This window comes from Paenarthrobacter histidinolovorans (assembly GCF_014647595.1).
Taxonomy (GTDB): Bacteria; Actinomycetota; Actinomycetes; order Actinomycetales; family Micrococcaceae; genus Arthrobacter; species Arthrobacter histidinolovorans.
Window position 1 is genome coordinate 1 of record NZ_BMPM01000005.1, and the last position, 55,455, is coordinate 55,455.

The 55,455-nt window shown below is 64.6% G+C and carries 55 protein-coding genes (1 of these 55 only partly in view); 17 read left to right on the plus strand and 38 right to left on the minus strand.

What is annotated here, in order from left to right:
* Positions 1-596: 596 nt before the first annotated feature.
* The 11 genes from IEY62_RS12650 to ftsH form a co-directional block, all read right to left on the minus strand.
* Positions 597-2,105 (minus strand): DHA2 family efflux MFS transporter permease subunit, encoded by a 1,509-nt coding sequence (locus IEY62_RS12650; RefSeq protein WP_189018349.1) that lies wholly within the window; start codon positions 2,103-2,105, stop codon positions 597-599.
* 104 nt (positions 2,106-2,209) lie between these two features.
* On the minus strand, positions 2,210-3,112 hold the full coding sequence (panC, locus tag IEY62_RS12655) for a pantoate--beta-alanine ligase (RefSeq protein WP_189018353.1): 903 nt from the start codon (positions 3,110-3,112) through the stop codon (positions 2,210-2,212).
* A 5-nt stretch (positions 3,113-3,117) separates the two neighbouring features.
* The gene (locus IEY62_RS12660; protein ID WP_189018356.1) at positions 3,118-4,026 is read right to left on the minus strand and encodes a Rossmann-like and DUF2520 domain-containing protein; all 909 of its coding nucleotides are present in this window, start codon (positions 4,024-4,026) and stop codon (positions 3,118-3,120) included.
* Positions 4,019-5,563 carry a PH domain-containing protein gene (locus IEY62_RS12665; RefSeq protein WP_229785269.1) on the minus strand — a complete coding sequence of 515 codons (1,545 nt, stop codon included), beginning with the start codon at positions 5,561-5,563 and terminating at the stop codon, positions 4,019-4,021. The genes IEY62_RS12660 and IEY62_RS12665 overlap by 8 nt, the downstream gene beginning before the upstream one ends.
* Positions 5,560-6,072, minus strand: a complete 513-nt coding sequence (locus IEY62_RS12670) for a PH domain-containing protein (protein ID WP_189018359.1) — start codon at positions 6,070-6,072, stop codon at positions 5,560-5,562. Before IEY62_RS12670 ends, IEY62_RS12665 begins: the two co-directional genes overlap by 4 nt.
* A complete protein-coding gene (locus IEY62_RS12675; RefSeq protein ID WP_189018362.1) occupies positions 6,053-6,574 on the minus strand; it encodes a DUF3180 domain-containing protein in 522 nt (173 codons plus the stop codon). Before IEY62_RS12675 ends, IEY62_RS12670 begins: the two co-directional genes overlap by 20 nt.
* A 2-nt stretch (positions 6,575-6,576) precedes the next feature.
* A complete protein-coding gene (gene folK / locus IEY62_RS12680) occupies positions 6,577-7,116 on the minus strand; it encodes a 2-amino-4-hydroxy-6-hydroxymethyldihydropteridine diphosphokinase (RefSeq protein WP_189018365.1) in 540 nt (179 codons plus the stop codon).
* The gene (gene folB, locus IEY62_RS12685; protein WP_189018368.1) at positions 7,113-7,472 is read right to left on the minus strand and encodes a dihydroneopterin aldolase; all 360 of its coding nucleotides are present in this window, start codon (positions 7,470-7,472) and stop codon (positions 7,113-7,115) included. Before folB ends, folK begins: the two co-directional genes overlap by 4 nt.
* 12 nt (positions 7,473-7,484) lie before the next feature.
* Positions 7,485-8,390 (minus strand): dihydropteroate synthase, encoded by a 906-nt coding sequence (folP, locus tag IEY62_RS12690; RefSeq protein WP_189018371.1) that lies wholly within the window; start codon positions 8,388-8,390, stop codon positions 7,485-7,487.
* Between the two features lie 6 nt (positions 8,391-8,396).
* Positions 8,397-9,029 carry a GTP cyclohydrolase I FolE gene (gene folE / locus IEY62_RS12695; protein ID WP_189018374.1) on the minus strand — a complete coding sequence of 211 codons (633 nt, stop codon included), beginning with the start codon at positions 9,027-9,029 and terminating at the stop codon, positions 8,397-8,399.
* Between the two features lie 10 nt (positions 9,030-9,039).
* Positions 9,040-11,109 carry an ATP-dependent zinc metalloprotease FtsH gene (gene ftsH, locus IEY62_RS12700; RefSeq protein ID WP_189018377.1) on the minus strand — a complete coding sequence of 690 codons (2,070 nt, stop codon included), beginning with the start codon at positions 11,107-11,109 and terminating at the stop codon, positions 9,040-9,042.
* 523 nt (positions 11,110-11,632) lie between these two features.
* Between ftsH and IEY62_RS12705 the strand changes: the two genes are divergently transcribed.
* Positions 11,633-12,610, plus strand: coding sequence for a type IV toxin-antitoxin system AbiEi family antitoxin domain-containing protein (locus tag IEY62_RS12705; protein WP_189018380.1), 978 nt, complete (start codon positions 11,633-11,635; stop codon positions 12,608-12,610).
* A 14-nt stretch (positions 12,611-12,624) separates the two neighbouring features.
* Here IEY62_RS12705 and IEY62_RS12710 read toward each other — a convergent pair whose 3' ends face one another.
* The 5 genes from IEY62_RS12710 to dacB all read right to left on the minus strand — a co-directional run bounded on the left by IEY62_RS12710 (position 12,625) and on the right by dacB (position 17,988).
* Complete coding sequence (locus IEY62_RS12710; RefSeq protein ID WP_189018383.1) at positions 12,625-13,467, minus strand: hypothetical protein; 843 nt, start codon at positions 13,465-13,467, stop codon at positions 12,625-12,627.
* Between the two features lie 131 nt (positions 13,468-13,598).
* The gene (hpt, locus tag IEY62_RS12715) at positions 13,599-14,150 is read right to left on the minus strand and encodes a hypoxanthine phosphoribosyltransferase (protein ID WP_011772910.1); all 552 of its coding nucleotides are present in this window, start codon (positions 14,148-14,150) and stop codon (positions 13,599-13,601) included.
* A 31-nt stretch (positions 14,151-14,181) separates the two neighbouring features.
* Positions 14,182-15,252, minus strand: coding sequence for a tRNA lysidine(34) synthetase TilS (tilS, locus tag IEY62_RS12720; protein WP_189018957.1), 1,071 nt, complete (start codon positions 15,250-15,252; stop codon positions 14,182-14,184).
* Positions 15,253-15,359: 107 nt separating this feature from the next.
* Entirely contained in the window at positions 15,360-16,481 is a 1,122-nt protein-coding gene (locus tag IEY62_RS12725) for a zinc-dependent metalloprotease (RefSeq protein ID WP_189018386.1), read from the minus strand.
* A gap of 61 nt (positions 16,482-16,542) precedes the next feature.
* Positions 16,543-17,988: a D-alanyl-D-alanine carboxypeptidase/D-alanyl-D-alanine endopeptidase gene (gene dacB, locus IEY62_RS12730; RefSeq protein ID WP_189018960.1), complete on the minus strand. Its 1,446-nt coding sequence runs from the start codon at positions 17,986-17,988 to the stop codon at positions 16,543-16,545.
* A gap of 212 nt (positions 17,989-18,200) precedes the next feature.
* On the opposite strand from dacB, the gene IEY62_RS12735 reads away from it, so the two are divergent.
* From IEY62_RS12735 to IEY62_RS12760, 6 genes are all read left to right on the plus strand, one after another.
* Complete coding sequence (locus tag IEY62_RS12735; RefSeq protein ID WP_039239147.1) at positions 18,201-18,692, plus strand: inorganic diphosphatase; 492 nt, start codon at positions 18,201-18,203, stop codon at positions 18,690-18,692.
* Between the two features lie 224 nt (positions 18,693-18,916).
* Positions 18,917-19,930, plus strand: coding sequence for a hypothetical protein (locus tag IEY62_RS12740; RefSeq protein ID WP_189018389.1), 1,014 nt, complete (start codon positions 18,917-18,919; stop codon positions 19,928-19,930).
* Positions 19,927-20,754 carry a hypothetical protein gene (locus tag IEY62_RS12745; RefSeq protein ID WP_189018392.1) on the plus strand — a complete coding sequence of 276 codons (828 nt, stop codon included), beginning with the start codon at positions 19,927-19,929 and terminating at the stop codon, positions 20,752-20,754. The genes IEY62_RS12740 and IEY62_RS12745 overlap by 4 nt, the downstream gene beginning before the upstream one ends.
* A gap of 46 nt (positions 20,755-20,800) precedes the next feature.
* Positions 20,801-21,436, plus strand: a complete 636-nt coding sequence (locus IEY62_RS12750; protein ID WP_189018394.1) for a hypothetical protein — start codon at positions 20,801-20,803, stop codon at positions 21,434-21,436.
* Positions 21,423-22,058, plus strand: a complete 636-nt coding sequence (locus tag IEY62_RS12755) for a hypothetical protein (RefSeq protein ID WP_189018396.1) — start codon at positions 21,423-21,425, stop codon at positions 22,056-22,058. Before IEY62_RS12750 ends, IEY62_RS12755 begins: the two co-directional genes overlap by 14 nt.
* A gap of 93 nt (positions 22,059-22,151) precedes the next feature.
* Entirely contained in the window at positions 22,152-22,751 is a 600-nt protein-coding gene (locus IEY62_RS12760; RefSeq protein WP_189018398.1) for a hypothetical protein, read from the plus strand.
* A gap of 109 nt (positions 22,752-22,860) precedes the next feature.
* On the opposite strand, the gene IEY62_RS12765 is transcribed toward IEY62_RS12760, so the two are convergent.
* From IEY62_RS12765 to IEY62_RS12775, 3 genes are read right to left on the minus strand one after another with little or no spacing between them, the layout of a single operon-like run.
* Positions 22,861-23,436 carry a DUF3618 domain-containing protein gene (locus IEY62_RS12765; protein ID WP_189018400.1) on the minus strand — a complete coding sequence of 192 codons (576 nt, stop codon included), beginning with the start codon at positions 23,434-23,436 and terminating at the stop codon, positions 22,861-22,863.
* Positions 23,433-23,864, minus strand: a complete 432-nt coding sequence (locus tag IEY62_RS12770; protein WP_189018402.1) for a phage holin family protein — start codon at positions 23,862-23,864, stop codon at positions 23,433-23,435. Before IEY62_RS12770 ends, IEY62_RS12765 begins: the two co-directional genes overlap by 4 nt.
* Positions 23,861-24,853 (minus strand): hypothetical protein, encoded by a 993-nt coding sequence (locus IEY62_RS12775; RefSeq protein ID WP_189018404.1) that lies wholly within the window; start codon positions 24,851-24,853, stop codon positions 23,861-23,863. The genes IEY62_RS12770 and IEY62_RS12775 overlap by 4 nt, the downstream gene beginning before the upstream one ends.
* Before the next feature lie 183 nt (positions 24,854-25,036).
* On the opposite strand from IEY62_RS12775, the gene IEY62_RS12780 reads away from it, so the two are divergent.
* Positions 25,037-26,119 carry an FUSC family protein gene (locus IEY62_RS12780; protein WP_229785272.1) on the plus strand — a complete coding sequence of 361 codons (1,083 nt, stop codon included), beginning with the start codon at positions 25,037-25,039 and terminating at the stop codon, positions 26,117-26,119.
* A 12-nt stretch (positions 26,120-26,131) separates the two neighbouring features.
* Here IEY62_RS12780 and IEY62_RS12785 read toward each other — a convergent pair whose 3' ends face one another.
* Both IEY62_RS12785 and rfaE2 read right to left on the minus strand, forming a co-directional pair.
* On the minus strand, positions 26,132-27,166 hold the full coding sequence (locus tag IEY62_RS12785; protein ID WP_189018406.1) for an NAD-dependent epimerase/dehydratase family protein: 1,035 nt from the start codon (positions 27,164-27,166) through the stop codon (positions 26,132-26,134).
* A 10-nt stretch (positions 27,167-27,176) separates the two neighbouring features.
* Complete coding sequence (gene rfaE2 / locus IEY62_RS12790) at positions 27,177-28,718, minus strand: D-glycero-beta-D-manno-heptose 1-phosphate adenylyltransferase (RefSeq protein WP_189018408.1); 1,542 nt, start codon at positions 28,716-28,718, stop codon at positions 27,177-27,179.
* Between the two features lie 111 nt (positions 28,719-28,829).
* On the opposite strand from rfaE2, the gene IEY62_RS12795 reads away from it, so the two are divergent.
* A complete protein-coding gene (locus tag IEY62_RS12795; protein ID WP_229785273.1) occupies positions 28,830-29,996 on the plus strand; it encodes a glycosyltransferase family 9 protein in 1,167 nt (388 codons plus the stop codon).
* Here IEY62_RS12795 and IEY62_RS12800 read toward each other — a convergent pair.
* From IEY62_RS12800 to IEY62_RS12830, 7 genes are read right to left on the minus strand one after another with little or no spacing between them, the layout of a single operon-like run.
* The gene (locus IEY62_RS12800) at positions 29,962-30,657 is read right to left on the minus strand and encodes an SDR family oxidoreductase (RefSeq protein ID WP_189018410.1); all 696 of its coding nucleotides are present in this window, start codon (positions 30,655-30,657) and stop codon (positions 29,962-29,964) included. The two genes, IEY62_RS12795 and IEY62_RS12800, sit on opposite strands and share 35 nt — an antisense overlap.
* A gap of 29 nt (positions 30,658-30,686) precedes the next feature.
* Positions 30,687-32,129, minus strand: a complete 1,443-nt coding sequence (locus IEY62_RS12805; protein ID WP_189018412.1) for a PfkB family carbohydrate kinase — start codon at positions 32,127-32,129, stop codon at positions 30,687-30,689.
* The gene (locus IEY62_RS12810) at positions 32,126-32,818 is read right to left on the minus strand and encodes a D-sedoheptulose-7-phosphate isomerase (RefSeq protein ID WP_189018415.1); all 693 of its coding nucleotides are present in this window, start codon (positions 32,816-32,818) and stop codon (positions 32,126-32,128) included. The genes IEY62_RS12805 and IEY62_RS12810 overlap by 4 nt, the downstream gene beginning before the upstream one ends.
* Positions 32,815-34,083 carry a glycosyltransferase gene (locus IEY62_RS12815; protein ID WP_189018417.1) on the minus strand — a complete coding sequence of 423 codons (1,269 nt, stop codon included), beginning with the start codon at positions 34,081-34,083 and terminating at the stop codon, positions 32,815-32,817. The genes IEY62_RS12810 and IEY62_RS12815 overlap by 4 nt, the downstream gene beginning before the upstream one ends.
* Positions 34,080-35,138: a glycosyltransferase gene (locus tag IEY62_RS12820; RefSeq protein WP_189018419.1), complete on the minus strand. Its 1,059-nt coding sequence runs from the start codon at positions 35,136-35,138 to the stop codon at positions 34,080-34,082. The genes IEY62_RS12815 and IEY62_RS12820 overlap by 4 nt, the downstream gene beginning before the upstream one ends.
* Positions 35,135-36,223 carry a glycosyltransferase family 9 protein gene (locus IEY62_RS12825; protein WP_189018421.1) on the minus strand — a complete coding sequence of 363 codons (1,089 nt, stop codon included), beginning with the start codon at positions 36,221-36,223 and terminating at the stop codon, positions 35,135-35,137. Before IEY62_RS12825 ends, IEY62_RS12820 begins: the two co-directional genes overlap by 4 nt.
* The gene (locus IEY62_RS12830; RefSeq protein WP_189018423.1) at positions 36,220-36,774 is read right to left on the minus strand and encodes a D-glycero-alpha-D-manno-heptose-1,7-bisphosphate 7-phosphatase; all 555 of its coding nucleotides are present in this window, start codon (positions 36,772-36,774) and stop codon (positions 36,220-36,222) included. Before IEY62_RS12830 ends, IEY62_RS12825 begins: the two co-directional genes overlap by 4 nt.
* A gap of 86 nt (positions 36,775-36,860) precedes the next feature.
* Between IEY62_RS12830 and IEY62_RS12835 the strand changes: the two genes are divergently transcribed.
* On the plus strand, positions 36,861-37,823 hold the full coding sequence (locus tag IEY62_RS12835) for a glycosyltransferase family 9 protein (RefSeq protein ID WP_189018425.1): 963 nt from the start codon (positions 36,861-36,863) through the stop codon (positions 37,821-37,823).
* A 23-nt stretch (positions 37,824-37,846) separates the two neighbouring features.
* Here IEY62_RS12835 and IEY62_RS12840 read toward each other — a convergent pair whose 3' ends face one another.
* Positions 37,847-38,623 carry a sigma-70 family RNA polymerase sigma factor gene (locus IEY62_RS12840; RefSeq protein WP_189018427.1) on the minus strand — a complete coding sequence of 259 codons (777 nt, stop codon included), beginning with the start codon at positions 38,621-38,623 and terminating at the stop codon, positions 37,847-37,849.
* A gap of 141 nt (positions 38,624-38,764) precedes the next feature.
* Between IEY62_RS12840 and IEY62_RS12845 the strand changes: the two genes are divergently transcribed.
* Entirely contained in the window at positions 38,765-39,505 is a 741-nt protein-coding gene (locus IEY62_RS12845) for a GAF and ANTAR domain-containing protein (RefSeq protein ID WP_189018429.1), read from the plus strand.
* 78 nt (positions 39,506-39,583) lie between these two features.
* On the opposite strand, the gene IEY62_RS12850 is transcribed toward IEY62_RS12845, so the two are convergent.
* The 4 genes from IEY62_RS12850 to helR form a co-directional block, all read right to left on the minus strand.
* The gene (locus IEY62_RS12850; RefSeq protein WP_189018431.1) at positions 39,584-40,117 is read right to left on the minus strand and encodes a hypothetical protein; all 534 of its coding nucleotides are present in this window, start codon (positions 40,115-40,117) and stop codon (positions 39,584-39,586) included.
* 37 nt (positions 40,118-40,154) lie between these two features.
* Entirely contained in the window at positions 40,155-40,682 is a 528-nt protein-coding gene (locus IEY62_RS12855) for a hypothetical protein (protein WP_189018433.1), read from the minus strand.
* A 386-nt stretch (positions 40,683-41,068) separates the two neighbouring features.
* Complete coding sequence (locus tag IEY62_RS12860) at positions 41,069-41,914, minus strand: HAD family hydrolase (protein WP_189018435.1); 846 nt, start codon at positions 41,912-41,914, stop codon at positions 41,069-41,071.
* A gap of 81 nt (positions 41,915-41,995) precedes the next feature.
* Positions 41,996-44,185: an RNA polymerase recycling motor ATPase HelR gene (helR, locus tag IEY62_RS12865; RefSeq protein ID WP_189018437.1), complete on the minus strand. Its 2,190-nt coding sequence runs from the start codon at positions 44,183-44,185 to the stop codon at positions 41,996-41,998.
* Positions 44,186-44,362: 177 nt separating this feature from the next.
* Here helR and IEY62_RS12870 point away from each other — a divergent pair, with 177 nt between their 5' ends.
* Complete coding sequence (locus IEY62_RS12870; RefSeq protein WP_189018439.1) at positions 44,363-45,109, plus strand: class I SAM-dependent methyltransferase; 747 nt, start codon at positions 44,363-44,365, stop codon at positions 45,107-45,109.
* Positions 45,110-45,178: 69 nt separating this feature from the next.
* Here the strand turns inward: IEY62_RS12870 and serS are convergent, their stop codons facing one another.
* Positions 45,179-46,459, minus strand: a complete 1,281-nt coding sequence (gene serS / locus IEY62_RS12875) for a serine--tRNA ligase (RefSeq protein ID WP_189018442.1) — start codon at positions 46,457-46,459, stop codon at positions 45,179-45,181.
* Positions 46,460-46,570: 111 nt separating this feature from the next.
* Between serS and IEY62_RS12880 the strand changes: the two genes are divergently transcribed.
* The gene (locus IEY62_RS12880; protein ID WP_189018444.1) at positions 46,571-47,632 is read left to right on the plus strand and encodes a diacylglycerol/lipid kinase family protein; all 1,062 of its coding nucleotides are present in this window, start codon (positions 46,571-46,573) and stop codon (positions 47,630-47,632) included.
* Here IEY62_RS12880 and IEY62_RS12885 read toward each other — a convergent pair.
* The 3 genes from IEY62_RS12885 to IEY62_RS12895 all read right to left on the minus strand — a co-directional run bounded on the left by IEY62_RS12885 (position 47,629) and on the right by IEY62_RS12895 (position 49,262).
* The gene (locus tag IEY62_RS12885; RefSeq protein ID WP_189018446.1) at positions 47,629-47,859 is read right to left on the minus strand and encodes a hypothetical protein; all 231 of its coding nucleotides are present in this window, start codon (positions 47,857-47,859) and stop codon (positions 47,629-47,631) included. The two genes, IEY62_RS12880 and IEY62_RS12885, sit on opposite strands and share 4 nt — an antisense overlap.
* A 106-nt stretch (positions 47,860-47,965) precedes the next feature.
* Positions 47,966-48,898: a prephenate dehydratase gene (pheA, locus tag IEY62_RS12890; RefSeq protein WP_189018448.1), complete on the minus strand. Its 933-nt coding sequence runs from the start codon at positions 48,896-48,898 to the stop codon at positions 47,966-47,968.
* Between the two features lie 37 nt (positions 48,899-48,935).
* Positions 48,936-49,262: a rhodanese-like domain-containing protein gene (locus IEY62_RS12895; RefSeq protein WP_189018450.1), complete on the minus strand. Its 327-nt coding sequence runs from the start codon at positions 49,260-49,262 to the stop codon at positions 48,936-48,938.
* Positions 49,263-49,415: 153 nt separating this feature from the next.
* On the opposite strand from IEY62_RS12895, the gene IEY62_RS12900 reads away from it, so the two are divergent.
* Genes IEY62_RS12900 through IEY62_RS12910 form a run of 3 tightly spaced genes read left to right on the plus strand, consistent with a single transcriptional unit; the run spans position 49,416 to position 53,141 of the window.
* Positions 49,416-50,159 carry a Type 1 glutamine amidotransferase-like domain-containing protein gene (locus tag IEY62_RS12900; RefSeq protein WP_189018452.1) on the plus strand — a complete coding sequence of 248 codons (744 nt, stop codon included), beginning with the start codon at positions 49,416-49,418 and terminating at the stop codon, positions 50,157-50,159.
* Positions 50,152-51,600: an amidase gene (locus IEY62_RS12905; RefSeq protein ID WP_189018454.1), complete on the plus strand. Its 1,449-nt coding sequence runs from the start codon at positions 50,152-50,154 to the stop codon at positions 51,598-51,600. The genes IEY62_RS12900 and IEY62_RS12905 overlap by 8 nt, the downstream gene beginning before the upstream one ends.
* Before the next feature lie 41 nt (positions 51,601-51,641).
* Positions 51,642-53,141 (plus strand): peptide MFS transporter, encoded by a 1,500-nt coding sequence (locus IEY62_RS12910; protein ID WP_189018456.1) that lies wholly within the window; start codon positions 51,642-51,644, stop codon positions 53,139-53,141.
* Between the two features lie 162 nt (positions 53,142-53,303).
* On the opposite strand, the gene IEY62_RS12915 is transcribed toward IEY62_RS12910, so the two are convergent.
* Positions 53,304-53,927: a DUF4190 domain-containing protein gene (locus tag IEY62_RS12915; RefSeq protein WP_189018458.1), complete on the minus strand. Its 624-nt coding sequence runs from the start codon at positions 53,925-53,927 to the stop codon at positions 53,304-53,306.
* Positions 53,928-54,180: 253 nt separating this feature from the next.
* On the opposite strand from IEY62_RS12915, the gene pgm reads away from it, so the two are divergent.
* On the plus strand, positions 54,181-55,455 hold the 5' portion of the coding sequence (pgm, locus tag IEY62_RS12920; protein WP_229785274.1) for a phosphoglucomutase (alpha-D-glucose-1,6-bisphosphate-dependent). It continues 396 nt past the right edge of the window; 1,275 of the gene's 1,671 nt are visible here — the first part of the coding sequence; the start codon lies at positions 54,181-54,183; its stop codon lies beyond the right edge, outside the window.

Consider the following 55,455-nt stretch of genomic DNA (forward strand, 5'->3'; position numbering starts at 1 on the left):
CACACACGGGGGTGCGCAATGATCCAGCCATAATTTCAACCAATCAAAAAACAATCGGTATCAACAAACTTGGCACACTATTGAGTTCTCAAACAACAGACACTAACCAGCACCACCCACACCCACACGGGGTCCAGGATCGCTCCGGAGCAACTTTCCAAACTTACCCGAACCGGCCGCTCAAAGCAAACCAAACCCCGGGCCTCCCCCACCAACCAGAAGCACACAAAAGCACAACCGGAACCGGCAATTTGAAAGGGAGTCGGTCGCTATCTTTCCGCATCAGCGGCGGCGACTCGAATAACTCTACACGCGCCCCACCCCCACACCAAATCCACCCCAACACCACCCAAAAACCCCGCAAACACAACCCAAACACCACCACCAACCCACCAAAACACCCCCAAACCCACCAAAACCCAGACCGTGAACCCCATCACAACCCGCCACCTAACCCAACCACCGCCGTCGAACACCCCGCCAACCTGAACGAGCACCCAACCCCAACCCAAACAACAACGCTCCCCCACCAAAGTGAGAGAGCGTTGAAGAAGCGAGCAAGCGTCGCGCCCAAACCCGCGGGATGTGAGCTAGGGTCAGTGGCCTCCGTGGCCTCCCGCACCTTCGGTCTTCCGCATCATGGCACTGAGCACCACGGCAACAAGAGCGATAACGGTGGCGGCCAGGAAGGCTGCCTGCATGCCGGCCACAAGACCCGACGAAGCGGAAACCACAGCGTAGATGGACACGAGCAGCGCGGTGCCGGCCGCACCGGAGACCTGCTGGGCCGTGCTGATGATCGCCGAACCGTGCGAGTAGAGGTGCGGCGGAAGCGGGTTCAACCCCGTGGTGAATGCCGGTGTGAACAGCAGCGCCAAGCCGAAGCTCAAGGCCACGTGGAGCGCAATCACCCACCCAAGCGCACTGCCCTCGTCAAGCCGGGAGAACTGCCACAAGGTCAGCACCATCAGGACCGAACCGGACAGGGTCAGGGGCAGAGGGCCCACCTTGTCGAAGATCCTGCCAATGACGGGACCCAGCAGGCCCATGGCTAAACCACCAGGCAACAAGGCCAGACCGGTTTCCAGGGGCTGCAAGTGCAGGGTGTTCTGCAGGTACAGAGGAAGCAGAATGACTCCGCCAAACAGCGCCATCATTGCCACCACCATCAACAGCGTGGACACCGTAAACATGCGGAACTTGAAGGCGCGAAGATCCAGCAGCGGAGCATCCGATTTCTGGAGCTTGAGCTGGCGGAAGACAAACAGCGCCAGGCACAGAAGCCCAACCACCAGCGCGATCACCGGAACAACCCCGGCGTTCGAACCACCGATCTGGCTCAGGCCGTAGACCAGTCCACCGAAAGCCGGAACCGTAAGGATCACCGAGGTGACATCAAGGGTTGTCTTCTCCCGCTCCCCCACGTTCGTGAGGTACTTGGCGCCGATGGCGAAAGCGGCCAAGGCGACCGGCAGCACAAACACAAACATGAAACGCCACGAGAAATTGTCCAGAATGATGCCGGAGACTGTCGGCCCCATCGCGGGCGCTACTGAAATGGCAATGCTCACGTTGCCCATGACGGCACCGCGCTTGGACATGGGCACCAGGGTGAGGATGGTGGTCATCAGCAGCGGCAGCATAATGGCCGTTCCGCCGGCCTGGACGATGCGTGCCAGCAACAGCACCAGGAATCCCGGAGCCAGAGCGGCCAGCAACGTGCCACCACTGAACAGTCCCATGGCCAGCATGAACGCGCCACGGGTACTCATGCGCTGCAGGATGAAACCCGTGGTGGGGATGACCACTGCCATGGTGAGCATGAACCCGGTGGCAAGCCACTGCACCGTGGAAGCACTCACCTGAAGATCCGTCATGAGGCGCTGCAGGGCAACGTTCATGATGGTTTCGTTGAGGATCACCACGAAGGTCGCCACCAGCAAGGTGATGATGACCGTCACCGACTCACGCGACATCTTTCCAGAGGCCTGCGCGGCGTGCCCCTGGGGCGCCGCCTGCGTGGACGTTGTCCCTGCTGTGGCGGCTGCTCCGGAAGCGCCGGATTCGGGCTTGCCGTTTGCGTCAGACGTGACGTCGGTAGACATGAGGGTTCCCCAAGGTTTGGATTTGGTGTCCGGCAATCAGTGCCGGTAAAGACTAAAACAGTCTAAACGCCCGGCCAATTCCCGTCACCAGAAAAAATCAAACCTTAGGAGAACAATGGGGCGTTATCGATGAGCCGCACAGGACCAACCTTGGCGGCGATGATCGCCAGCCCTTCGCCCCGGAACGGTGTTTCCTTGCAGTTTTCGGCCAGTGGTTCCAAGGTAGCGGGATCGACGACGTCGAAATAGTCCAGCTCCACCAGTGGCTGGGACTGAACAAGCGCGACGGCGGAATCGAGGTCGAGCGGTTCGTGGGCGTTTGCGCGGGACTCAATGAGGCGCAAAGCCCGCGACAACACCAATGCGGCCTCGTGCTCCTCGTCCGAGAGGAACCGGTTGCGGCTTGAAAGGGCCAATCCGTCCTCACCCCGGACAATCGGCACGGGAACAATCTCCACGGGGAAGTTCAGGTCCGAGACCATCCGCTTCACCAGCGCCAACTGCTGTGCGTCCTTCTGTCCGAAGTAAGCCCGGTAGGCCGCCGTCGTCCCGTGCGGGGCGGCACCCCCGGGGAGCCCGTAGTGCAGCAGCTTGGCAACCACGGTCAGGGCGCCGTCGAAATGCCCGGGACGCGAGGCGCCTTCCCACTTATCGCCCAGCGGGCCGGATGTCACCCGCACCAACGGTTGTCCGCCCGGGTAGACCTCCTCAACGGACGGCGCGAAAACGAGGTCCACGCCTTCGGCATCAAGAAGGGCCATATCAGCGTCCAGCGTGCGGGGGTAACGGTCCAGGTCCACGGCATCACCGAACTGCAGCGGGTTAACGAAAATCGTGGCTACCACAACATCGTTCTCCGCCACCGCGGCCCGGGCCAGGGCGGCATGGCCCTGGTGCAGGGCGCCCATGGTGGGAACCAGGCCCTGCGAGCTTCCTCGTTTTTCAGCGAGAAGCCGGGCGCTTTCGGCACGCAATTCCGGTGCCGTGGTGACGAGTTTGATGGCCATGCTGTTCAGTTTCCTTCCGGCGCTTTGGGGTCTGCGTCCAAAGCCTGGTCGATATCCGTCAATTGTTCCGGGCGCAGCAGTCCACGGTTTCCTGCCCTGCGGGCAGTGGCCCGGGCCATTGCCTGGTAGGCCGCGAGGACATCGCCGCCCGCACCGCCGTCGTATTCCTTCAACGCCTGGGCGTGCGCCGAAACAGTACCCACATCTCCGCGGGCCACCGGGCCGGTCAGCGCGGATTCGCCCGACGCGAGGGCATTTTCAAGTGTCGCGCGCAGCAGCGGACCGAGCATGGATTCGGGTGTCTCAACGCCGATTTCCCGCAGCATTTGCGAGGCCTGCGCCACCAAAGTGACCATATGGTTCGAGCTGTGCGCAAGGGCTGCGTGATAGAGGGTACGGTCGGCTTCGGCGATCGCCACAGGCTCTGCGCCCATCTCCACCACCAGGGCCTGGGCGATCGGCAGCATCGCCGCGTCGGCCGTGACGCCAAAGGTGCAGTCCATGAGGCGGGTCAGGTCCAGGCTCATGCCCGTGAACGTCATGGCCGGGTGAAGGGCCAGCGGAATCGCGCCCGCGGCCCGCACCGGATTCAGGATTCCGACGCCGAACCGGCCCGATGTATGTGCCACCAGCTGGCCCGGCTGCCAGGCCCCCAGTTTGGCAAGCCCGGTCACCAATTCACCCAAGGAGTCGTCCGGTACCGCCAACAGCACCAGCTCGGAACGCTCCACGATGTCCTGGATTTCAAGAATCGGAACGCCGGGCAGGAGGTTTTCGGCCCGCTCACGGCTCGCCTCGGACACCGCAGAAACCCCGACGACGGCGTGCTCGGCCGCGCGCAAAGCCGCACCCAGGACGGCACCCACTTTGCCTGCACCTACGATTCCGACTCCGAGTCGTCCTGGCTTAGCCATCGTGGCGGTCCTCCTGGTTGGGTGTTTGGGGTTCTTCTGTTTGCGCTGCCGCTGCAGCGACTTCCGGAGCTTGCGGCGCCACCTGCGCCAGCCATTGCTCGCTGGTCTGCCGCTTGCGTGCCTCCCGGGCGCGGGCCGCCTGCTGGTCGAAAAGCTCCACAGCCTCGGTCACCCCGGCTTGGAACACGCGCGGAAGCACTGGGCCCGCTGTGGTGTGGAGGACCAGATCAGCCACAGCAAAGCGCCGTGCCAGCGGCCCCTGGTGCAACGCCATGGACTGGGTCCGCTGGTGCGGCACCATCACCAAGGTGCGCCACCATCGGCCGGAGCGGATCAGCAGAGCGGTGCCGGTAGCCAGAAAACCATTGCGACGCCAGCCCAACGGCGCCAGCAACCGTGCCCGGCGGGGCGTTGTGACAAATCCATCAGTGCCGGCCGGGACGTGGCCCGCCGGCGCGAGTCCCTCCAACCCGGCATTGAAGACCGCCGCGGGTTCGTCCACCCCGGGATCCGGCAACACCAAGGACATCATCCGCAGGACATCGGATTTCAACCCCACGGGGAGCAACATGGTGCGGGCAGCGCCGTCGGAATTCCCCGCAGCGCCGTAGCCGGCCACGTTGACGTGCATCCGGTACCAACCGAAAAGCCTCCAGATGGGCGGCTGCCTCACCATCACGGCCTGGATACGGCCCGGGGGCAAGGTTTGCGCCTGAGTGTCCAGCAGGCCGTAGCGAAGCCGGATTCCGTCCGGGGAAATGGCAGCCGTGAAGTTATAGCCCTTGTTGAAGGCACTCCAGTACGAGGCCCCAATACCCAGGATGCCGGGGATAAGCGCCAGGAAGATCGCGGTGTTCTCCAGGAGGACAGACGTGGAAACCACCACTGCGGCGCCGATGAGGATCCCCACCGTTTGCTCGCTCAGGAGCAGGGATCCGAGAAGGCGCCCTGGAGGCACGGACAGCACCACGTGCTCCGGGGCTTCCCGGATTTCTTCCGTTGAGCCGGGCTCGCTGACCACGCCGGCCGCCTGGGCGAGAATGCTGGCGCGCAGCTGCTTGGCCTGGTCGATGGGAAGGTAAGCCAGCCTCACGGCCGACTCGCCGGCGTCGGCCACTTCAAACTTGAGTTCAGCGAGACCGAAAATCCGCGCCAGAAGCGGCTGGACGATGTCGATGGCTTGAACGCGGTCCAGGCGTGCCTGCCGCTGTTGCTTGAACAGGAAACCAGTGTTCACCCGGACAAAACCTTCGGCCACCTGGTAACGCGTGAAATACCAACTGAGGATGAAGCCGCCGACCGTCAGGAGCAGCACCACGGCGCCACCGGCCAGAAGCCATGGCACCCTGCCGGTGAGGTTCGGATCCACAAAATCCCGGCCTTGCAACATGCGCTCGAAAGCGTCCCGGCTGAAGAAGAACCCGACGGCGGCCAACGCCACCCAGCCGCGCACGAAAGGCGAGGCAGGATGGACCCGCTTCCAGCCGCCGTCGACGGCCTTGTCCGGTAACGCCACTGCTGGGTCTACCGGGCTCACAGCCCGGCCAGCCTGGCTTCTCCGCGGGCCGAAAGCTGTTCGCGCAAGCGGGCGCCTTCCTGGGCGGGAAGGCCCGGGAGCTGGGCATTTGTCCCGGTGGAAGCCGTGTGCAGTTTCAGCGTGCACAGCCCCAGGCTGCGCTCAACCGGTCCAACAGCCACGTCAACGTATTGCATGCGGCCGTACGGGACCACCATGGTCCGCTGGAAGAAGATGCCCCGGCGGATGAGCAGATCATCATCGCGTTCGGCATATCCGATGGCACGCACCTGGCGCGGAATGAGGGCCAGTCGCCATAGGGCAAGAAGCAGCATCACCGCAGGAACAGCAATGGCCAGCCACAACGGCGGCCAACGCCACCACCCCAGGAGCACGAAGACAAGTGGCAGGCTTAGGACGGCGACCAGGAGCACATTTCCGATGGCCCACTCCACCAGGCGGACAGTGACGTACTTGGGGGAAACCCGGAGCCACTGGACGCCGGGAGGATCAATCGCCTCGGTAGGCATATTCGCCTTCGCCTTTGGTCTCGCCCCGGCGGGTTTCAGGACCAGCGGAGCCGCCGTCGATGTCCTCCGGCGGGATCCGGCAAAAACGCTCGACGACCAGCCCCACAACCACCATCACCACGCCGCCGCCACCCATGAGCAGGGCATTCCACAAAATGCCTTCACCGCTGCGCAACGTGCCGATCCGCAGGAGGTCCACGGCAATACCCGCATGCCAGCCAAGGAGCAGCGTTCCAGCGTAAGCACACGCCTGGGCAAGGATCAGGGTCCTGGCAGCAAGAATCGGATTCAGCATGTTCTTCTTCTTGCCATTGCGCCAACGCAGGACCCGCACGCCCATGATGAGCGTGAGCCCGGCGATGACACCCATGGTGATCAACGCGGACGTTGGCAGGACAGGAGTGGGCATGCTGAAGCGGTTGGTAGTGACAGTGGCCAGCCAACCGACGACGGCAGCAATGACGGCGATGAGCACCAAAACAACCGGGCGCATGGCTTTCATGGCTACTCCACCGCCCCTGTGGCTGGTACACCGGCGACGTCGCCAAAGCCGTCAAACCTGCGGATGTCCGGCATGTCGGCTGCGACGGCAGCCAGTTCAGCCACGCTGCGGCCGTTCAGTTGGGCGTGTGGTTCAAGCAGAGACCAGGGGTAGAGCACGAAAGCCCGCTCGGCAGCCCTGGGATGCGGGATGGTGAGGACGGGATCGTCGCTTACCAGGTCACCGAAAACGATGATGTCCACGTCCAGCGTCCTGGGACCCCAGCGCACTTCACGGGTACGGTGATGCTTCTGTTCGACGTCGTGACAATGCTTGAGGAGCTCCAAGGGAGTGAGCGTGGTCTCAACCGCCATGACCATGTTCAGGAAATCAGGCTGGCCTTCGGGCCCGCCCACGGCCTTGGTCTGCACCACCGGAGAAACCCCCAGGAGACGGACCTCCGGCGGATCAACCAGGTCCGCAACAGCAGTGGACAGGGTGTCGTTACGCTCCCCCAGATTGCTGCCCAACGCCAGGATGGCCTTGGTATAGCCGGAGCTCATGACCGCTCCCGGTGGACGCTGACAGTCACATCGCCGAACGGCACCTCAATGGGCGCCTTGGGCTTGTGGACGGTGACGTCGACGGCGGCCACGCTGTAGTTCGCAAGGATGGCCTCGGCGATCCTGACCGCCAGGCCCTCAATGAGGTTCAGGGGCTCGCCTTCGATGTGCTTGGTAATCAGCTCGGCGACTTCGCCGTAATGCGCTGTGTACTGCAGGTCGTCGGTCTCGGCAGCCTTGGTGAAATCCGTGTGGAGCACGGCATCCACTACGAAGGGCTGGCCGTCACGGCGCTCGAAATCGAACACTCCGTGATAACCGACGGCGGTGACGCCGGTCAGCGTAATCCTGTCCACAGCGTTATCCAATCAGCGGGCAATACGGGCGGCAACCTTGACGGCGTCAAGGCTGGGGCCGACGTCGTGGACGCGGACAGCCCAGGCGCCCTTGGCAGCACTCAGAGCGGTGATGGCAGCCGTGGCCGCATCACGTTCCAAGGGAGCTGCGGACTTGCCTGCCACGGTGAGGAGCGAGCCAAGGAAGCGCTTGCGTGAAGCGGCCACCATCACCTTGTGGCCCAGGACGAACAGCTGGTCCAGGTTCTTCAGCAGTTCCCAGTTCTGGTTCTCGTTCTTGGAGAACCCAACGCCGGGATCCACGATGATCTGCTCCGGGGCCACGCCTGCGGCATACAGCTTGTCGCGGACGCCGCTGAGCTCAGCCACGACGTCTTCGGTGACGTTGTTGTAATCCGTCAGGCTGTCCATGGTCAGGGCGTCGCCCCGGCGGTGGGTGAGGATGTACGGAACCTTGGTGCGGGCCACGAGCTCCGGCATGTCAGGCTCGATGGTCAGGCCCGAAACATCGTTGATGATGGCGGCACCGGCCTCAACAGCGGCGGCTGCCGTGGAGGTGTGCATGGTGTCGATGCTGACCAGCGCGCCGGCCTTCACCAGTGCCTGGATCACTGGGAGCACGCGGCGCTGCTCTTCCTCGGGGGAAACAGGTTCCGCACCCGAACGGGTGGACTCCCCGCCGACGTCGATGATGTCGGCGCCGGCGTAGAACATCCGCAGGCCCAGCGCAATGGCTGTGTCCGGCGTGCGGTGCGTGCCGCCGTCGCTGAAGGAATCCGGGGTGACGTTGAGGATTCCCATGACGAGCGTTCGGTCCGTCGGCAGGTCCTCGAACCTGGCCGCGGGCCGCGGCTTGCGGAGAACCGGCAGGGGGCTTGTGGCCGGGCCGGTTCCGGGTGCTGCAGCGAGGGAGTCCATAAATGCTTACCTTCCGATGATGAGGCTCATGGCCTCGGCGCGGGTGGCCGGGTCATGGAGTTGACCGCGCACCGCGCTGGTGACGGTCTTCGCGCCGGGCTTGCGGATGCCACGCATGGACATACACATGTGTTCACATTCGACGACGACAATCGCCCCGCGCGGGTTGAGGTGCTTCACGAGTGCCTCCACGATCTGCGTGGTGAGGCGCTCCTGCACCTGGGGCCTGCGCGCATAGATATCCACCAGCCGCGCCAGCTTGCTCAGGCCCGTCACCTTGCCGTCATGTGACGGAATATAGCCGACGTGCGCCACTCCGTGGAACGGCACCAGGTGGTGTTCGCACGTTGAGTAGAAGGGAATGTCCTTAACCAGGACAAGCTCTTCATGGTCAAGGTCGAAAGTGGTGGACAGGACATCAGCCGGATGCTGATGGAGGCCTGCAAACACCTCCGCATAGGCCTTGGCCACGCGCTTTGGCGTGTCCTGCAGGCCGCCACGGTCAGGGTCTTCACCAATCGCCAGCAGGATCTCACGGACCGCCGCTTCAATACGCGGACGGTCCACTTTGGAGTGTTCCTTGGAGCCCGGGGCGGAGCCGTGGGCGGCGGCGAGGTCGTCGTCGTCGAAATGAGTCACAGCAGAAAGCTTAGCCGTGATGCGGGTGGTCGTTGCCGCCGTCGGGCTGCGGGGCCTGGAAGGAATCCTGGCTGCTGACGCCCTGTGCGTGCGGAGCTACGGTGTCCAACGGTTCGTCCAGGCGAGCCTTCTTGGCCTCCTCCTGGGCTTCCCGCTCGGCCTTCTCGGCACGGCTTTCCACCGGCGGAATGGACTGGACGGGCCGGGATTCCTTGGACAACCAGATCTCGCGGAAATCGCGCTTCCGGATGTCGTGGAAGATCTCGGCAATCTCGGCCTGGTTAAGGGTTTCCCGCTCCAGGAGTTCCAGTGCCAGACGGTCCAGGACGTCCCGGTTCTCGGTGAGGATGGCGTAGGCCTCGTCGTGTGCCTGATCGATCAGGCGACGAACTTCCTCATCCACGACGTAGGCAATCTGGTCCGAGAAGTTGCGCTCCTGTGCGGCATCGCGGCCGAGGAACGGCTCGCCGCCGCCCTGTCCCAGCTTCACGGCACCAACGCGTTCGCTCATGCCGTACTGCGTCACCATCTTCCGGGCCGTGGACGTGGCCTTCTCGATGTCATTGGAGGCACCGGTGGAGGGGTCGTGGAACACGATTTCCTCGGCGACGCGACCACCCATGGCGTAGGCCATCTGGTCCAGCAGTTCATTGCGCGTGACCGAGTACTTGTCGTCCTCGGGGATCACCATGGTGTAGCCGAGTGCACGGCCACGGGGAAGGATGGTGATCTTGGTGACCGGCGCGGAATTCCGCAGTGCTGCCGCCACCAGGGCGTGGCCGCCTTCGTGGTAGGCGGTGATCTTGCGCTCAAGTTCCTTCATGACGCGGCTGCGCTTCTGCGGGCCGGCCATGACGCGGTCGATTGCCTCGTCCAGGGCACGGTCGTCAATGAGGTTGGCATTTGAACGGGCAGTCAACAGTGCGGCCTCGTTCAAAACGTTGGCCAGGTCAGCACCTGTGTAACCGGGGGTCTTCTTGGCAACGGCCCTGAGGTCGATGCCGGGGGCCATGGGCTTGCCCTTGGCGTGGACGTTGAGGATCTGTTCGCGGCCGATCATGTCCGGGGCTTCCACGGTGATCTGCCGGTCAAAACGGCCCGGGCGCAGCAGCGCGGGGTCCAGGACGTCCGGACGGTTGGTCGCCGCGATGAGAATGACGTTGGTCTTGACGTCGAAGCCATCCATCTCCACGAGGAGTTGGTTCAGGGTCTGCTCACGCTCGTCGTTTCCGCCGCCGATGCCGGCACCGCGGTGACGGCCGACGGCGTCGATCTCGTCCACGAAGATGATGGCCGGGGAGCTGGCCTTGGCCTGCTCGAAGAGGTCGCGGACACGTGAAGCACCCACACCGACGAACATTTCAACGAAGTCCGAACCGGAGATGGAGAAGAACGGAACACCGGCTTCGCCGGCAACAGCACGGGCAAGCAGCGTCTTACCGGTACCTGGAGGGCCGTAGAGCAGCACACCCTTGGGGATCTTGGCACCAACCGCCTGGAACTTCGCAGGTTCCTGGAGGAATTCCTTGATTTCCTGGAGCTCTTCCACGGCCTCGTCAGCACCGGCAACGTCAGAGAACGTCACCTGGGGCATGTCCTTGTTGACCAGCTTGGCCTTGGACTTGCCGAACTGCATCACCTTGGAGCCGCCGCCCTGCATGCGGGACAGCAGGAACCAGAACAGCACACCGAGCAACAGCACCGGGATAAGGAGCGAGAACAGGCCGGAGAACCAGTTGTTCTCGACTGGCTGGTCCGTGAAGCCCTTGTCCGGGTTGGCGTTGGTGACAGCCTTCACGACGTCCGGACCACGGTCCGTGACGTAGAAGAACTGGACGTTCTTGCCCTTGTCCTGGCCATCCAGGTTCAGATTGTCCTTGAGCACCAGGTCGACGCGGTTCTCGGCGTCGAAAATCTTGGCCTGCTCAACCTTGCCGCTTTGCGACAGGAGATCCAGGCCGTCCTTGGTGTCAATGCGTGTGGAACCGCCCGGAGCCAGTGTTGCGAATGCCACCAGGAGCAAGCCAACGACGACAACAATCCAGATGCCCGGGCCCTTGAAGAAACTCTTAGCTTTCATCTGATCGGGGTTTTGCCCCGTCCCTCCTGGTAGTGCTGCAAGGCGCAACTTCTGCGCGCGAGTGGTGCTGCTTCGGTTTCAAGCTATACACCGTTCCCAGTAATTCACGCACTGGAAAGTCCAAAAGTTCCCTCTGGGCGTACACAGGATACTCGCGGTGGGCTCGCGGGGACAGGGTTTTTGCTCTTGACTGTCGGGGGCGGCTCATGTGCCTCGGTGTCCGGTGCACCCGTTCGCACCATCCGCAGCCGTCCCCGCCCCCGGCGCACCCGTTCGCACCATCCGCAGGCGTAACCACGGGTGCGCTCGGCGGAAACGGGTGCGGGCATGTCGAGGAACGGGTGCGCTCGGCGGAAACGGGTGCGGTCCTGAGTGCAGGGTCGTCCCGGTAAGGACAGTCAGCAGGGCACCACCTTGATTTCTTCCGCGCCGTCTCGATGATGCTTCTCCACATAGCTCTGCTTTTCCACATAGCAATGGCTGGCGCTTTCGACGTTGCACAAGAACGGGAAACGTGGAACCTATGGCCAATCCAGAACTCATCCTTGCTTCAGATGTGACGCGTATTGGGCAGGACGCGCGCCACCTCGCGAAGCAGGTCAAGCGTGGCGGGCTTGTCCGGGTCCGACGAGGCGCATACGTTCGCTCTGCCTATTGGGCGGAATTGAACGAGCGCCAACGGCACGGTCTTCAGGCGGCTGCTCTGGTCAATGCGGCCAAGACACCGCCCCTCTTCAACGCGCAGACCGCCGCACTCCTTTGGGGGCTCGGCATAGTGGGCGTGCCGAAGCGCTTGTGCACTGTCACTGATGACCCAAGAGGCGGCAGGTCAAAGCACGGGATCCGCAGAAGCTTGGGGTCCCTTGATTCCGGGGTAGCCCGACTTGGTGCCTTCCCCGTCACAGACAAGGTCCGCACCACAATGGAACTGGCGGCCACCCTGAACTTTGCTGAAGCCCTGGCCGTTGTGGACTCCAGCCGACGCAACCAAAGGTGGGGCGACGCACTTGAAGCTGATAATTGGAACAAGCACAAGGCATGGGGTCCGCCGGCGAGAGTGGACGAACTGGCTGACGCCGCCTCCGCTCTCACCAGCTTTTCACGGAAGCGACGAGCCGAATCGATTCTGGATCTGTCCTCAGACAAATCCGAATCAGTGGGGGAATCCATGAGCCGGGCACAAATGATCTTGCTCAACTTCCCCGTGCCCAGCCTTCAAGGCTCTTTTACGTTGGGAAACGGACGAACTGCCCGTACTGATTTTTGGTGGCCGGAACTCAATCTGGTTGGCGAATTCGATGGGCAAGGAAAATATCTGCGACACGGGTTGCGTGGAAACCAGACCATCCAGCAGGCGGTCATGGCGGAAAAGGCCCGTGAAAATGGCCTGCGGGCACTGGGCCTTACCGTTGTTCGATGGGATTGGTCCGACATGATGAACCCTCGCGTGTTCGCACGTATTTTGAACGACGGCGGTCTTCGCTCCCTGCGTGCGGCGTAAGGCACCCAGTTGGCTCAGGCCGCTACCGGAAGCACCAATAAGTAACCTGTCGGCAACCCGCTGCTCCAGCGCCGGGGCTCCCGGACCACGAACTGCGTCGCCAGCTGTTGCGGGCTGAGCAGGCTGTTGGGCTCGGGGGATGGTCCCCACTGACCGCTGCCGTACGGGTAGAGCGGATCCATGACGTGGATCCCCGTCACTTTGAACTCCGGGAACAGCGCGGGATCCCCCATCGATTCGAACCCGCTCATGACCCACGCGTGGCGGCCGCTCCACATGACCAGGCCAACGGGTCGTCCGGTAACTGCCATGGCACGCGCTGCCGTTTGCAGGGCGCCGTCATAATCTCCGACGCTCACCACTGTGTAGGGTCCCATTCCTGACTCGGTCAGAACCTGCGCCCAGCCGTAGGGGTTGGCACCGTTGAAAGAATCGGACGACCTGGCTCTGGCCATCTCCCACAGCTGACCCTGCTGGACAGAGTCAGTCCAGGAAGCCCCGCCCGTGTCATCGATGAGGTTGTGGGTCATCTGGACGCTCGCCGCAACGCACCAGTCAAAGGTGTACTGCGGTACGAAGTCACCCGCCTGGTAAAGGTTGAACGCGAACGGCTGCGGAATCGCAGGAGGTGGGGCCGGCGCCGCAGGCACGGCCGGAGCCGGAGGCACAGGCGCCGCAGTTGGCGAAGCCTTCGTCGACGGGGCCGTGGCAACGCTGCCTGCAGTTGGCAAGGCGGAGGAGGTCGCAGCTGGCTGGCCACCATCGGTTCCTGGGACGTCAACGGTGGGTGTGCAGGCTGTGAGGAGCGTTGCCATGACGGCAAGCCACGTCAGAAGACGGGCAGAAGCACCGGTCATGGTTTAGTTTAGCCCCGGCCACGGGGGCGCCGGCAGGCTTAAGCAGCATCGCCGCACCACTTCCCGCCATCTGCACCGGGTGTTACAGGTGCGGAGGGAGAAAAGGGGCGCGGCGAAGCGAAAGCGGGTGGTTACTCGTAAACGTGCGGGGCCAGGGTTCCCACGAAGTCGAGGTTGCGGTACTTCTCGGCGTAGTCCAGGCCGTAACCGACAACGAACTCGTTGGGAATGTCGTAACCGACGTACTTCACATCGATTTCCACCTTGGCGGCGGTCGGCTTGCGGAAAGCGGTGCAGATTTCGACGCTGGCGGTACCGCGGGATTCAAGGTTGGACTTCAGCCAGGAAAGAGTGAGGCCGGAATCGATGATGTCCTCGACGATGAGCACGTCTTTGCCCATGAGGTCGGTGTCGAGGTCCTTGAGGATCCGCACGACACCGGAAGACTGGGTGCCCGAGCCATAGGACGAGACAGCCATCCAGTCCATGCTGACGTGGCTGTGCAGTGCACGGGCAAGGTCAGCCATGACCATGACGGCACCCTTGAGGACACCGACAATGAGGATGTCGCGGCCTTCGTAGTCCTTGTCGATCTGCGCCGCGAGTTCCGCGATACGCGTTTGGATCTGCTCTTTGGTGTAAAGAACGTGCTTGAGATCTGCCTGGACGTCGTTTGAATCCACCAATGGCTCCTGTTTTGATGCTCGGGTGCGGCTACTGCTGGGACGGTTTCTGATGCCGGAATACTAGCTTCCCACAGCGCGCGGCTTCGCGGGGACCGGCGTTGGCCGAATCACCGGTCGCATCCGCCGCCGGAGCACCTGTGGAAACGGTCCTTTCCTGCGCCAGATCACTGAGGGAAAGACGTGAAACGCTGACGTGGCCGGGAAGCTGCACGGGCCCGGCGGACCCTTGCCTGCGCAGCAGCGCTTCCGCCGCTTGGAGCCGCCCGTACCCGGGTTGTTGACCCCCGACGTCGGCTGCAGCCTTGGCGATGACCCGGAACCTTAGCGCCGGGGGAAGTCCGCGGACAGCGTCCTCCGGCAACCAGACGCCGCCCTCCTCCCGCTGGACGAGTGAGAGATAGGTCTCGTTCGCCAAATCCTCGAGGAAATCCGCATCCTGCTGAAGGATGGCCGCAGTCCGGGCCAGGGATTCAGCCACCCCGGGCCCGAGCTTTTCCTCCAGAACCGGCATGACCTCCACGCGCGTCCTGGACCGGGCATAGGCGGGATCGGCGTTGCTCGGATCGTGCCAGGGGTCCAGTTCCTCGACGTCGCAGATCTCCTCTGTTTCCTGGCGGCGCAGACCGAGGAACGGGCGGAGAAGCCGGCCCCGGGCAGGGCGCATGCCCGCCAAGGAGCGCGTCCCGGAACCCCGGGCCAGGCCCAGGAGCACCTGTTCGGCCTGGTCGTCCAGAGTATGGCCGAGCAGGATCGCATCACATCCAAGATCATCGGCAGCGGACTCAAGGGCCGCATGGCGGGCGTCCCGGGCTGCGGCCTCGGGCCCATACCCGGTAGCCGCGACGTCCACTGTCCGCACTTCCACAGGAGAAAGCCCCAGCTCACGCAACACCGATGCCGCCCTGGCAGCTACTTGCGCTGAACCGTCCTGCAGCTGGTGATCAACCACGACGCCGGCAACGGACACCCGATGTCCGTCCACGTGGCCGCGTCGTCCGAAATAGGCTGCGATGGCTGCGAGCGCCAGTGAATCCGGGCCTCCGCTACAGGCCACGAGCACCCGCGATGGGTAGCCGGCGGCGGCGAGGGCGTTCTGCAACTGTTTCCGTGCCTTGCCGACGACGGGCGCCAACCGGCCCGGGCGGCGTCGGCCTTTGCCGGCTGGACCAACGCTTCCTGCACCAACACCGGAACCGGCCGGAAGGCTCAAAGGCCCATCCGCTCGAGCCACAGCCGTGAGTTGTGGATTTCTTCCTCGGTGGGCAAGTGCTCGGCGGATTCCCAGACCCTGTTGAAACCGTCCATACCGGCCACGGCAACAACTTCGCGGACGAACTTTGCGCCGTCGGTGTATTGGCGCATCTTGGCATCCAGGCCCAGGAGGTTGCGGATGAACTTCTCCACTACGCCCCGGTCCTTGCCGCGGTCGTTGAATCGCTGGCGGATGGTCTTCACGGAGGGGACGATGCTGGAATCCACGGCATCCATCACCACGTTGGCGTGGCCTTCGAGGAGGCTCATCACAGCGGTGATGTGGGAGAGGGATGCTTTTTCTTCGGGGTTCTGCAGGAGGTCCAGAATGGCGCCACGGCCCGGGGTCTTTTCCGTGGGGGTGCGGTCGCGCAGGGACTTGGCCACAGCACCGGCCCGTTCCACCAGGGAGTCCATGTTGCCCAGGAGGTTGCCGCTGAGTTTCTCGATTTCGTCGAGCATGTGGTGTCTGAGCCAGGGTGCAGCCGCGAACTGGACGCGGTGTGTTTGCTCGTGGAGGCACACCCAGAGGCGGAAGTCGTCCGGGTGGACATTGAGTTCGCGTTCCACGGAGATGATGTTGGGCGCTACGAGGAGGAGCCGGCCGCCCGGGGGCACAGTGGAATCGGGTGCCAGGGCCGCGAAAGGATCATACTGGCCAAGGACTTTACTGGAGAGGAAGGCCAGTACGGCGCCGAGCTGGGTTCCGGTGATGGCCCCGCTGGCGGCAGCTGCGGCCGGGGTCATGGCAACGCCGCTGCGGCTTTCCAGCATTTTCTGCAACGCGGGCTGGAGCATCACTGAGAAGCTCTGGGTATTGGCCTTGGACCACGAGGCACGGTCCACCACCAGGACATGGGAGTCGCGCAGGTCCCGCGCGGCGTCCAGGCCGGTGATGTCGTGCACGTGGGGAACGGAGATATCCGCGTTGAAGCGCAGGTTCTCTACCGCCTTGCCGATTTCCCCGGCGCTGAGCTCAGGGCCGGGAGGGGCAAGCCGGGCAGCCGTAGCGGCGGCCAGGTCCCAATTGATCAGGGACTGGGCCCCTGCTGACGATTCGCGGGCAGATGACACCATACGGTCCATCACACCACACGTGGCTGACAGTGGACCCTTAAGTTCGCTCGACGCGGAGCATTCAGCCCCGGCACCCGCACGACGCCAGCACGGATGCGGAACGGTCCATGGCAACTTTGTTGCCGGCCGCCCCCGGGTCCAGTCCGTTGCCGATGAAGGAGAACACCAGGAGCCGCCCATCCGCGTCCACTACGTAACCGCTCAGGGCGATGACGGTGTTGAGGGTTCCAGTCTTGGCGCGGACCAGTCCCGCTCCCCCGGCGGTACTGGCGTCGCCGTACCTGTCGTTCAGCGTGCCGGTAAGGCCCGCCACCGGGAAACCCTCCAGGGCTGAGCGAAGCGCAGGATCCGTACCACTGGTGATGGCCCGGACGACCTCGGCGAACTGCCGGGCACTGACCTGGTTCTCCAGGGCCAGTCCCGAAACGTCGGCCAGAAGCATCGTGTCCGTGGTGATCCCCAACTCCCCCAGCCTTTGCCGCACGGCTGCAGTGGCGGCGTCGTACGTGGTTTCCTTGCCGCTGGCGGAGGCGGTCATCCGCCCGAGGGCCTCGGCCAGGAAGTTATCGGAGGTCTCCAGCATCAGGTCCACTTGCTCGCTGACGGTGGCGGATTCAGCGGCGGCGAGGACTTTGATGGGGAGTCCTTTGGCGCGTTCGACGCCGGGACTCACCGCGACCCCGGCCGCCGCCAACTGCGCGGCGAAAGCCTGGGCGGTGGTCATGGCCGAGTCCTGGGGCCTGGGACCCGTTTCAACGCCGGGTGAATAGCGTCCGGAGTTCAGCGCGAGGGAATACAAGGGGGCCGTTTCGCCGGCTGCCACGTCGTCGAGGCTCCAGGCCGGGTTCAGGGCAGGTCCGCTGTAGAAGGAATCGTCCACCTGCACGGTGACGGGACCCTGCACGCCCGATGCTGCCAGCGCTGCCGCAGTGTCCGAAGCCAGGGAGGCCAGGCCCGCATGACCAAGAACGGCGGAGGGGTCGGACGCGGAGTCACCAAGCAGCACGTCCCCGCCGCCGGTCAGGACCACTGTGGAGGGATTGTCGGATCCGAGCACCTTGGTGGTGAACCGTGTTTCGGGGCCGAGTGCCTTCAGGGCTGCCACGGCGGTCAACAATTTCATGTTGGACGCCGGGATCCTGTTGGCGTTGGCGTCGCGGTCGAACAGGACCTGCCCGGTGAGGGCGTCCATGACCACGCCACTGATATTGCCCGCGCCATCCGGCTTGAGTGTCCCGTCCAGGAGCTTCGCAACCTCTGCCGGCACAGGCACCGGGGCTTTGGTGTCCAGGGGAAGCAGTGCGCTGGAACCGGAAAGTTGCGTGGGTTGCTGCTGCCAGGCGGGGATCGACGGTGCAGGCCGGGGCGCACTGAACAGGCCGGGAACCATCCCGGACACCACGACGGCGCCGACACACAGCAGGACCACTGCCAACAGCACCGGCCACATCAAGCGGCCCCACGCCGTGGGCACCCTCTTCCGGGCACCCCCGTTTTTAACGCCCATCATGGAAGTTGCTTGGTCCTGTCAGTCCTGAAATGTCCCCGCCGGTTCAAGAAACCCGGGTCTCTCGCTATATCCTCAATAGTAGTCGGCGGCACCGGCTGTACTTTTGCCTGCCGCCAGCCCCGGGCTAAGCAGCCTGCCTGAGGCACCGTCACCCGTGGCGGCCGCTTCGGCGGAGCAACGCCCCACCCACACCCGTCAAGGAGCATTCCATGAAGCACGACGTGACCATCGAGATCCCCAAGGGATCGCGCGTCAAGTACGAAGTTGACCACGAAACCGGCCGTGTCCGCCTGGACCGCGTCCTGTTCACCTCCATGCAGTACCCCACGCACTACGGTTTCTTCGAGAACACCCTGGGCGAAGACGGCGACCCGCTGGACGCACTGGTGCTCCTGCAGGACTTTGACCTCCACCCGGGCGTCATCGTCGAATCCCGCCCCATCGGCGTGTTCAACATGACCGACGACGGCGGCGGAGATGCCAAGGTCCTCTGCGTTCCCGTTGACGCACGTTTTGACCACATCCAGGAAGTCAGCGACGTCAGCGAATTCCTGATCAAGGAAATCGAGCACTTCTTCACGCGCTACAAGGACCTGGAGCCCGGCAAGTGGGTCAAGGCTGAGGGCTGGGGCGACCGCGCCGCTGCCGAGGCCGAACTGGAAGCTTCCATCAAGCGCTACGTTCCGGCCGCAGGCCACTAACGCGAACCACGACGGAGGGTGGTGGAGTTCCCCAGGAACCCCGCCACCCGCCGTCGTGCCTTTTAAAGCAACGCGGGGTCACTTATGGCCCATGTTCGACCCCCGAATGGGCCATAAGTGACCCCGCGTTGCTTTGATGGGCATGACTCCCCATCGCGCCGGCTCGCGGGTCACCCTAGGCTGGGACGAGACTTTTTCGATGCTTGGCACACAGGGGGTTCCACATGGCCGGGTTCTACGGCGCGGACATCGCGCAGCTTCGCAGTCTGGCGGGTGTGATGGGCAAAGCCGCCGACGCCATCGGCCTGCAAAGCACACAGCTGTCCAACGCGATCAATTCCACAACCGCCTGGCAGGGCCGCGACGCCACCGTCTTCAAGGGCGACTGGAACAGCCAACACCGGCAAAGCCTGGTCAAGGCCGCCACCATGCTCCGCGAAAACGCGAGCCAGCTCAAGAAGCACGCCAACCAGCAGGAGTTCGCCAGCCACAATGACGGCTCGGGCACCTCGGTGGGCGTCCTCAAAGATGTCTACGACACCGCCATGGGCGCCAAAGGTGTGGCTGCACCGTTGTGGACGGCCTTCAAATACCTCCTGCCGGTCAAGCCGGACGCCGCCGGGAACGTCATTCCCCGGCACCTGCGGTACGGACAGACCAAGGAAATCCTGACCAACTGGCGCGCGGGTGGCACGGTGCTCCGGGACGGCATCACTGCGCTGCGCAACGGCGAAAAGGTCACGGACGTCATTACCGACCTCAAAGCCAACATCCCCTACAGCACGGCATTCCAGGAGGCGAGCAAGTTCTCCAAGGGGCTCCGGATCGCCGGGGCTGTGGCTGCGCCCTTGAACATCGTGGGCGGCATCAGCGACATGATCAGCCCCCAGCACGACGGCTGGCGCGGAACCGGCGACCGGGTCGCCGGCGGGCTGTCCGTGGTGGGCGGCGTGGGCAGCATCATGCTCATGACGGCCGGCGGCGCGGCCCTTCTTGGCCCCATCGGCGCGCCGATCGTCATTGGCGCCGGACTGGTGGCCGGGGCGTGGGCGCTGGGCAACCTGGTGGCTGACAATTGGGATTCCATTTCCAACTTTGCCCGCAACCCCGGCAGTTACATAGCCGACGGCGCCAAGGAAGTGGGCAATTTCGCCAAGGATGTAGGCAGTAAGGTGGCAGACGGAGTCAGTAATGCCGCCAAGTCGGTCGGAAACTTTGTCGGAGGGATCTTCGGATGACAACGAGCACCATGAATTGGACCGAACGGGACGTCCAGGCCGCGGCCATGGTCCTGGCGTCAGCCAGCGCCATCGGAGCGCCCCTGCCCACGCTGACCGATGAGGAAGTTGTGGCACTGGACGGCGTCCAGCACGAGCAACTGGTGGCATTGCCGTGGCTCTCAGCCCAGGAAGCCAACAAGGACATCATGTGCGCTGTTGCCCTGCGTGGACTGCTCGCCAAGGAGCTTGTCTACCCGGTGATCTTCGAAGGCGAAACGGAGCCCTCCCGCTTGCACGCCACCGAGGAAATCACCGGCGCCCTGACCCTTCGCCGCAGCGGCAGCAACGTTGTCTCCGTTGAACGCACCGTCTCCACCGGCAAGCGCTGGCTTTATGGCTACGTCCATGACGAGGGCGTCCTGCTGGAAGAAGTGGACGAAGGCGGCCTTCACGGCTTCACCGTTGTCACCCGGGACCAACTGGTGCCGCGCCTGGCCGAATTCGTGGACCCGGAGCACGTGGCCGCCCGGGACTCGGACCCGGCACTCTACACGGAAGCCCAGTTTGAGGCCCATGCGGCCACGGCCCTGGCCGATACGCAGGCCGCAAGCAACGTTGTCGCGTTCAACTCCGACACCAACGAATTTCCCACCGTCACTGTCTACACCGGTCCGTCCGGAGTCCACGTGCTGACGCCGCGCGTGGAAGGCTCGCAGGAACCGGGCCTTCCTGAGCAGGGCCTTCCGGAGCAGGGCCAGGGCCAGGGCCTGTCCTTTGAATTGAAGGAAACGTCGGCTCCGTCCTTGGCCCGCGTGCTGGGCGGACTTGCCGGGCTGGCCTGATCCTCCGCACCCACGCCGCAACCCGCCGTCGAACCGAAAGCCCCTCATGAGCGCTACGAAGCCCACAACCGCAACCGGAATGGTGGACCCCCTCACCGGACGTGCCGTACGCCGCCACCCTGATACCGGCGCGTACTTCGTCAAAGCGTCCGGAGCGGCCCATTTTTGGGGCCGTGTGCTGGACGCGGTGGTCTTCCTGGTGGGCTATGTCATCCTGGCAGCCGTCGCGGCCGTTGTCCGTGAGTCCATGATGGACAGTGGTTCGACGCTCGGATACAACGACGGTTTCTGGCTGACCCTCTACGTAGTCCTCTGGTTTGTGGACCTGTTCGTCTACGGCATGATCTGGGGAACTGTGGGCAGCGTCGGTGACGCCGCGGCAGGCATGCGTTCGGTAAGGATCAAGAACGGCACGACGGCGGGTGCGTGGCTGGGCGGATGGCGCGCCATCTGCTGGTCGTTCTTCCCGTTCTTCGTGGTGATGGTTATCGCCGCAGCCCTCAGCGGCGGCGGAGATGACACCTGGGACCCGAAGTTTGCCGCCATGGATCGCCGCTCCGGCATCGCCAATGGCCAGCAACCAGTCCCCGACCCCAAAGTCGTTGCCGCGGAGCAAGCCGCCGCCGCCCAGCAGCAAAACCTGCCCAACCTCTACGGCCAGCGCCCGGATGCGCGGCCGTAACTGGCTGGTACGTCGGGTTGAGCGCCGGCTGGGGCCCGATCTTGGGCGACTCCGATATGTCGCTTCTTCGCTGCGCATCTACTGGAAGGCACTGATCCCCTGCCTGCTGGTTGGATTCCTCTTTGGAAGCATCGCCGAATTCGTCAGCCCGCTCCGCTCCACCAGGGAGGCCGGACATTTCAGTGACCCCGTACTGTTCGTGGTCGCCAGCACCTTGACCGGCCTGGTTCTGTGGACCATGACCCTCTTGGGCAGTTTCCGGAAGATCCTGGTCTTTGACCAGGGAATCGTGGCCAAGTACTCGCAAAAGAGCACCCGGTTGGTGTTTCCCTGGACCGATCTCGTACCTGGGACCCTGAAGGCCGTGACCACGGCCGACAACACTGATCCGGACAGGCGCCTGGTGGCAAGGAACAAGGTTTCCCTGGGTGCGGGCGGCAGAAACGCTGTGGTTTTCCAGGCCCGGGATACGTTCTGGGTCTTTGCCACCAACGAGGATCCGGGCCCACTGGTCACGGCCATCCAGGGAGCCATGCGGGACACCGGCACACCCGGCGCAGGCCTTACAGCGGCAGGCGCGCTGCCCGCCGTCGTACTGACTGGACCCACCGCCCTGGACTGAGCTGCCCGAGGTTCGGCGGGCCCGTCACGAAGCAAGTAACAGGGCAATTTTGCCCTTGCAGAGCTGCTACCAGCCGGTAGCATGTGATCCACTATGTTCACTCTCACCATCAACCAGCGCGACAGCCGCCGCGACGGCGATCTTGTGCCGCAGTTGCTCAAGGACCTGCGGCACATCCCTGCCCGCCTGGATTTCGACCGCTCGGTTGAGGATGAAGTACAGGGCATCGTGGAATCCAGCCACCAAGCCGTGGAGACCGCTTTGATCGCGCTCCGTTCCGGCCAGTGGTATGTGGGAATTGGCGTGGGTCCCATCAACGAACCGCTGCCCAACCTGGTGAAAGACGCATCAGGCCATGGGCTGGTCTATGCCAGGCGTGCCGTGGACAGGCTCCGGGCCAGCAAGGAGCGGATCCCGGTTGCCGTGGATGGCCCTCTGATCGCACTGGCCTCCGAGGCTGAAGCCGTGTTGCGCCTTCTGGGCCACATCGTCCAGCACCGCAGTACCGCAGAATGGCGCGTACTGGATCTTCTCACGCCCGGAGTCCGCGGCCAGCAAAAAGCCGTTGCGCAGGAACTCGGGATCACCACGCAAGCTGTCAGCAAAACGCTGGCCCGGGCGCAATGGGCTGAAGAGCACGCAGCACGCCCGGCCGCCGCCCGGCTGCTGCAGATGATCCTCGAAGTGCGCTGAATCCACCGTCCGCTGATTGCACACAGCAAACCCAACTGAGTCGCAAATAACGCCGTTTTGAGGGCTCAGAACGGCGTTATCTGCGACTCAGTTGGGTCAGCGTTGGGACTTACTGGTTGCTGATGTGGTCCTTGGCAACGTTGGCACGGTCCTGGACGTCGGCGGCGGCCGCCTGGCCCTCATCCTTGACGTTGGCCGCGGCTTCCGTGGCGCTGTCCTTGACGTTCTGCATGGCGTCCTGGGCGGGCTCGCGAAGATGTTCCGCGACCTCCTGGGCAGCGTGGCTGAGTTCCTCCGTCAGGGGCTGGGCCGCTTCCTTGACCGCCTGGGCAGCCTCGCGCTCCTTCTCCGACGGCGGGATCAAAGCCGAAACCAGCAGGCCCGCCCCAAAGGCGATCAAACCGGCGGCAATCGGGCTTCCTTGCGCCTTCCTTGCGATCGCCTGGGGTGCATCGCCGATGTCCGACACGACGCCGGACACCGATTCGTGCGCCTGGTGGGCTACGTCGCCAGCCCGGTCCTGAACGTCATCGCGGGCGCCGAAGACGGCCGTCTTGATCTTGTCCACGCGTCGGTTAACGATGTGTGACGGCGTGACCTTGTCGGCCACGGCATCAACGTTGGTGCTGAGCCGCCGGCGGGTTTCTTCGATATCGGCGCGCAGGGCGTCGGGGTTCTGCGTCATCGTGTCTCCTCGGTGTTCGGTTTCAAAGCGGGGGGTATTTCCTTGACTGTCTCAGCCGTGCGCGGCATGCCCTTGATGGCATTCAGCTCCTTGCGGCCCATCACGGCCAGGACTGCTGCAATGATTCCCCAGATGACCGCAACGATCACGGCGGACCAGCCGAGGCCGACCAGCAGACCCAAGGCCCACCAGAGGGCAATGGACAGGAACAGCACGGTGATGTGACCAGCCCAAGCGGCTCCGGCCATCATGCCGGCGCCCTTACCGGCTTTGGTGGCGGACTCCTTGAGCTCCACCTTTGCCAGCTCCACTTCCTGGCGCATCAACGTTGAGACATCACGCGTCAGGTCGCTCAGGAGCTCGCCAAGGGGAAGGGTTTCCGCCTTCATGTGGGCTTCTGTGGGAGGCAGGTCGGCGGGACTGCTCATCGGGAACCTCCGTACTGGGGGTCGTCCGGGTCGAGCGGTCCAGTCGGGTCGAGGGGTCCAGCAAGCGGATCGCCCTGCGCCTTGACTCCGCCGGCATCAGTCTCCGGATAGGGAAGGGTGGAGCCGTCGTAGCCGCCGGTGGTTCCGGCGTCGTATCCGGTTGTGGCGGAACCCGTGGTTGCGGTTCCGTAGCCGGCCGTGGTGGTGGTCGGTCCCGGAAGGTCCACTGCCGGGGGCGACACTGCCCCACCCTGCGCGGGGTAGCCCTGCGTGGGGTAGTAGGCGGCACGGGGTGCCTGCGTTGCGGCCCGGTTGGTTTCGCCCGTCGAGTCGCCCGCAGACGCGTTGTCGGCCATGCCCCGGCCGAGACGGCCGGCGAGGACACCGGCTCCGGCGGCCAGCAGGAGGAACGTTCCAGGCTTGCGGCGGGCGAAGCCCTTGACTTCATCCAACAGGGATCCCGGATCGCGGCCTTCAAGCCACTGGGCCACAGCGGATGAACGTTGGGCTGCCTGCTGGACCAAGTCCGTGGCGACTCCGCCATCCTGGCTGGCGTTGGCCATGGTGTGCAGTTCGTCGGAGATGGACCGCAAGCCCTCGGCAACGCGCTGCTGCTGAACCTGGGCTTGGTCGGACAGTTCGCCCTTGGTCTGGTGGAGCAGCTGGCGCGCGTTCACCTTGACCTCGCGGGCTACGTGGCCGGCTTCGGACTTTGCAGTGTCGACGACACCCCCGGCAGCGTCCGACACAGCCCCAGCCACCCCTGCAGCTTCTTCCTTGGCAGCATCTACCTTGCCGGAGTCGCCGGATCCGGTTCCGGCCCCGATCCCGATACCGGTTCCCGATCCACCGGGAGTTCCGGTGGTTCCGGCAGTCCGGGTCTCAACATCGGAGTCGAGGTAGTTTCCGGCGAAAGGTTCGGTGCCTGTATGAGTACCAGTGGTTGGCGCCGCGAAGCTTCCGTCCTGCGGCGATTGGCTCTCAGTCATTGTCGCTCTCTTTCCACAGTTGGCAGGCTGCGGACAGCAGCCGGGATAGTAAGTATCGTTACTATCAATGGGTGAGTACCCGGTTGTTCCGGTTCTAATCACCCCATTTTTGAAAAGATGGCGTGGCCCACTTTCCGGGCTCCCGGCTCGACACAGCACGTCATACCTGCCAACGTAGGTCCCATGAGCCAACTGCCCACAAGGCGACGGCTGATTCCCGCGCTACGAAAAACCGTGACCCGCCACCGCCTGCTCTTCGCCGCCAAAACGGCCGTCGCAGCAGGCCTGGCCTGGTACCTTGCACCCTTCATGCCCGGACCCGCTGCCGAGTATCCGTACTATGCGCCTCTGGGCGCCCTGGTGAGCATGCACCCCACCGTGGCCGACTCCGCCAAGCACGGACTCCAGAGCCTGGCGGGCCTGGTCCTGGGAATCGGCATGGCCTTCGCCATCACCACCGTCGCAGCGCCCACGGCCCTGGCTGTTGCCGTGGTGGTGGGCCTGGGAGTGCTCATCGGCGGCCTACCACGGCTGGGGACAGCGTCCGAATGGATCCCCATGGCGGCGTTATTCGTTCTGGTGCTGGGCGACTCGAACACGGAAGGGTTTTCCTTTGCCTACGTGCTCCAGATGGCTTTGGGCGTGACCGTGGGCTTTGCCGTCAACTGGCTGATTTTCCCGCCTTTGCACCTGGACGACATCGACCCCGCCATCGCCGGCCACCAAGGCGCCCTGTCCCGCCAGCTCAAGGACATGGCCAAAGCCATGGAAGAGTCCTGGCCACCCAACCACGAGGCCTGGGCCAGCCGCAGCGACGAACTGTCACTTACGGCGGCAGCCGTGCGGACTGCGGTGCATCAGGCCGAGCTGAGCGCCAAAGCGAATCCCCGGTCCCGGCGTCGTGCCACCCGCCTCCCGGGCGACCTCGCAGGTTTGCGGACCCTCGAACGGCTCACCTTCCATGTCCAGGACATTACCGATGTGCTTGCCAGCGCCATCTGGGAAGAAGGCGCCGGGACCGTGATCCCTGACGCCGTGGTGCATCCCTTGGCCGAAGCCTTGGAATCCGTGGCGGCCGTGGTGGATCACTGGCGCGATGCGGAGTCCGGCGAACTTGCCAACCGCCTGGCACGGGGAAAGGACAGCATTGCAGCCCTCAGCGACGCCGTTGCCGAAGCCGCTGCCGGGCAATCCCCGGTGAACGCACCGGCCTCAGTGGCCATGAGCTTGCGCCGGATCCTGACCGTGGTGTTGTCCTCGGACTAGCTCGCAATCCCCTCAACGCGGCCTGAGCGGCGGCGAACCCCTCCGGCCCTTGCCCGCGCCGATCCCTTCCAGCATTTCCGCCAAGGACTCCAGCGAGGAGTGCCTCGGCGACCAGCCCAGGAGGCTGTGCGCGCGGGAGCAATCCATGATGGGCGCGTTGGCCGCCATGTCCACCCAGCCGCCGTCGGTCACCTGCAAGCGCAACCGCCACGTGACGTCGACGACGGCGCGAAGCACCGCAAGCGGGAACGGCAGCAAGCGCCGGGCCTTGAAGGTCCACGCGAGCGCATTGGGGTCGATCACCGGCTCGGCGGCAATGTTGTAAGCTCCCTCGGCCCTGTGCTCCAGCACCCGCCAGTATGCATCCGCGACGTCCGCCGTGTGCACGGCCTGGAACACCAGCTCTTTGGGAATGGCCAGGACCGGAAGCCATGGTTTACGCGGTACCAAACGGGGCAGGAGCCTGCCCAGGAAATAGCGGCCCACTTCGCTTCCGCCCCCGGAGCTGAACATCAAGGCGGGCCGGAGACGGGCCACCACGATGTCCGGGTTCTCTTTCGCAAATCCGTCCAGGAGTCGTTCCTGCTCCGCTTTGTCCACACTGTAGTGCGAGCCGTGGATACCGCCGGTGGGCCAGCCTTCCTTGGTCCGCTGGTCCTTCGGCGCCGGCGAGTAGGCCCCCACCGAGGACGCGCAGACAACGTGCGCCACACCGGCTTTGCGCGCGGCGGCAAGTACGTTGGCTGTTCCGCCCACGTTGGTGCGTCCCAGCAGTTCGCGGTTGTGGTTGGGCTGGATGAGCCACGCGAGGTGCACCACGGCGTCTGCACCTGCGAGGGCGGTTTCGAGCGCCGGCTGGTCCGTATCCGAGCCGATGTCCAGCGTGTGCCACTCCACCCCGTGGTAGGGGGCGGCATCGGGATCCGGTTTCCGCCGCACCACGCCCACGAGTTCCAGATCTGCGCCTTCTTCGGAACGTGCCCTCTGGAGCCGTTTGAGCAGTTCCGTTCCGCCGTGTCCGGTGGCTCCGATAATCGCAATGCGCATGTGTGGCTCCTCAGCCTTCCGGGTTTTCGCCGCTTGAGCGGATGCGTTCGAGCACTGCTGTGGTGGAATGCTCGGGAACGTAATCCAGGATTGCCACGGTGCCGCCGTAGCGTTCCACCGCCGCTGTTTCCTGGAGCATCTCCGGCGTGTAATCGCCGCCCTTGGCGTAGACATCGGGCCGCAGGAGCTCGATGAGAGGGATGGGCGTGGGGGTGTCAAAAATGGTCACGTGGTCAACACAGCTCAGTGCGGCGACGACGGCGGCACGGTCGGCTTCGTGATTGACCGGACGGTCCGGGCCTTTGAGCTGCCGCACTGAAGAATCGCTGTTCAGGGCAACCACCAGGACATCGCCCAGTTGCTTGGCCTGGTTCAGGTAGCGGGTGTGGCCGCGGTGGAGGACATCGAAGCATCCGTTGGTGAGCACGATCCTGCGCCCTTCGCTGCGGTGTTCCTGGATGTGCCTGGCCAGCTGGGTGTCCGTCAGTGCGGTATCGGCGAATCCGCGGAGGTGCGTGGCCAGTTCTTCAGTGGTGCACACGGAAGTACCCGGCCTGTGGACCACGACGTCCGCGGCGGCCTGGGCCAAATCGACGCTGGTGGTCAGTGGCAAGCCTGCCGCCCGGGCGAGGGTCAGGGCGGCAACGAAAGTGTCGCCGGCCCCCGAGGCCTGCTTCTCGGCTTGCGGGCGCGCCCACGTCCTGTGGGTTGCCGGTTCTGATCGGGTACTGTCCGGACGGATGGTCAGCGTCCCCTCCCGGTCAAGGGTCACGACGACGACGGCCGCACCTGAGGCGCGAAGGAGCTGGTCAGCGTGCGCTTCCACGAAGGGGCACCGCGCAGCACCGCCCGGAAATTCCGCGCCGATCAGCCTGGCCGCTTCCTGGGCGTTGGGGGTAGCCAGGTCCGGTGTGAGTCCAGCCCAGCTGCCTGGGTTGTGGGCGTCCACCACAACAAGCGTGTTCTGCCGGGGCTCCGGCATGCCGCTATCAACGCCGGCGGCCAAGTGGTCAAGGATCGCACTGCGCACCGGGCCTTCCAGTGCCCCCGCGCCGTAGTCGCAAAGCACCACGGCAGCGGAGCCGCGAATGGCTTTCAGCAGTGTCCCGGCCATTTTCCTGAGGCCCTCGCCGGGGACTTCCGTGGCGGCGTCGTCCAGTCGCAACATCACTTGCCCGGCGCTGCTCACCCGGAACTTGGTGGTGGTGGTCATGTCCGGGTGCCGGACGAGGTGGGAAACGTCCACTCCTGCCGCTTGGAGGGCGCCGGTCAGTATTTCCCCGGCAGGGTCCTCTCCAATCAACGACACGAAACGGACGTCCGCGCCCAGGGCTGCGAGGTTCATCGCGGTGTTGGCGGCACCGCCGGGCGCGAAATCCCGGCGGTGGACCTGGACTACGGGCGCCGGGGCTTCGCGGCAGAACCGCTCAATGGTTCCATCCCACCAACCATCAAGAATGGAGTCGCCGATGACCGTCACCACGGGGCGTTCCTCGGCCAAACGGCCCGGCAACCAGTCAGCCAGACCTTCTTGATTGGATAGGTGTGCCATGGGGTACCTTCCGGTAGAACGGCATGTTCCTGTTCCCGACAGGTACCCCGCGGCACGCGCTTCACACGCCGGACCCGGGAGTTTTCGCTACCTTGAAGAAAGAAACCGCCCATGGATGTTCGTTTGTGTCCCGGCATGGGGCCAGTGCTGGAAAAGTTCCGTGACGTACAACGGATCGCGGTGCTCAGGGGCGGCGGACTGGGGGACCTGATCTACACCTACCCCGCCCTGAATGCGCTGAAGACCGCATATCCCCAGGCGACAGTCACACTGCTGGGCACGCCCGTACACGCAGCCGTGGCGACCGCTACGGACGGTCCGGTAGACGACGTCGAATTGCTGCCGGTGGCGCGCGGTGTCCACGACGGTCCCCGAAACGGCGAGCGCTTCGACGACGACGCCGAGGACGTCGCGGCGCAGGAGGCCTTCTTCAAGGCGATGCAGGCGAGGAAGTTCGATCTCGCTCTCCAAATGCATGGCGGTGGTCGGTTCTCCAACCCTTTCCTGCTTCGGCTGGGTGCACGGCACACCGCGGGTACCCGCACCAAGGACGCGGAGCCGTTGGAGCGGAACCTCGACTACATCTACTACCAGAACGAGCCGGAGCGCTGGCTGGAGGTAGCGGGTTTGGCGGGGGCTCCCGCCGTCGTCGCCCCTCCCCTGTTCCCCAAGCCGGAGCATCAGCGGAACATCGTGGGCTTAAGGGATCCGCAGCGGTCCTCGTTGGTGGTGGTCCACCCGGGTGCCACCGATCCGCGAAGGCGATGGCCGGCGTCGTACTTTGCCAAAGCCGCGGCGGGACTGGCCGCCGACGGTGCCCAAGTACTGATAGTGGGTGACCGGTCGGAAAAGGCCCTGGCGCAGGGAGTAGCGGAACTGGCGGTCCGCGCATTGCCGGCCGCCAGCCGACAGGCCGTGACCTCCGTGGCCGGTGAACTCGACATCGGAGATCTGGCGGCCTTGCTGGCAGAAGCTTCGGTGATGCTGGCCAGTGACAGCGGTCCACGACATCTGGCCCAAGCACTGGGCACTCCCACGGTGGGGATCTTCTGGGTGGGCAACGCCATCAATGCCGGCCCCCGCGGCCGCAGCATGCACCGCGTCCATATGTCCTGGCTGACCCGGTGCCCGCGGTGCGGAGCGGATATCACCCAGGTTGGCTGGACGGCACCGCACTGCGGCCACGACGACACCCTGATCAGGGGCATCGCCGTGGCCGACGTGGTTCAGGACGTGCTGGACCTTACGGCCACGAGCCTTCTTCTGCGGGGCAAATAAGGAGTTCGCGGACCTCGCTGCCGAACGGCTGGGAGAGCGCGAAGACCACGGCCTGCGCCACATTGGCGGGATCGTTGAGCTTGGAATCGTCCTGTGGCTTGTACTGTTCGTCCCGGTCATCGAAGAAATGGGTCTTCATGCCGCCCGGGATGATGATGGTAACCCCGATGACGCCCCCGGTTTCTGCCGCGAGCGCGCGGCTGAAACCGATCACGCCGAACTTTGACGCACAGTACGCGGTGGCATCCGGCAAAGCCCTCAGCCCCAGCGTTGAGGCGATGGTGACGGCCCGGCCGCGGGAACCCTTGAGGTATGGCAGGGCTGCCCGGACCACGGAAACGGTGCCCAGGAGGTTCACGCCGATGACCTTTTCCCATTCCTCTGCCGGGACGTCGCCCAACTTGCCGCAGCGGTCAATGCCTGCAGCCGTGACCACCCCGTCCAGGCCGCCCAGGGTTTCGGCGGCTTCCTTGACGGCGGCTTCCACGGCTTGCCGGTTGGAGACGTCCACTTCCAGTGCCTTGGCGCCGGACACGTTGCTGACATCCCGGTCGAAAACGAACGGTGTGCCACCGGCGTCGCGGATGGCTTCCACGATTGCAGCGCCAAGGCCGGAGCCGCCTCCGGTGACGATGACGCGTCCTGGTGTTTGCGTGTTCATGCGGTTCCTTTCGTTGATCCTGCTGATGGTCAGCTGACCTTGGCAAGGGCTGCAGCCAGGCCGCTGGTGGAGCGTGCCGGGTGGAAGGGCACCGTGACACAGCGTCCTCCCCACGCCGCAAGGACGCGGGCTTCCGGCAATTCTTCGGGGGTGTAGTCGCCACCTTTGACCCAGATATCGGGCTGGATTCCGCGGAGGCAGGTTTCCGGGGTGTCCTCGCCGAAGACCACCACCGCGTCAACGCATTCGAGTGCCAGCAGCAACTCGGCGCGGTCTTCCACACTGACAATGGGACGATGCGCGCCCTTGAGCCGCCTGACGGATTCGTCGGTGTTCAGGCACACGATCAGGCAGTCGCCCATGCTCCGCGCCGCCGCCAGGGTCCGGGCGTGGCCGGCGTGCAGGAGGTCGAAACATCCCCCGGTGGCCACCACGGTGCCTCCGGCGTCGCGGATGGAGCGGGCAAGCTGGACACCGTCCGGGCGGAGTTCGGTGCCTTCCACCAGTTCCAGGCCCTTAAGTTCGACGACGGGACCCAGCCCCGCCGCTGCCCGGACCGCGGGTTCCTCCCCCACCGTTGCGAGCGCCGCCGTCGCGAGCGCCGCCGCACCGCCGGCGGCCAGGAACGCTGAAGCGTCCTCCACGGCCCGCGCGGCAGCTTCAGCCAGGCCCAATCCTTTGCCCAGGTAAACGGCGAGGCTGCCGGCAAGACGGTCCCCGGCACCGCACGGATCGCTGACGTGGGTCTTCGGGGCCGGAATGCCCTGCGGCTGAGCATTCGCCCGGAGCAGGACCGCACCGGCCTCACCCTTCGTCACAAGCACGGACGCGCTTCCCCACGTGTCCAGCAGCAACCGCCCTCCAGCTTCGGCGTCAACGTGACTCCCTACCAGGCCTGCAGCCTTCGCGAAGGCGAGTGCTTCGGCGGAGTTGGGCGTCACCACGGCTACTCCCGGCACGGGAACCGAACCGGCAGGATGCGGATCCCAGACCACCGGGACCCGCCGGGCGGCCTCGGTGAGCGACGCCCGGATGTCCGGGTTCGCGGTGATTCTGCGCCCGTAGTCTGCCACCACCACGGCGTCCGCCGATGCGATGGCTGCAAGCATCTCCCCGGTACTGGAAGGGACGGGTGCCGGCGAGCAGCCCTGATCGAACCGGACCACCGGATGCGTTCCGATCCGCACACGGGTCTTGGTGGGCGTAGGAGCCAGCGGGGCTCCGGCGAGCACCGACACTCCGGCCAGCGCGCGCCTGAGGTGGCTTGCGCCGTCGTCGTCCGCCAATGCGGTGACCAGCGTGACGTCGTGGCCGTCGCGCGCGAGCACGGTGGCGACCAGCCCGGCACCACCCGCCCGACGCCGGACGTCCGCGACGTCGACCACGGGCACCGGCGCGTCGGGGCTGAGCCGGGTGGCGGTCCCGTTGATGTCGACGTCCAGAAGAAGGTCCCCGACTACGGTGATCTTCATGGCTGGCCGCCCAACTGGGTGCCGGTGCGCCGTACGATTTCCGCGTCAAAGGCCCGGCACACGGCGTGTATCGCGATGAGGTGGCCTTCCTGAGCGTTGGCTGCGATGGCGTCCACGGTGACGGCCTGGTGGCAGGCTTCGGCGAGCGGGTTGGGGCCAGGGCCGGTGAGGGCCCAGGTAACGATGCCGCGGTCGCGCGCCGCACGAACAGCTTTAAGCAGGTTGGGACTGCGCCCGCTGGTGGACAGGAGCATCAGCACGTCACCTGCCCGGCCGTGGGCCCTGACCTGGCGCGCGAACACTTCCTCGTAGCCGTAGTCGTTGGACAGTGCGGTGACCGCGGATGACTCGGCGTGGAGGGAGATCGCGGAGAAGGGTGCACGTTCGTCGTCGAACCTGCCCACGAGTTCGGCCGTCAAGTGCTGGGCTTCCGCCGCTGAGCCGCCGTTGCCCGCTGCCAACAGCCGCTGCCCGGACAGCAGCCTGGCTGCCAGTTCCGTTCCCCAGCCGGACAGCCGGTGCGATTGCGAGCGCAGTGACTCCAACGCGGGGAGGACGTTGTCCAGATGCCGGGTTACTTCGGCGTCGTGGGTGGGATCACCCTGATGGGCGCCCCACAATTCCGGGAGGGTGTCGGGAACGGGGCCCGCGAGCGTGGATTCGGCGGTCCCTCGGCTTTCGAATGTCACAGCGCCGTTCCTTCCAGTGGTTCCAGGATTTCATCGGCCCGCCGCGACAACCCGGCGGCCAGAACAGATCTGTAGGCCTTCTCGTTATCAGCGGCGACGCGTTCCCAGGAGTAGCGGGAACGTGCCCGGCGGGCCCCGGCGCGGCCCATGTCGGCGCGAAGCTCCGGGTCTCCGAGCAGCCTGGCCAGTGCTCCGGCAAGGGCTTCGGGATCTTTCGGCGGGACGTGAAGTCCCGTCTTCTGGTCCACCACCGTTTCCCGGAGTCCGCCCACCGCTGCAGCCACCACAGGCACGCCGGAAGCCATGGCTTCCAGGGGAACGATGCCGAACGGCTCGTACCAGGGCGCGCAGACCACGGCATCCGCGCTGCGGAAAATCGCGGGCATGGAATCACGGGGCACTTGGCCGCGCATGGTCATCCTGTCCTCAACGCCGAGCTCTTTGGCCAGGGATTTGAGCCGCTGGGCTTCGGGATCCTCTTCGAGGTTGAGGGCGTCTCCGGAACCACCGACAATCAGCAGCTCCACGTCGTCGAAGCCAGCGTCCGCCAGCAGGGGCAGGGCCCGGATGATCAGGTCCACTCCCTTGCGTTGCACCAGGCGACCCACGCTCAGGATCCGGTGCGTGCGGGACCGGGGCTCGGCGTCGGAGGTTCCTGTAAAGAGCTTGAGGTCCACGCCGCAGGGCGCGATGGAAATCTTTGACCGGCTGATGCCCAGTGCTTTGAGTTCGAAGACCTCATCGGGGCACGTGGCGATCACCCAATCGGCAGTGCGGCCCACCCACGGTTCCAGCCATTCTCTGGCTGGCGGGCTGGTGTCCGCTGCTCCCTGGTGACGTCGTTTGACCGAGCCCAGCGCGTGGAAGGTCTGGACCACGGGCACGGGATCCGCAGCGCCCGCCCGACGCGATGCCTGGATTGCCGCGAGTCCCGACATCCAGAAGTGGGCGTGGACCACATCCGGCAGTTGGTCAGCCCAATCGGCGCAGATTCCGTCCGCCAACTCGCCCATGAAGGGCAATAGCTCGTCCTTGGGAATCCTCTTGGCCGGCCCCGCGTCCACGTTGACCACGGTGAGCCCTGGAGCAACCTGCACCTTTGCAGGCAGTCCGGGGTCGTCCCGCCTGGTGTACACCGTGACCTGGTGGCCACGGTCAGCCAAGGCCGACGACAGGGCCGCAACGTGGACATTCTGCCCTCCGGCGTCAACGCCTCCCAGGGCAGCCAGCGGACTGGCGTGTTCGGAAACCATGGAAATTTTCATGGGTGCGTCCTCTCTGTGTCATGGCTGGCGCGGGTGTCATGGCTGGCGCGGGTGTCATGGCTGGCGGCCGTGTTGCGGCTGGCGGGCAGTCCGGCCAGGAGTTCGTCCCATGCCCGGTGAAATTTGCCCAGTCCGTAGCGTTCCAGGGCTGCCTCCCGCGCGACGATGCCCATGGCGTACGCGTCCTCGGGGTCGTCCAGCAACCGCTTGGCGAACCTTTGGAGTTCGCCGACGTCGTTGGAGACCAGGCCTGCGCCGCGTGGTATCGCCCGGGCTGCTTCGGTGGTGGCCAAGGCCAGTACGGGCATGCCGAGGTGCATGGCTTCCAGCAACGCCAGTCCCAGCGAGGTCCACCGCAGGGGGTGCAGATAGAGACGGCAGCGGGCCAGTTGCCCGTGGAGCTGCCGGGCGGGCAGGTCACCGGCGATGCGGAGCCTGTTGTTGCCGAGGCCAAGGCTCTTCAGGTCCAGTTCCCGGGGCAGGGCTTCGGTGCCCATTCCGAAGACCCGCAGCGGTCCCACCCCGGCGAATCCGGGGAGCAGATCCGTTCCGGTGACGCGGCCGCGCCGGACGGGTTCGTTGACCACCACCCCCATTTCTTCCAGCTCGCCGGTGTAAAGGCGGCCCGGATCCGGGATGCCGTGCTCAATGACTGCGGTGCTTGCCGAACCCGTATCCCAGAAGAGCTGGTTGAAATGGGTCACGTGGACCACCGGAATAGCGCCTTGGTCCGCCAACGGATGCAGTGTGAACGGAACGTCGCCTTTGGGGGTGTTGTGTTCCAGGTACACCGCTGGAAGATCTACACCCGGCCGCCGTCCCAGAGTCCGCGCCACAACGGCGATTTCCTCGGGCCGTTGCAGGACCACCGCGTCCACAGTGTCCGGATCGAGGCTGGCCAGGTCCACTTCCTGTGCTGTGGCGGGCCAGTCACGGCCACCTCGCCCCAAACCCCAGGCGCCGCCGTCGGGCGTTGCCGGAAGCAGGTATTCATGCCGGCCGCGGACGAAAGCCTCCATCCACCCGCCGTGGACGTGCCACACCAGGATCCTCACGGTTTCCGCACCTTTCGTCGGCTGGTCAGGGAGGAAATGCCTCCCAGGAGCCTTTCCACCGCTTCGACCACCTGTTCCGGCGTTACGGAGCTGAGGCAGGGATGGCCGGGGACGGGGCAAATGCGGGCTCGGGAGTTCTTGCAGGCCGCGTCCTGGTCGCCCAGCAGTTCCAGTGGCACGCCATAGGGGGCCCAGCGGATGGCCGGGACCACCGGGGCGAACAGGCACACCACCGGCGTTCCCACTGCAGCGGCCAGATGCGCGGGCCCGGTATTGCCGGTAACCACGACGGCGGCTCCCGCCAGTACCGCCGCAAGTGTCCGGAGGTTGGTTCCGCCGCCGAGGTTCGTGGCAGAAGGCCCGGCCACCGTTGCGGTAAGTGGCGCTTCGCTGGGCCCGCCCGTGACCACCACCCGGTGGCCGTAGGCTTCCAGCAGTTCCACGGTTGCGGCGTGGTGCAGTGCAGGCCATGCCCTGGCCGGGGCCGCAGCGCCGGGGTGGACCACGATGTACGGGCCTTCCTCGGCCAACTGGTCCGCTACGCCTTCAGGGTCCAGTCCCGGGGTGATGTGCAGTTTGCCGTCGTCGCCATTGGGCAGGACGTAGCCGCCGGCTTCGGCGATGGTGAGCGCCCGGACCGCCTCCGGCTGGTCTTCGGGGAAGTCCTCGCCAGGTTTGAGGCGGACGTCCAGGAGCGAGCCGGCGTAGTCCGTGGAAGCGCCGGTGATCTTGGCAACCCCGGCAAGTCGCAGGAGCAGCGCCAGCGGGAGCGGGGATTGGTGGAAGGACGTGAGGATCACGGCCTCCTGGATGCGGGAGCTACGGACGAAATCAATCAGTCCGTTGGTCATTTCTTCGGTTGCGGGTGGGGCGGGATTCACAATCCAGGGCGACGCCCACGTGTGCACCTGGGTCACCCCCGGCAGCATCCCTGCGGCGGCTGCCCCCTCAGGTCCGCAGAGGAGGACGACGTCGTTGGGCCGGCTGCCGTCGGAACGGTTTCCGTTCGCCACGGCACGCAAGGCGGGCCCTGACAGAAGGACGTCACCCATGCTGTCCAAGCGGGCTACCAGGACGCGGCTCATGCAGGGGCGCCCTGTTCTTCCAGTGCCCCGGCGAGAAGCAGCTCCACCGCATGTCCAAGGTTCTTGGCCACCACCCCGGCAGCGTCAATTTCCTCTTGCCGGGTCACAGCTGTCGGCACCAGCACCGCACGCGAGCCCGCTGCCGCGGCCGCCTCAACGTCGGTGCCGATATCGCCAATTAGGGCAGCTTCTCCTGGTGTGATGCCCAACGCCCTGCACGCGGCGAAAATCATTCCGGGGGCGGGCTTCCGGCATCCGCAGCCGTCCTCCGGTCCGTGGGGGCAGACCTCCCACACATCGAATGGGCCCAGCTCCAGCTCCACCCGGCGGTTCACTGATGTCACTTGGTCCAAGGTCAGCAGCCCCCGCGCCACGCCCGACTGGTTGCTCACCACTCCCGTGGCCAGGCCGGCCGCGCGGACTCTGTTCAACGCTTCCAGGGCGCCATCCATGGGCCGCACCAGCTGCGGATCGCCGTTGTATGGCACGTCAACGACGAGAGTTCCATCGCGGTCAAACAGGACCGCCTTCAACGTTCCGGTTCCTCCCATACCCGCAACGTTCCCCAGTTCTCCGAACGCTAAACAACGCGGCAGTGAGAAGTTTCCCAGGGCTAGACTCTCAGCGGGAGGCCACAATGGACACAGCTTTGGACCGTGATCGGAACCGGAACCAACCCCTGCTGCTTGCCCTGCGCGCCCTGAAACTCGGCGACCTCTTGGTCGCTGTCCCCGCGTTGCGCGGCTTGCGGCGGGCGTTTCCGGAGCACCGGATTTGGTATGCCGGGCCGGCGTGGATCGCCGAGGCCTTGGAACTGGTGGGCGGCATCGACCACCTGCCGACACCCGGGCTGGACCACCCGCTGACCGTTCCTCACGGCCTTGTGGATGTGGCGGTCAACCTGCACGGAAACGGCGGCGAGAGCCGGCTCCGGATTCAGGAGCTTGGCGCCAAACGCGTTGTTGCGCACGCTTCCGAAGGGATCGACGGACCGCCCTGGATCACCGGCATTCCCGAACGCGAACGCTGGACGCGGCTGCTCACCTGGCACGGGATCGACGCCGACCCCCTCGACTACCGGCTCAACCGCCCCACCGTTCCCTCGCCACGACCCGGCGCCACCGTGATCCATGTGGGCGCAGCCTATGGAAGCAGGCTGTGGCCCGTGGAACGGTTCGCCGGCGTCGCTGTCGAACTCACCGCGGCAGGGCACCAGGTTGTTCTCACGGGCGGCACCTCCGAGCGTGTCAGGGCTGAGGAGACAGCCGCCCTGGCGAAACTCAAGGGAGCAGATCTCGACGAGGCCCTGCTGGCCGGGCAGCAGGGCCTCGCCGAATTTGCCGCAACCATCGCCGACGCCCGCCTGGTGATTTCTGCTGACACGGGCGCGGCACACCTGGCATCGGCGTATGGGCGCCCTTCTGTCGTCCTCTTCGGTCCAGCGCCCGCGGAAGAATGGGGACCGCCGCCCGGACCGCACGTGGTGCTGACCGCCGTCGAACTCCGCCGCGGTGATGTGTTCTCAGCCGAACCGGATCCGGCGCTCATGGCCGTCGGCGTCCACGACGTGCTGGACGCTGTGGAGCGGCTTGGCTGCTAGCTGCTTTTTCGGGGGGAAGGATTTCAGGGGGCGGTCCCGTCCTGCTGGCTGACTTCATCGTCCAGCAACTGCGTCTGGAGGGACACCAGAATCCTGGACAGCTTGCGCGATACCTGCATCTGCGAGATTCCCAGGGCTTCGGCGATGGTGGACTGCGTCTCCTCCCGGTAGTAGCGCCGGTAGAGCAGGTGGCGGTCCTCCGCGCTCAGACTCCGGATGGCGTTCCGCAGCGCAAGCACGTCTTCAAGCCGGTCTGTTGGGCAGCCGAAGGCCGACAAGGTTCCGTGGAGGCCGTCATGTCCTTCTGCTGCCGGGGCGTCCAGGGAATCGGGGCGCTTGCTGGTTCCCGCCATGAGCGCTTCGCGGACCTGGCATGGTTCCAGTCGAAGATCATCAGCAACCTCCTCTGGTGAGGGAGTCCGCTGCATCGTCTGGGTCAATTCCTCCGTCCGGGCCAGCACTTGGCGTCGAACGTCCTGAATGGTCCGGGGCGGCCGCACTACCCAGCAATGGTCACGAAGGTAGCGCTTGACCTCACCTGCGATGGTGGGGGCGGCATAGGCGGGGAAGCTGACGCCCCGCGACTCGTCATAGCCCCGGGAGGCCTTGATAAGTCCCATGTAGGCGACCTGTCTGACATCGTCGAGGTCGTGGGTGTGGGCGGAGTATCGGGCCGCAATGGACTTGGCCAGGTTGAGGTGGTCCAGGACAAGGCTGTCCTGGAAACTCTGCCGAATGCTGCCTTCCGGCGCACAGGAAACGGCCCTGGACTGAACACTGCGGGGTCGGGTTTGATGCATGGGCTTCAATCCTTGACCAACTGGTGAGGGGAGAGCCCACGGCAAGACTCCTTAAAAAGAGAAGCACACTTACTATTGGCTTTCAACGGGTCCCGGGGGTTAGTCTCGAAAGGTAGCCACAATCACGGATCGGAGCCCTCCATGGAAGACCCGCGACTCGCCGAGCCGACCACAGTGGTGGCCGATATCCAGGACCTGCTGCTGGACACCCCCGACGTCGAAGCGTTCCTGGAAGAGCTGGCCAGGCATTCAGCGGCCATGTTCAGCACCCCTGGCAACGAGGTCTTCTGTGGCATCACCCTCATGCGGCGACGTTCCGCAGGAACTGTGGCGAGCAGCGGCGAGCGCGCCCGCATGCTGGACGAACTGCAATACAACTTCGCCGACGGGCCATGCCTCCGCGCCTGCCGGGACATCACCCAGGTCTACATTCCGGATTTCGAAACCGACAACACTTGGCCTGAGTACAACAAGATCGTCACCGAACACGGAATCCGCTCCGTGCTCGCGGTGCCGTTCCCCCTCAGCGATGACGCGGCGACGGCTGGCCTCAACCTCTACTCCGAGCACCCCAACGCGTTCGACCAAGCTGCAGTGCAGCGCGCCAACGATTACGTGGAACAGGCCTCCAAAGGCCTCCGGCTTGCCGTGTTGATCGCGGAGCACAGCCAGACCGCCGCCAATCTGCGGGCAGCAATGGAGTCCCGCACAGTGATCGACGTGGCAACTGGCATCATCATCGCGCAGAACCGCTGCACCCAGGAAGAAGCCATCGAGCTCATCAAAAAAGCCTCCAGTAACCGGAACGTCAAACTCCGGGTAGTGGCCCAGGCAATCGTCGAATCAGCCGGCGGCGGGAACGTTCAGACGTACTTTAAGTAGGGCCAGCGCTGTGTAGCGCCAACGTAGCGCCCATTCTCTACAGGGCCGACTCAGTGCCACGTTAGATCGGAAGGCCCCTCAGGACGGATGGGCTTGGGCAGTGATGTCGAGCCCGGCCTCCTTTCTAAAGGAGACCTCTCTATCGCTGTCGGGGTCGCCGATATACCAGACCAGACGGCGGCCCTTTTGTCTCTCTTCAACATGGAGGGGTGTAGATCGGGTGATAGTCCCCTTTATCTCGATCACGACGTACATCTGTTCCCCTCGCTCTTTCCAGTCGGTTTTCCAACTACCCGTGATCGGACTCGTTGAGTTCCAGTCAGGTGAGCCGGACGGAGGGATTTCAGGATCTTCGTGAGCGAGGCCATTGGGTACGCCCGTTCCGGAGTAGGTGCCGTTAGCCAAGAAGACCAGTTTCGCCTCCTGACCTTGCGGGCCTACCGCCACCCAAGTGCCCTCGACTTCGGACGCGCTGACTTCCACTCCATAGGGGAAGTAACAACCCGTTAGTGTCAGGACAAGGGCTAACCCAGCTCCGGCGAGAACTTTCCTTCGTGCTACCAACTCTGTTCCTCCAACCCCCAGCTTCCATGGGACTACTAACCTGCTCATACACTGGGCTCTCTCCTCCGATCCGAGGTGCTGGCATTCAACCGATTCCGTGGCGAAGGTCCCTAAGCGTTTTGACGCCTTCTTGACGAAGCATCCTGACCGTCATGAAAATCACCAGGGCATGCACAAGGACCAAGCTAAGCGTGGGGCCATATTCGCTGAGGAACACCGCCATCATCGCGATGGACACCAGCGAGTAGATGATGGCAGCAACCAGTGGTGCCGGGCTCATCGTCCCTAACCCGCGTAGATTCCAAATCCCAATGAAAAGGCCCGCGAAGGCCAACACCCCGAATCCAGCAATCACGGCTACAACAGAAGCGATCCAACCGCCCGGTACCTGCGTTCCCGAAGACTGGTGCTCAAGGAGTTGCCCGTTGACCTGAATCGTATTCACGACAGTCATCCAGGTCGTGGACAGCCCAAACATCAGGTAGATGAAGCCCAGGCAGTACCGCCTGAATCGCGTCTCTCCGTCGGGAACATCACGCGTGGGCGATGCATGGACGTCGGGCAGCACTCCGTCGTCCGTTCTGTCTGTTTGAAGATGCAGTTCTTCGCCCACCGGCGTTTCCTCTCGCGTTCGGCGAAGCGACCATTCGTTCCGCCTCGACATGTAAACCGGCCTTACCGCGCTGCCGCCTTCTCGCGAGTATAGGTCCCCCGGAATCCGCTGTACGCCCATGCATGAGCGGGACGCTTAGGCTTCTGTCGCAGCCATCGGTGGGGCGCTATCTTGCGAAAACGAAGAAACCCAAAACGATTGCTCCACACGGGGTTCCGGGCGCTCGAGCGGGACGGAAACCCCGACCCGGGCAATGGTGCGTACGACCTAACTTGGGAGCCCAGAGAAGTCCGGCTGCTCATCACCCACGGCCCGAAGGTTCGCAATATCGCACGGAGGTAGTCAACGCCCACAACCCCGGCGCCCCCAGCCGCCCCGAGCGGCACCTACAGCAGGCCGCGCAAAACCAAGGCGGCGCCGTCGTCGAGCACTGACGCGGTGACCTCGTCCGCAACGGCGAGCACCTCGTCGGGAGCCTGGCCCATGGCGATGCCGCGGCCGGCCCAGGTGAGCATCTCGATGTCATTGCGTCCGTCCCCAACGGCCACCGTGTTGGCTTGGTCCGTGCCAAGCCGGCGACGGAGAGCCTCCAAAGCGCTGGCCTTGGTGACGCCTTCAGCGGCAATATCCAGCCAGGCAGTCCAGCCCACCGAGTAGGTCACCCCGGAAAGACCAATGTGCCTGATGGCCTCGTTGAACTCTTCGGATGTGTTCTCGCTGCTGAAGACCACCACGCGCACGGCTGTGGCATCAAGCATGGTCTGGAAGTCGACGCCGATGGACTCCACGCCGAAGCTGGCGTCCTGAAAGCGCTCCGTGGAGAGGAAGTTGCCGTCCTCGTCCTCCAGCGCGTACTTGGCGTTGGGCAGCCGTTCCCGCAGCGCCTTCAACGCAGGAGCGGGATCGAACGTTGCCTTGTGGATGATCTCGTAGCCCGATTCCAAAGCGGGATCCAGGCGAAGGGTGACGCCGCCATTGCAGCAGACGGCGTACCCGCGCTCCATGCCGATCTTTTCGATGATGGGCAGGGTTGCGTTGAGGGAACGTCCGGTGGCGATCATGACGTCGTGCCCCTTGGCGACCACTGCCTGGGCTGCTGAGCGAACCTCGGGAGTCATGTGGCCATCGTGGTCAACCAGGGTGCCATCGACGTCCAGGGCGATCATGAGCTTGTTGTTTTCATTGGGCTGGTCATCGATGCCAGCAACTGGAGTATCAGTCAAAATAGTCATGCTTCCAGTACACCAGACACCTCGGACACTGAACTAGGACCGGCGCCACAGCGGACGATTAACGGCGCATGAATACTGTCCTCAAGGCGCGCTCCTGAGGATGACGAGCTGCTGCGTCGCCCGCGTCATCGCCACATACCGGTCCACAGCGCCCTCGATCCCGGCGCCGAAATCGTCCGGATCGATGAGGACCACAAGATCGAATTCCAGGCCCTTGGCCAACTCCGGGGTAAGCCGGCTGACCCGGTCCCGCTCCGAACTCACTTCCACGGCCGGCTGTCTGATGACGCACGCGGTACCTTCACTGTTCGCAGCCAACCACGCGTCCAGGATCCCCTCCAGCTCTCCCTCCTTGCCGTGGACCACCGGGATTCCACTGCTTCGGACTGAGGTTGGCACGTTCGCGTCCGGCAGGACGGCACGGATCACCGGTTCGGCTTCCTCCATGACCTCTTCGGGCGTGCGGTAGTTGATACTCAGACCCGCCACCGACACGTTGTCCATGCCCACCCGCCGGAGGCGTTCTTCCCACGATTCCGTGAACCCGTGCCGGGCCTGGGCGCGGTCCCCCACCACCGTGAAGCTCCGTGATGGGCAGCGAAGCAGCAGCATTTGCCACTCAGCATCCGTCAGTTCCTGTGCCTCATCCACCACAATGTGCGCAAACGGTCCGGCCAGAACATCAGGATCGACCAGCTCTGCGGCGTCTTCGTCCACGAGCTTGTCCCGCATGTCATCGCCGCGCAGCATGTACATTTCCAGGTTTTCGGAGTCGTCGGCGGCAATCAGGTCATCCACTACGCGGTCCATGAGTTCGCGCTCGGCAGCCAGGGTTGCGGCCCGCTTCCTCCTTCGCTTGGAAGCCTCGGGGTCGCCCAGGCGCAGCCTTGCCGCATCCAAAAGGGGGAGGTCAGCAGTGGTCCATGCCTCCGGTTTATCGCGGTGAAGCGCGGCCCTCTCCCCGGCCTGCAGGTGTGGAGCGCACAACCGGAGGTAGGCGGGCACCCGCCACAGGTCCCCCACCAGGGCTGCGTAATCGAGAAGCGGCCACGCCCTGTTGAACGCCGACTGCAATTCCGCGCTCCGGTTCAACGTCCCGCGCCGCAGGCCCTCCGGCACATCGTGCTCATCCAGCTTGTCCGCCAGGATGGCAAGCAGCGCTTCCCACACGTCATCCCTGGCCTCATTGTGGGGCATTCCCGGCTCTGCGGCGTCAAAGGCCTCGGCCCAGTCGTCGCTGCCCAGCCAGAGGTCGGCATACGGCGTCTCTACTTCCATGCCCTCCGCGGGTGGTTCTTCGTAGAACCGCACAGCGCGTTCAATGGCTTTGACCATCTCAACGGACGATTTGAGCCGGGTCACCTCAGGGTCACGTTCGACGCCGGCACCGGCACCGGCACCTTGGGGGACAAGGTCGCGCAGAGTGCACGTTTGCACGCCCTCCTCCCCCAGGCTTGGGAGGACATCGGCCACGTACGCCAAGTAGCGCTGATGCGGACCCACAAAAAGTACGTCGCTCCTCATGTGGTTGTTGCGGTGGCTGAGCCGGGGATCGGAGTACAGAAGGTAGGCCGTGCGGTGCAAGGCGACCACCGTCTTACCGGTACCCGGTCCGCCGTCGACCACCAATGCCCCACGCGACCCGGCACGGATTATCCGGTCCTGGTCCGCTTGAATGGTCCCCAGAACATCCCGCATCCGGGGTGAGCGGCTGCTGCCGAGGGTCGCGATGAAGGCGGACTGGTCATCAAGGGCGGCATTTCCTTCCATACCGTCAGCGGTGAAAACCTCGTCCCAGTAGTCGGTTACCCTGCCACGGGTCCAGCGGTACCTGCGTCGGCTCAACAGGCCCATCGGGTTGGCATGCGTTGCTCCGAAGAAGGGCTCGGCAGCCGGTGACCGCCAATCGATCAGGAGCCTGCGCCCTTGACTGTCCGTGAGACCGAGCCTGCCGACATAAACCGGTTCCGGATTGCCGGTCGTCACCATGCGGCCGAGGCACAGATCCAGTCCAAAGCGGCGCAGGGCCCGCAGCCGTGCCGTGAGCCGGTGGATCTCCTGATCACGGTCCAAGGCAGCTTGCCCCCTGCCGCCTGGCTGCTTGCGGGCAACCTCGAGCCGGGCAGAGAGATCAGCGATGGATTCGGCCAAGCTGGTGGAGATCGCGTCGAATTGTTGCTCATCGGCGCCGATCAGCTGCGGATCGGCTTTGCGCTCAAGGTGCCCGGGCAGGGCAAAGGCACTGGTTCCCAGGCGGTTGATTTCAGGCATCCCACGACTCCCTTTTTGCGTTGGTTATGGGGTTCGGGGATCAATTGTTCGGCACCAGGGGGGCCTTGCCGCAAGCCCCCGGGTGGGATATACATTGAATATGGAAGGGATAATTCCCTTCCTTTTTTGTGCCCGTTTTATCCGTCCGGTATTTACCGCCAGCTGTAAGGTGGGCGGATGCCTTCACGATTGACCGAAGCCCAGCTCTCCGCCCTTTACGATGTGGAAAATCAATGGGCGGAGGACGACGATTTCTTCCTTGCCTTCGTGAATGAACAAGCGAACCGGCGTGTTCTGGATCTTGGGTGTGGGACGGGCAGGATCAGCTTGGCCTTGGCTGCGCACGGACACAGCGTGATGGGCATTGACCCAAATCCCGGCTCCCTGACGGCCGCCCGTGCGAAACCAGGCGCTGATGGTGTCCGGTGGGTCGCTGGTACGTCGGCCGAGATCCCGGACACGGAAGTGTTCGACGTGGCGATCATGACTGCGCACGTCGCCCAGGCAATTCACGACGACGGCGGATGGTGCCGCACGCTTGCAGACGTGCGTCGTGCGCTGGCACCCGGCGGTCGCCTCGCTTTCGATTCCCGCGACCCGGCAGCCCGGGCTTGGGAACGATGGAACCCGGAGAACACAAGGATCACCCACACTCTCCCCGATGGCTCTTCAGTGGAAACCTGGAAGGAGACCTTCCTTGATCCGGAAGCCGGGGGTCTGGTTGCTCTGACCGAGCACAGATCCCTGCAGGGCGCCCCTGCGCAGACGGAAACCTCTCTGCTGGCCTTCCGCACAGTGGACCAACTACGCCAGGACCTCAGCACGGCGGGCTTCGCGGTTGAGGATATTTTTGGAGGCTGGTCCGGAGAGAGTGTGGGCACGGGGCAGGGCGAACTGATTTTCCTGGCTCGCAAGCCTGCCTGAGCAACAAAAAAAATCCCGCTCTTCCCCGTTAATCACGGACAAGAGCGGGATCCGCCCGCAGTGGGAAAGCTAGAGAACCGGCAGGACCTCAAGGCCGCCAAGGTACTTCTGCAGCGCCTTGGGAACATTGACGGAACCATCCGGGTTCTGGTGGTGCTCAAGGATGGCCACGATCCAACGCGTAGTGGCCAGGGTGCCGTTCAGCGTGGCGACGGCACGCGTTCCCTTGGCTACGCCTTCTTCGTTGACAACGCGTTCGCGGATGTTGAGGCGACGGGCCTGGAAGGTGGTGCAGTTGGACGTGGACGTGAGCTCGCGGTAGGCGTTCTGCGTGGGGACCCAGGCTTCGCAGTCGAACTTGCGGGCCGCGGACATGCCCAGATCACCGGCAGCGGTGTCAATGACGCGGTAGGGAAGCTCGCACTTGGCCAGCATTTCCTCTTCCCAGGCCAGCAGGCGCTCGTGCTCGGCGGCAGCTTCCTCAACGGTGGTGTAGATGAACATTTCCACCTTGTTGAACTGGTGCACGCGGATGATGCCGCGGGTGTCCTTGCCGTGCGAACCGGCCTCGCGGCGATAGCAGGAGCTCTGGCCCGCGTAGCGAATGGGGCCGGCAGAGAGGTCCAGGATTTCGTCGGCGTGGTAGCCGGCGAGGGCCACCTCCGAGGTTCCCACAAGGTAAAGGTCGTCTTCAGCGAGACGGTAGATCTCGGCGTCGTGCTTTACATCGAAACCGGTGCCCTGCATGGTCTCGGGACGAACCAAAGTGGGGGTGATCATCGGCACGAAGCCGGCGTCGATCGCCTGCTCCATGGCCATCTGCAGCAGCGCCATTTCCAGCCGGGCGCCCACGCCGCGGAGGAAGTAGAAGCGTGAGCCGGAAACCTTGGCGCCGCGCTCCATGTCGATCGCGCCGATCAGTTCGCCGATTTCCAGGTGGTCCTTCGGCTCAAAGTCCGTGAACTCACGCGGTGTGCCAACCGTCTTGACCACAACGTAGTCGTCCTCGCCGCCCTCGGGTACGCCGTCCACCACCAGGTTGGGGATGACGCGCAGCAGCTCATCCTGCTTGGCCTGGGCAGCGGCCGCCTCTGCGGACGCAGCCTTCACCGAGTTGGCCAGTTCCTTGACCTCGGCCAACAGGGCCTGCTTTTCCTCACCCTTGGCCTGGGCCACCCTTTTACCGAAGGCGTTCTGCTCGGCGCGGAGGGTCTCGTGGCGGATCAGCGCAGCACGGCGGTCGGAGTCAGCGGAGATGATCGCGTCCACAACGGACTCGTCGGCGCCACGGGCGCGCTGGCTGGCACGGAACTTGTCCGGATTTTCGCTGAGGTCTTTTACGTCGATCACCACACAAGAGTATCGAATCAGCCACGGATTTCCGGTCCGCGCGGCCAAAAGCCGGCAGTCGCCCGGACGCGGCAAAGTGAGGGCTGTCCATGAGGATAGTGTTGGAGCACGATGAACGACTGGATCCTGTACGTGATTCTCGCTGGGGGCGTGGCTTTTGCCGTCTCGAGCTGGTGGGGCGTGCGCAGGCTTAAAGCCAGGCACATCCGGAGCGCCGTGCGGGAGGAAGCGCACAAGCCGGGCCCGGGAGACCAGAAGGTCGCCGTGATCCTCAACCCCGTGAAGAACAACGCGGCATTGGCCCGCCAGGCAATCATTGACGCTTGCGACCTCGCCGGTTGGGACGCTCCAAAATTCTTTGAAACCACAGTGGAGGATCCCGGTTACGGTCAGTCGCGCCAGGCTTTGGCGCACGGGGCCGACGTCGTTCTGGCGTGCGGCGGCGACGGTACCGTACGCGTCGTGGCCGAGTCGCTGGCGCATAAGAACGTCGCCATGGGCCTGGTCCCGTTGGGCACGGGAAATCTGCTGGCACGGAACGTGGACCTGGACGTCACGAACCTTGCCGAGTGCATCCAGACAGCGTTGTTTGGCCACCAGCGCTACATCGACACCGCCACCATGGGGATCGAGAACGACATCACGGGGACCAGCGGAGAGCACACCTTCCTGGTCATCGCAGGCATGGGCCTGGACGCCGAGGTTGTTGGTGACACCAAAGAGGACCTCAAGAAAAGCGTCGGCTGGCTCGCCTACACGGAGGCGGGCGTCCGGCACTTGCCCGGCCGCCGAAAACGCGTCACCATCACCATGGACGATGAGCCGGAGCAGGCGCGCAAAATCCGCAGTGTCCTGTTTGCCAACTGCGGCTTGATCCCTGGAGGCATCGACTTCATCCCGCAGGCCATGATCGACGACGGCATGCTGGACATCGTGGTGATGAGCCCCCGCAGTGCCTTCGGGTGGCTCGCCATGTACACAAAGGTCCTGTTCAAGCACAACCGGAACCTGCCCATGATGAGCTTCTACCGGTCCGGGAAAGTGGTGATCCGCAGCCAGGAACCCATGGCCACGCAGCTCGACGGCGACCCGTCAGGTGAAGCGACGACTGTCACCGTTCAGGTGGCCCCGGCTTCCCTGCTGGTGCGGGTGCCGAAGGCGAAGTCCGCCTAAACCGAACCGGCGTCCGGCTGGGCGGCGTTTGCTTCAGCTTCCTCGGTGGCGGCTTTTGCGGCCGCGCGGGCCTCGGCCTGCTCCTTGATCATTGCTTGTTCTTCTTCAAAGCGGAGCCGGTCTGCCCGATCGGCTTCATCGCCATTCCAGTCGTCCTGGTTTTCGCCTTTGGGCTTCGGATTGACGATCATGCCCTGGCCGTCTTTGTCATCCCGGTGAACAGACATGACCGCTCCTTTCGTTGACGCATTCATCCATCGTTTGTGGATCAAGCAAGCATACGCACAGTTACGCCGAGGGGAAAGGGCGCTGACTGCGCCTTGTGGACTACGCTTACTGGCCCTTAAGGATCGAGTCGACCCAGGCGTGCGCGGACGCGAAGGCAGCGTCCGAAGTATGCGGGGCCACCACGGCAGGCTGCATGTCCGCCCGGGCATATGAACCGAGGAAGCGTGTCGCCGGGCTGATGCGGTGCAGGCCGGCCAAGGCATCGGCCACCCGGGAATCGGCTGCGTGTCCGTCGGCGTCGATGCTGAAGAAATAGTGGCCAAGGTACTGTCCGGTGGGCCGCGATTCGATGCGGCTAAGGTTCACGCCGCGCGAAGCGAACTGGTCCAGGATTTCCATGAGGGCACCGGGGTGGTCCTCGGGCAGCGGCACAACAACGGTGGTCTTGTCGGCACCGGTCCGTTCCGGCAAAGCTCCCGGCCGGCCCACCAGGATGAACCGCGTCACGGCGTCGGGTACGTCCCCGATATCCTCGGCCAGAACGTTGAGCCCCGACTGTCCGGCAGCAACCAGTGGTCCGCAGATGGCCGCTTCGTAGGGCGCATCCTCGTCCAGAAGCCCCATCGCTGCTGCCGCTGTGGAAGACCCCGGCATGTAGTCGACTCCAGGCAGGTTCGCGTCCACCCAGAGCCGGCATTGCGCCCAGGCGTGCCCGTGCGTGGAGATGCGCTTGATGTCGGAAAGCCCGACGCCGGGCCTCGCCACGAGCACGAAGGTAATGGGAACAAGGGCCTCGCGGACGATCCGGAGTTCCTGTCCCGTGGCGATCGCGTCCAGCGTGGCAGTAACCCCGCCCTCCACCGAATTTTCGATGGGAACCATGGCCGCGTCCGCTTCACCCCGGCGCACCCGTTCGAGTGCCGTATTGACGTTGGTGCAGGGAACCCGTTGGGCGTCAGCAGCACCCGGAACCTGCAGGAGGGCCGCTTCAGTGAACGTGCCTTCGGGTCCCAGGAAGGTGTAGGTAGCTGCTGACATTGAGTATTCCTTGTCGGTTATATACGTGGACGGTGGGCTACAGGACAACCGGCTTGAGGCCGTTGTCGGAGACCATCGGCTTGCCGGCTTCGAACCACATGTCCATGCCTCCGGCCACATTCACGGCCGAATAGCCCTGTCCCACCAGCCACTGGACTGCGCGGAAGGACCGGCCACCGGTGCGGCAGATGACAAAGAGGTCCTCGTCCGGGTCCAGTTCGTCCAAGCGTGCAGGCAACTGGTCCATGGGGATGTGGCGTGCACCTTCGGCGTGCCCGGCAACCCACTCGTAGTCTTCACGAACATCCAGGATGCTGGCGTCGGCCGGAATGTCGCCCACTGGCACGGTATCGAAGTCGCTCATGGTGGATCCTTCCCATCGTTTAAGGTCAGCATCCAGCCTAGTCCCCGGAGCTTGACGCCGTAACGTGGCGGACGGCTTCGCTTGCGCGCAGTGGCCTTGGCGTTAAGACTGGTTCCCAAGCAATCCCTCGTAACCGGCTACTAGGAGCAACCCATGTCTGCTGGGCAACCCACGATTTTGGCCACCTCCGGCGGGTACAAGCCGGGTGAGCGGACCAGGATCGAGTTCAACCACCTGATGCACTACGCAGTGGAACTGTCCGGCGTAGCGGGCCGCGCGCCCCGGGTGACACATATCGGTACGGCGTCCGGTGATCAGCGGTGGTGGGCCGCTGAGATGGACCAGGCTGCGCGCATCGCCGGGTTCGACTTCAGCCACCTTAATCTCTTCACGATGCCCAACATCGAAGATCCGGAGGCCCATCTGCTGGAGCAGGACGTGGTGTGGGTCAATGGCGGCTCGGTGGTGAACCTGCTGGCCGTTTGGCGGGCCCACGGACTGGACCGGATCCTGCGGAAGGCGTGGGAAGGCGGTGTGGTGCTGGCGGGCGTTTCTGCAGGCTCCATCTGTTGGTATCAGGGCGGTGTGACGGATTCCTTTGGTCCTGAGTTGCAGCCCGTCACCAACTCGCTGGGCTTCCTTCCCTATGGCAACGGGGTCCATTACGATTCCGAGGCCCGCCGCGCGCCCGCAATCCACAAGCTCGTGGCCAACGGCACGCTGGGCGAGACGCACTGCACGGACGACGGCGTGGGGCTGGTTTACCGGGGCACGGACCTTGTGGAGGTGGTGTCCGAAATCAAGAACAAGGCCGCGTTCCGAGTGACTGCGGGTGCCGGCGAGAGCGTGGACGCCGTGGCTGTGGAGGAACGGTTGGAGTCGCGTTTCCTTGGATGACCCGTCAACGCAGGACCTTTCCCGGCTGACCGCGGTCCAGTTCCGCGACGCCCTCGCCGCAGGGGAACTCTCCGCCCGGGAGGCAGCGGCCCACTTCTTGTCCGTGATCGAGCAACGCAACCAGCACCTTGGCGCCTTTGTCACTGTTACCGCCGGGCAAGCCTTCCTCGATGCCAAGGCCGCCGACGCCCTGCATGCCCGGCTGGCCCGGGAAGGACGCTTGGAAGAGTTGCCCCTGCTGCACGGCCTGCCCACCGCCTTCAAGGACCTCACCGACGTAGCCGGCGTCCCAACCACTCACGGCAGCGCCGCGTTGGAACACAAACCGGCCCCGGAGGACGGAGCCCTTGCGGCCACCTTGAAGCGTCAGGGCGTCATTTCGCTTGGCAAGACCCAGGTGCCGGAATTCGGGTTGACGGCCTACAGCGAAAACCGGGTCGCGCCGCCGTCGCGCAATCCGCATGCACCGGGGCGAAGCTCCGGCGGTTCGTCGGGAGGCAGCGCTGCCGCGGTGGCTGCGGGACTTGTCCCTTTCGCACCCGGGACCGACGGCGGCGGGTCCATCCGGATTCCGGCTGGCGCCTGCGGACTGCTCGGGCTGAAGCCAGGGCGGGGCTTGGTCCCTGCCGGCGCGGGTGCCGGGGATGCGGCCAAGCTGGTGGTCGCCGGACCACTCGCCCGGAACGCCTCGGACGCGGCGCTGCTCATGGATGCGCTGGTCCCCCGGGAACAAGCGCCCGACGGCGGCTTCCTCGCCAATGTCGGACGGGCACCGGGTTCCCTGAGGATTGGCATCAGCCTGGACAGTCCGTGGGCCGGGATCTACCCCTTCGAGATCGAAAGGGAAGCGCGGGATGCCCTGGATCAGGGCGTGAAGCTGCTGGAAGAGGCCGGCCACAGCGTGGGCGAAGCGGAAATCCGGTACGACAACCGCTACCCGGAAGCGTTCACCGCTGCCTGGACTGCCGGCGTCGGTAGTGCCCGGATAGCACCCCAGCGCGAGCCTTTGCTGACGCCCCTGACCCGGACGTTCAGGCGCCGGGCGCAACAGCGCAGTGCTTCCAAAGTCAGCGAGGCCCTGGGTTTCCTGCGGCAGTTTGAGCACGACACCATTGCGCAGTATGCCGAGTGGGACCTCATCCTGATGCCAACACTGGCGCAAACGCCGCGGCCCATCGGGTGGTTCACGGGCGGCGGCCACAGCGGCGAACCTTGGCCGAGCGAGTGGGCGGGCGACGCGGATGAGGACTACAAACGGCAATGCCAGTACGCACCGTGGTCATCGATGGTGAATGTGTGCGGGCTGCCCGCCATCAGCATTCCCGTTCATACGACGACGACGGGACTGCCCATGGGTATTCAACTCATTGGTCCGGCAGGTTCCGAGCTGAAACTCCTGCAGCTTGCGCGCTCCCTGGAGGCCTCGGCAACGCCTGTCTAACATACGGAAGGTGGTTGCCTGGGGCATTCATCGATGTGACAATGCCCGCAGTCAGTGCCAGCATTAAGAAAATGAGCACACCCCAAACCACGGCTGAGTCCGCAAAGCCAGCGGGCGATACGTCGTTCTTCGGCCACCCAAAGATGTTGGCCAGCCTCTTCTCCGTGGAAATGTGGGAGCGATTCTCCTTCTACGGCATGCAGGGAATCCTGCTCTACTACATGTACTTCACCGCCGAACAGGGCGGTCTCTCCATCGACCAGGGCCTCGCTGCTGGTTTGGTGGGCGCGTACGGTGGCGGCGTTTACCTGTCAACAATCCTCGGTGCCTGGCTCGCCGACCGTCTCTTCGGCTCCGAAAAGGTCCTCTTCGGCTCAGCCATCATGATCATGGCCGGCCACATCGCCCTGGCACTCCTGCCCGGAATTCCGGGCCTCATTGCGGGCCTGGTCCTGGTTGGCATCGGTTCCGGCGGCCTGAAAGCCAACGCGACTGCCCTGGTTGGCAGCCTGTACGGCGAAAAGGATGAACGCCGCGACGCCGGTTTCTCCATTTTCTACATGGGCATCAACATCGGCGGACTCATCGGCCCCCTGGTCACCGGTTTCCTGCAGACCAGCTTCGGCTTCCATGTCGGCTTCGGCGCAGCGGCCGTTGGAATGGCGATCGGCCTGGTCGTGTACTCGTTGGGCCGCAAGAGGCTCCCCGAGGAAGCACACCGCGTTCCCAACCCGCTCCCGGCCAAGGACCGGACTCGATACGGGCTCATTTTCCTGGGCATCCTGGTGACTATCGGCGTCTTGCTGGGCACGGGCATCGTCAACGCCAACAACCTCGCCCGGAGCATGGCCTATGCCGCCATCGCTGCTTCGGTGATCTACCTGTTCCTCATTTTCCGCAGCCCCCTGGTGACTGGCGTGGAGCGCAAGCGCGTGATCGCGTTCATCCCGCTGTACATCGCATCGGCTGCCTTCTGGGCACTGTTCCAGCAGCAGTTCACGTTCATCGCCGTGTACTCGCAGGAGAAGCTGGACCGGAATCTGTTCGGCTGGGAGATGCCTGCCGCTTGGGTCCAGTCCATCAATCCCGTCTTCATCATCATTTTCGCGGGCGTGATGGCCGCGTTGTGGACCAAGCTGGGCTCCCGGCAACCGAGTTCGCCGTTGAAATTCTCCGCGGGCCTGCTCATCATGGGCATCGCGTTCCTGGCGTTCATCCCGCTTGCCGGTGAAGGCAAGACGCCGCTCCTGGCAATGGTGGGGATCCTGTTCCTGTTCACTCTGGCGGAGCTTTTCCTGTCCCCCATCGGCCTGTCCGTGAGCACCAAGCTCGCCCCGCAGGCCTTCCACACGCAGATGGTGGCGCTGTTCTTCCTGTCAGTCTCGCTCGGAACTACCCTGGCCGGTATCCTCGCCGGGCTGTACAACCCTGACAACGAGCTCCCCTACTTCCTTGGCATTGGCGGCGTGGCAGTTGTCCTGGCCGTTGGCTTGGCTGCTGCTTCACCGGCGATCAAGAAGCTGATGGGCGGCGTACGCTAGGACTTTCGCCCAGCGACACGCAAACGGACCGGCGCCGCCCACATCCGGGCAGCGCTGGTCCGTTTCTGTGTCGCTGGCGAATTTGGGTGGCGCAGCCAACGACGGCGCCCCTTGCGTCAGGCAGGTTTCCCACCTGACGCAAGGGGCGCCGTCGAGCGTTTCTTAGTAGTTGTACTTGCTGGTGGAGGCACCGATCGCGGCAAAGAAGATGATGCCAATCACCACCGTCAGCGCGATGCCGAGGTAGCCCATCACCAAGCCGGCGATTGCCATGCCCTTGCCAGCGGGTTCGCGCTTCAATGCGAGGTGGCCCAGAATCACGGCCGCAATCTGCGGGAGGATGACGAATCCGAAGCCAATGTAGACGGCGATACCGCACACCATGCTGGCAATGCTCAGGCCCTTGGGCTGGGTGGGCATGGCGTAGTAAGCAGGCTGGCCATACGGCGACTGCGGCTGGCCGTAGGGCTGCTGGCCGAAAGCCTGCTGCTGGTACGGGCTCGGCGGCTGGCCGTAAGGCGAGGCAGGCTGCTGGCTGTAGTCGCCCGGGGTGTAGGCGTCCTGGCCGGCGGGCTGGCCGTAGGCGTTCTGCTCGTACGGCGGGAGCGGCTGGGTGGCGTTGCCCTGGTCGAATGACTGCGTAGGCGGTTCGAACGACGGCGGGACGGGAACGCCCGGGGCCGGCGGGTTCTGCTCGGGAGCGCTGAACTGCGCCGGAGGAACGTACTGCGGCGGCTCGTAGCCGGCCGGCTTATCCTCGTTACCCTTGGATGGCTGATCTGACATAGGAATCCCCCTGAATGTGGTCTTTGATCCCAACACTACCGCCGTCCGGGGCCGCATATAAGGTGGCGCGCATTGTGGCGGCCGGCCGTTGCACGTGGGAGGCCGCCACTAAGGACACTGATGGTAAACGCGGAGTGAACCTTTGGGCGATCCCGGGAGATATCGTCCAAAGAAGTGCGCCATTCGGCGTCACAGGGGCCGGATCACGGACATTTCGTGTCAGCAGCCCCCTCGGTCTGGCATGCTGGACCCCATGGCTAGCCGAGCGGGCACAGTTGCCCTTCCCCAGGACCTTGTTGACATCACAGCCCTGCTGGACGCGTATTTCGACGTAGCTCCGGACTTGGGCGATCCCGCGCAGCGCGTGGCGTTTGGAACGTCGGGGCACCGTGGATCCAGTTTGAAGGCTTCCTTCAACGAGCCGCATATCCTTGCGATCACCCAAGCAATCGTTGAATACCGTGGCCGCCAGGGCATCACCGGGCCGCTGTTCATCGGCCGCGACACGCATGCCTTGAGCGAGCCGGCGCAGAACTCAGCACTCGAAGTGCTGGCCGCCAACGGCGTCACCGTCCTGGTGGACGCGCGCCACGGCTACACACCCACTCCTGCGCTGAGCCACGCAATCCTCAAATACAACAGGGAAGCCGGCGCGGGTACGCCCCAGGCCGACGGCATTGTTGTCACGCCCAGCCATAACCCTCCCGGCGACGGCGGCTTCAAGTACAACCCTCCACACGGCGGCCCGGCCGACACGGACGCCACCGGTTGGATCGCCGACCGCGCCAACCAGCTGCTCGAGAACGGGCTCCGCGGCGTCAAGCGAATGCCGCTGAATGACGCCCTGGCCGCCGAGACCACCGGCAAGTTCGACTTCCTCAGCAGCTACGTGGACGATCTGCCGTCAGTGCTGAACCTCAACGCCATCCGTGAGGCCGGGGTCCGGATCGGTGCCGACCCCATGGGCGGCGCGTCCGTGGATTACTGGGGCGAAATCGGCGAGCGCCACCAGCTCAACCTCACCGTGGTCAACCCCACCGTGGATCCGCAGTGGGCGTTCATGACCCTCGACTGGGACGAGAAGATCCGCATGGACTGCTCATCGCCGTCGGCCATGGCGTCGCTGATCAAGCGGATGTCCGATTCAACCGGCTCCTCGGGTGCGGGCTCCGCCTTTGATATCGCCACGGGAAACGACGCCGACGCCGATCGCCACGGCATCGTTACACCCGACGGTGGATTGATGAACCCGAACCACTACCTCGCCGTCGCCATCGACTACCTGTACCGCAACCGCAGCGGCTGGAACCCGAACTCCGTAGTCGGCAAGACGTTGGTGTCTTCCTCGATCATCGACCGCGTTGCCGCCGGGCTCGGCCGCAAACTGGTTGAAGTTCCTGTCGGCTTCAAGTGGTTCGTGCCTGGGCTGCTCTCTGGCGAAGGTGCTTTCGGTGGCGAAGAGTCAGCCGGAGCTTCGTTCAACAAGCTTGATGGCAGCGTATGGACCACGGATAAGGACGGCATCCTG

Excerpts from the sequence above, each read along its gene's own strand:
- IEY62_RS12650 (WP_189018349.1), bottom strand. The coding sequence starts at position 2,105 with ATGTCTACCGACGTCACGTCTGACGCAAACGGCAAGCCCGAATCCGGC.
- panC (WP_189018353.1), bottom strand. The coding sequence starts at position 3,112 with ATGGCCATCAAACTCGTCACCACGGCACCGGAATTGCGTGCCGAAAGC.
- IEY62_RS12660 (WP_189018356.1), bottom strand. The coding sequence starts at position 4,026 with ATGGCTAAGCCAGGACGACTCGGAGTCGGAATCGTAGGTGCAGGCAAA.
- IEY62_RS12670 (WP_189018359.1), bottom strand. The coding sequence starts at position 6,072 with ATGCCTACCGAGGCGATTGATCCTCCCGGCGTCCAGTGGCTCCGGGTT.
- IEY62_RS12675 (WP_189018362.1), bottom strand. The coding sequence starts at position 6,574 with ATGAAAGCCATGCGCCCGGTTGTTTTGGTGCTCATCGCCGTCATTGCT.
- folK (WP_189018365.1), bottom strand. The coding sequence starts at position 7,116 with ATGAGCTCCGGCTATACCAAGGCCATCCTGGCGTTGGGCAGCAATCTG.
- folP (WP_189018371.1), bottom strand. The coding sequence starts at position 8,390 with ATGGACTCCCTCGCTGCAGCACCCGGAACCGGCCCGGCCACAAGCCCC.
- ftsH (WP_189018377.1), bottom strand. The coding sequence starts at position 11,109 with ATGAAAGCTAAGAGTTTCTTCAAGGGCCCGGGCATCTGGATTGTTGTC.
- IEY62_RS12705 (WP_189018380.1), top strand. The coding sequence starts at position 11,633 with ATGGCCAATCCAGAACTCATCCTTGCTTCAGATGTGACGCGTATTGGG.
- IEY62_RS12710 (WP_189018383.1), bottom strand. The coding sequence starts at position 13,467 with ATGACCGGTGCTTCTGCCCGTCTTCTGACGTGGCTTGCCGTCATGGCA.
- IEY62_RS12725 (WP_189018386.1), bottom strand. The coding sequence starts at position 16,481 with ATGGTGTCATCTGCCCGCGAATCGTCAGCAGGGGCCCAGTCCCTGATC.
- dacB (WP_189018960.1), bottom strand. The coding sequence starts at position 17,988 with ATGGGCGTTAAAAACGGGGGTGCCCGGAAGAGGGTGCCCACGGCGTGG.
- IEY62_RS12735 (WP_039239147.1), top strand. The coding sequence starts at position 18,201 with ATGAAGCACGACGTGACCATCGAGATCCCCAAGGGATCGCGCGTCAAG.
- IEY62_RS12740 (WP_189018389.1), top strand. The coding sequence starts at position 18,917 with ATGGCCGGGTTCTACGGCGCGGACATCGCGCAGCTTCGCAGTCTGGCG.
- IEY62_RS12745 (WP_189018392.1), top strand. The coding sequence starts at position 19,927 with ATGACAACGAGCACCATGAATTGGACCGAACGGGACGTCCAGGCCGCG.
- IEY62_RS12750 (WP_189018394.1), top strand. The coding sequence starts at position 20,801 with ATGAGCGCTACGAAGCCCACAACCGCAACCGGAATGGTGGACCCCCTC.
- IEY62_RS12755 (WP_189018396.1), top strand. The coding sequence starts at position 21,423 with ATGCGCGGCCGTAACTGGCTGGTACGTCGGGTTGAGCGCCGGCTGGGG.
- IEY62_RS12760 (WP_189018398.1), top strand. The coding sequence starts at position 22,152 with ATGTTCACTCTCACCATCAACCAGCGCGACAGCCGCCGCGACGGCGAT.
- IEY62_RS12765 (WP_189018400.1), bottom strand. The coding sequence starts at position 23,436 with ATGACGCAGAACCCCGACGCCCTGCGCGCCGATATCGAAGAAACCCGC.
- IEY62_RS12770 (WP_189018402.1), bottom strand. The coding sequence starts at position 23,864 with ATGAGCAGTCCCGCCGACCTGCCTCCCACAGAAGCCCACATGAAGGCG.
- IEY62_RS12775 (WP_189018404.1), bottom strand. The coding sequence starts at position 24,853 with ATGACTGAGAGCCAATCGCCGCAGGACGGAAGCTTCGCGGCGCCAACC.
- IEY62_RS12780 (WP_229785272.1), top strand. The coding sequence starts at position 25,037 with ATGAGCCAACTGCCCACAAGGCGACGGCTGATTCCCGCGCTACGAAAA.
- IEY62_RS12785 (WP_189018406.1), bottom strand. The coding sequence starts at position 27,166 with ATGCGCATTGCGATTATCGGAGCCACCGGACACGGCGGAACGGAACTG.
- rfaE2 (WP_189018408.1), bottom strand. The coding sequence starts at position 28,718 with ATGGCACACCTATCCAATCAAGAAGGTCTGGCTGACTGGTTGCCGGGC.
- IEY62_RS12795 (WP_229785273.1), top strand. The coding sequence starts at position 28,830 with ATGGATGTTCGTTTGTGTCCCGGCATGGGGCCAGTGCTGGAAAAGTTC.
- IEY62_RS12800 (WP_189018410.1), bottom strand. The coding sequence starts at position 30,657 with ATGAACACGCAAACACCAGGACGCGTCATCGTCACCGGAGGCGGCTCC.
- IEY62_RS12805 (WP_189018412.1), bottom strand. The coding sequence starts at position 32,129 with ATGAAGATCACCGTAGTCGGGGACCTTCTTCTGGACGTCGACATCAAC.
- IEY62_RS12815 (WP_189018417.1), bottom strand. The coding sequence starts at position 34,083 with ATGAAAATTTCCATGGTTTCCGAACACGCCAGTCCGCTGGCTGCCCTG.
- IEY62_RS12825 (WP_189018421.1), bottom strand. The coding sequence starts at position 36,223 with ATGAGCCGCGTCCTGGTAGCCCGCTTGGACAGCATGGGTGACGTCCTT.
- IEY62_RS12830 (WP_189018423.1), bottom strand. The coding sequence starts at position 36,774 with ATGGGAGGAACCGGAACGTTGAAGGCGGTCCTGTTTGACCGCGATGGA.
- IEY62_RS12835 (WP_189018425.1), top strand. The coding sequence starts at position 36,861 with ATGGACACAGCTTTGGACCGTGATCGGAACCGGAACCAACCCCTGCTG.
- IEY62_RS12840 (WP_189018427.1), bottom strand. The coding sequence starts at position 38,623 with ATGCATCAAACCCGACCCCGCAGTGTTCAGTCCAGGGCCGTTTCCTGT.
- IEY62_RS12845 (WP_189018429.1), top strand. The coding sequence starts at position 38,765 with ATGGAAGACCCGCGACTCGCCGAGCCGACCACAGTGGTGGCCGATATC.
- IEY62_RS12850 (WP_189018431.1), bottom strand. The coding sequence starts at position 40,117 with ATGAGCAGGTTAGTAGTCCCATGGAAGCTGGGGGTTGGAGGAACAGAG.
- IEY62_RS12860 (WP_189018435.1), bottom strand. The coding sequence starts at position 41,914 with ATGACTATTTTGACTGATACTCCAGTTGCTGGCATCGATGACCAGCCC.
- helR (WP_189018437.1), bottom strand. The coding sequence starts at position 44,185 with ATGCCTGAAATCAACCGCCTGGGAACCAGTGCCTTTGCCCTGCCCGGG.
- IEY62_RS12870 (WP_189018439.1), top strand. The coding sequence starts at position 44,363 with ATGCCTTCACGATTGACCGAAGCCCAGCTCTCCGCCCTTTACGATGTG.
- IEY62_RS12880 (WP_189018444.1), top strand. The coding sequence starts at position 46,571 with ATGAACGACTGGATCCTGTACGTGATTCTCGCTGGGGGCGTGGCTTTT.
- IEY62_RS12885 (WP_189018446.1), bottom strand. The coding sequence starts at position 47,859 with ATGTCTGTTCACCGGGATGACAAAGACGGCCAGGGCATGATCGTCAAT.
- pheA (WP_189018448.1), bottom strand. The coding sequence starts at position 48,898 with ATGTCAGCAGCTACCTACACCTTCCTGGGACCCGAAGGCACGTTCACT.
- IEY62_RS12895 (WP_189018450.1), bottom strand. The coding sequence starts at position 49,262 with ATGAGCGACTTCGATACCGTGCCAGTGGGCGACATTCCGGCCGACGCC.
- IEY62_RS12900 (WP_189018452.1), top strand. The coding sequence starts at position 49,416 with ATGTCTGCTGGGCAACCCACGATTTTGGCCACCTCCGGCGGGTACAAG.
- IEY62_RS12910 (WP_189018456.1), top strand. The coding sequence starts at position 51,642 with ATGCCCGCAGTCAGTGCCAGCATTAAGAAAATGAGCACACCCCAAACC.
- IEY62_RS12915 (WP_189018458.1), bottom strand. The coding sequence starts at position 53,927 with ATGTCAGATCAGCCATCCAAGGGTAACGAGGATAAGCCGGCCGGCTAC.